Consider the following 57,223-nt stretch of genomic DNA (forward strand, 5'->3'; position numbering starts at 1 on the left):
GGAAGATCCCCGCGCGTGCGGGGACGACTTGACGACACGGCACAGACCCGTATGCACACACAGGAAGATCCCCGCGCGTGCGGGGACGACTCTTGCTGAGCTGGGACTTTAGCAACAGAGCGGCGCAATTTGCATCGGTAGGGACGCGGGACGTTCGCCAGCCTTGCCGCGTCCCGTACGAGTAGCGCGGATTTGGAGGGGGCGAGTAGGCCGACCGAGGGGATGCGTCTGGCTGCCGTGCCGGCGCCGGAGCGACGCTGGCTGGTGGATCAGGGCGTGGGGTCGTGCTCGGCGGCGAGAGCGTGGGCGACGCCGTCGAGCACCATGTCGAGGCCGGCGGCGAAGTCGGCGGCGGCGCGCTCGCGGGCCGGCTCGGACGCGGGCGTCAGCAGCGCGCCGGAGGTGTAGAAGAACAGCACGCGCAGCACCCGGTCGGCGCCGTCGGGGGTGAAGCCGGTCTGGGTGAGCGCCGCGTGCAACGGGTGGTAGAGGCGGGCGGNGATGGGGNCGTCGGCGTGCGCCGCGAGGTGGGCCGCGAGGCCCCGGCAGCTTCCAACCACCTCGTGCATCCGGAGCAGGAACGAGCGCAGCCGGGGGCGCCAGTCCGCGTCGGGCGTGTCGGCGTCGAGGACCCGCGTGTACAGCTCGGCGGTGACCAGGCGGAGCAGGTCGTCCTTGGTCGCGACGTGCTTGTAGGTCGCGCCGAGCGACACCCCGAGGGACTGGGAGAGGCGCCGCATCGTCAGCCCCTCGACGCCGTCCCGCTCGATGATCGACAGCGCGGTCGCGACGATCTCGGCCTCGCGCAGGACACTCTGGCGGGGGGCTCGGGGGTCGACGGTACGCGCGCCCCGCGCGCCGGGCGGGTCACGGTCCATCCGCTCAGCGTACGAGCCGCTTGCCAGGCCCGACCGGATCCACCCGGCCACCGTCGTCCCGCCACCGTCGTCCCGCCACCGGGTCCCGACGCGGATGCGGTCCGTACTGGACGTACGACGAAGCGCGTGGTCTTCTTCTACAAGACGTAGAAGCTGTGGCTCCGGACACAGGCTCCGGGCGCAGGATCCGGACACGCGGAAGGCGGCCGGCATGGCAGAGATCGAGCTGTCCACCGGAACGATCGACTACGAGGACACCGGCGGCCCCGGCCCCGTCCTGGTGCTGCTGCACGGACTGCTGATGGACGCCTCGCTGTGGGCCGGCCCGGTCGCGGAGCTCGCCGCCGACCACCGGTGCGTGGTCCCGACCCTGCCCCTGGGGGCGCACAGCCATCCCATGCACCCCGACGCCGACCTCTCGCTACCCGGACTCGCCCGCCTCGTCGCGGAGCTGCTCGCCCGACTGGACCTGCACGACGTCACCCTGGTCGGCAACGACACCGGTGGCGCGTTGGTGCAGCTCGTCGTGCGGGACGGCGCCGCGCGGGTAGGCCGGATCGCGCTCGTCTCCTGCGAGGCGTTCGACAACATCCCGCCAGGTCTGACCGGGCGGACGCTGGCCCTGGCCGGTGCGCTGCCACCGGCGCTGTTCGGCCTGGTCATGCAGCAGATGCGGCTGCGGCCGATGCGCCGCGCGCCGATCGCCTTCGGCTGGCTGACGGCCCGTGGGGACGCCGCGACCGCCCGGTGGGTGCAACCGCTGCTGCACCGCGGCGAGACCCGTGGGGGCATCCGCCGCGACACCGTGCGGGTGCTGCGCTCGCTGCGCCCGGCGCGGGAGCTCCTGCTCGACGCTCCCGCCTACCTGTCGAGCTTCACCGGCCCCGCCCTGGTGGTCTGGGCCGCCGAGGACCGGGTGATGCCGCCCGAGCACGGCCGCCGTCTCGCCGAACTCCTCCCCCGGGGACGGCTGGTCGAGGTGGCCGACACCCGCACCCTCATCCCTCTGGACCAGCCAGCCGAACTCGCCAAGATCCTTCGCGACTTTGCCACCGACCCCCGAGGATGATCCCCGCGCGTGCGGGGACGACCGCCGCTCGCCGGTCAGACGGCGGCGGCCTCGGCCTCGGGGGTGGTCAGGATCTGGCGGGTGGTGGCGAGCAGGACGGCCTGCGTCGCAGTTCAGGGAACCTGACGGCGATGTCACTGGGGTGTCAAGGGTCACAACCAGGGGGCCTACCGGTGTTCGGATCGCCCCCCGGCGACGCGGTCGATAGCATCGGGCGTCCCGAACCCCGTCCGACGAACCCCGTCCGACGAACGCCGACGCCCCCCAGCAGGAGGCAGGGCTGCCATGTCTCGTGCGCAGGACCTGATGGCGTCCGACGAGGGGTCGCAGTCCGACGCCCCCCGGCGCCGCATCGGCCGGCCGCTCGCCTACCCGCCCGAGGAAGAGCGCTCGATGATGATCCGGGCGGCTTACCGGGTGCTGGCGCGCGCGGATTCGGGCTCCGTCACCGTCAGTGAGATTCTCACCGAGGCGCAGCTTTCGACCCGGTCGTTCTACCGGCACTTCAAGTCGAAGGACCAGCTCCTGCTGTCGATGTTCGAGGAGGAGAGCGAACGGGCGACGGCCCAGCTCACGGAGCGGTTGGCCAGCGCGCCCGATCCGTACACGGCTATCGGCGAATGGATTCGCTTCTACATCCAGCTCGCCTTCGAACCCCGGCGGCACCGCCGGACCCTCGTCATGCAGACGCTCGAGCTTCACCGCATCGCCGGGTACGCCGAGGCGCTCGCGCGGTATCAGGAGCTGAACAGGGCCCCGCTCATCCGCGCCCTCGAGGCCGGCGCCGCGGCGGGCACCTTCCGACACACCCGGCCGGTAACCGATTCGACCATGATCCAGGACATTGTCAACAATGTCCTTCTGCGGCGTCGCGACGGAATCGAGCAGAATGACGGCGAAACCGTCATGGCCACGATCTTCGAATTTCTGAGCCGGGCCATCGGCGTGCCGCACCGACCCGATTCTTGGAACGACCGAACCTGAGTACGCGTCGCTGCGTGGCGGCCGTGCGAGAATGTCCCGGGCAGCCGTGATCTTTCCCCGGCCGCTGGTTCCACCTGGGCGGGGCATGGCCGCCAGGGGCATCCGGGCACGGAACGGCATAGGCTGACCTGGTCCGCCGCGCAGCCACCCGACAATGGGACCGCGCATTACCCGGACACCTGTCGAACGAGGCAGGACGCAGTGCGACCAGGACGACCGAAAGGCAGACCATGAAGTTTGGCGTGCAACACGGCATCGGTGATCCGCAGTGGCGGCCCGAGGTGCTGGACCAGCGGAACATCACCCCGTGGGTGCGTGCGGCCGAGGAGAGCGGGTGGTCCGGCATTGCCTTCACGGATCACCCGGCGCCATCCACAAAATGGGCGAACGCCGGCGGCGAGGGCAGTTCCGAGCCTTTCTCGTCCCTGGCTTTCTGTGCCGCGCTGACCGAGGACATCACGTTAATCACCCTGGTGACCGTGCTGCCCTACCGTAATCCGTTATTCACCGCGCACCAGATCCGCACGCTGGACCGGCTGAGCGGGGGACGACTCGTCGTCGGCGTCGGCACCGGCTATCTACGGGGCGAGTTCCGCGCCTCCGGTGCCGATTTCGACCGACGGCGCGAGCTGTTCGACGAGGCGCTGGAGATCCTCACCGCGGACACCGCCGTCGAGGAGATCGCCCACCGGGGAATCGGCTTCGAGACGTCCGGCACCGCGCTGCGACCGCCGTCGATCCAACGACCGCACCCGCCGCTGTGGGTACACGCGAACAGCAGGTGGGGCCTGGATCGGGCGGCCCGCTTCGGCGGCGGCGCCCTGCTCACCCTCACCACCGAGACGCTGGCCGGCACCATCCGAACCGCCCACGTGCCCGATTCGGCCGCCGTCGGCGAGCGCATCGACCGGCTGCGCGACGCCACGAACGCCGCCGGGCGTGACCCGGCCGAGGTCACCGTCGCCCTCGGCGGGGTCCTGTCCCTGCTCGACGTCCGTCAGGGCTGGAACGTCGACCAGGTCCGCGCCGACATCGCCGAATACGAGAGCCTCGGCGTGGACTGGCTCATCTTCAACGTGATCGGCGACGATCCCGCCGCGTCCGAGGAGACGGTGCGCCGCTTCGGCGAGGAGATCATCCTCGCCAAGGACTAACCGCGCCCGGCCGGTTTTCCGTCCCCACGGAAAACCGGCCCGCGCCGGCGCCGGCACCGCGGTGACGTCGTTTATCCGGTGACCCAGTAGTCGGCGTCGTCGGCGGAGCCGGCGACCACGTCCGACGACGGGCGGGGTCGGGGGGCCGCGCCGACCAGCCACATCCGGGCCGGCCGATGGCTGCGCCAGCCGCTTCCGGCCCCGGCCCCGGCGCCGGAACCGGGTCCCCAGGCCGGCACGGCCCGCAGGACACGCGGGGGGGCCGCGGCGACCACGGCGTCGGCGAACGCCGCGAGCTGCTCCGGGCGGCGCCGGGTCCCCGCCGTCGGCTGGGCGGCAGCGGCGGCCGGGTGGGCGGTAGCGGCGGCCGGGTGGGCGCCGGCGCGTCGGGGGCCGTCGAAGGTCACCATGCCCCGGGCTCCGATCAGCGTCGCGAGCTCGGCGACCTGCGCGGCCGGCTGCGACCCCACCGGCTCTCCTGCGCCGCTCCGCTCTCCCCCGCCGCGCGGGTCGCTGGTGACCAGCCACACCGGTAGCCGGGACAGCCCGGCGCGGCGGCGGCGCACGAGCCGACGGGCGTCGCAGGCCCACCGTCCGGCAAACAGCGCACCGGTGACGATCACCGCGTCGTAGGGTGCCACCTCCCGCACCTGCCGCGCCGGTAGCACGTCTGCCTCGAGACCGCGGGCGGTCAACGCCGCGCCGATCATCGCGGCCAGGTCGCCGGCCCCGCCACACCCGGTTCCGAACGCCACCAGAGCTCGCGTCATCGCACCCCTCCCAACCTTGCGTCCAGGGCCGTCGAGGTGGACCGCACGCGATCGACTCGAGCCCGTAACCCAGTGGACATCCGTGGCGGGGCACACACCACCTGTCGAACGTCACGTCCGGCGAGCCATCCGGACCTGATCCGACGGGCACGGTCGGACCCCGGCGGACCGCCGCGGACCGACCCGAGGGTCCGGATCGGCAGGCGGCAGACCGTGCGCACCGCCCCGCGATGTGCTCCCCGCGTGCCGATCAGCGGCGCAGCCAGCGACGCAGGCGGGGGCGCGCGGCCCGCGCCCAGGTGGCCTCGAAGGCGGCCCGGGTCGCGGCCGCGCGGGCCCGCTCGTCCCCGGCGAGCAGTCCGTAGGTGAAGGAGGATTCGCCCGCGAGGTTCGCGGCGACGGCGAACTCGCGCAGCCGGGCCTGCGCGACGACGCAGTCCTGGTGCTCGCCGAGCTCGTTCTGGATCCGCTTCGCCGCCTTCGCGAGCGTCGCCGCGTCGCCGCCGTGGACGGGCACCATCAGCTCGCTTGCATAACGCAGCCGCTTCGCGGCCTTGCGGGCACCGTGGTAGGCGACGTCGCGGTCGGCTCCGGCGGGGGCCCGCCGGGCGCGTTCGACCCGCCGGACGAGCGTGCGATCCACCTTGGCAACGAGCTTCGGCAGCACGGTGCCGGCCGGGCGCCGGGCCCGCTCGGTCTGCCCGACGTCGGCGACGAAGCCGAGCAGCGTCTCGATGAACCCGAAGTACCGCTCGCCGCGCAGGTAGGCCAGCGCCTCCTCGCGGCTGCGCAGCCGCTCACCGAGCAGCGCCTCCTGGACGCGGGCGGCCACCGGGCCGAGCACCAGTTCGCCGGGCTGCCCGGCGAGCTCGCCGGCGAAGCGGGCAAGCTGGACCTCGGCGTCGCGGGGCCGTCCGAGCACCTCGCCGATCTCGCGCAGGCCGGCTTCGATCTCGGCGGCCCGCTCGGCGTCGAACAGCGGCCGGAAGGTCTGGATGGTGCTGCGCAGCCGCCGGGCCGCGACCCGCATGTCGTGGACGGCCTCAGGCGCGTCGACACGCACCGCGGGGTCGCGGTCGAGCAGCGCCGCGGTGTGCTCGGCCAGGTAGGCGTGGACGACCCGGGCCGCGCTGTCGGAGGCGGCGAGCCGGGCCGGGCCGGGCTGCACGTCGGGACCGCCGAGCTCGACGGCGAGGGCGCGCTGCAGCTTCGACGGTGACGGCGCGGGCCTCGCGCCGGCCCGGTGCAGGGCCTTGCTGGCGGCGGGCAGCACGTTCACCCCGGACGGGTCGAGCGCCTCGAGCTCGACCTCCCGCCACCGCGACACGATGGTGCGCTCACCCATCGTCCGCGCGTTGACCCGGTCGTCGGCGACCTCGATGAGGTCGTGGCCGGCGGCGTCGCGCAGCCGCCGGGTGCGCCGGACGGTCGTGATCGACGCCACCGGTCGAAGCGAGGCACCCCGCAGCCGCACGGCGACGAGGTCCAGCAGCTCCGGCGGGATCTGCGACGGTTCGCCGAGCGGGCGGCCGATCTCGTCACGGGCCCCGTCGGCGGTGGGGATCTTCAGATGCCAGCCCTCGTCGGCGCCACCCTCCCGGCGGCGCAGCGTCAGGTGGTTGCGGGCCAGGCGCAGGTCGTCGGTGTCGTAGTAGACGGCGTCGAGGTGCCGCTCGTCCGGGTCGGCGACGGAGGCGACCCCCCGCACCCCGTCGAAGGCGGGGAGCGCGAACATCTCGTCCACCGCGAACTTCCGCTCGACCTCATGCGTCACTGCCACGACTGGCCTCCATCCGGTGCTATCAGCGCACCAATGCCCTGCCCACGGTCGAAAAACCCTGCCGGGACGAGATGGGATCGCGTGGCGACCCGCGGCGACCCGCGGTGGTCAGGCCAGCGCGACCCGGTGGGCGCCGGTGTAGAGGTTCATCGAGTCCCCGCGGACGAAGCCGGCGAGCGTCATCCCCGCCTCCTCGGCGAGATCCACCGCCAGCGTCGAGGGCGCGGACACCGCGACGAGCATCGGCACACCGGCCATCAGCGCCTTCTGCACCAGTTCGAACGACGCCCGGCCGCTGACGACCAGCGCGTGGCCGGCCAGCGGCACCAGGCCGTCGCGCACCGCCGCGCCGATCACCTTGTCGACCGCGTTGTGCCGCCCGACGTCCTCCCGCACGGCCCGCAGCACGCCGTCGGCGTCGGCGAGCGCCGCCGCGTGCAGCCCGCCGGTGGTGGCGAACAGCCGCTGCCCCACCCGCAGGGCGTCGGGCAGGCCGGTCACGGTCGCCGCGTCGAGGCGCAGCGGGTCGTCGGCGACGGTGAACCGGCTGCGCAGCCGGACCGCGTCGATGCTGGCCTTCCCGCACAGGCCGCACGAGCTGGTGGTGTAGAAGTTGCGGGTCACGTCGACCTCGGGCGGGGCGACCCCGGGGGCCAGCGCCACGTCGAGCACGTTGTAGGTCGGGCGGCCATCGGCGTCGACCGCGCCGTCCCTCCCCGACGCGCCGTCCCTCCCCGACGCACCGTCCCTCCCAGACGCACCGTCCCTCCCAGACGCACCGTCCCTCCCGACGCAGTAGCGCATCGATGCCACGTCGGCGGCACCGGCGATCATGCCCTCGCCGAGCAGGAACCCCAGCGCCAGATCCATGTCGTCGCCGGGGGTGCGCATCGTCACCGCCAGCGCCCGCCCGCCGACCCGGATCTCCAGCGGTTCCTCGCCGACCACCGTGTCCGGGCGGACCGTCGTGGCGACCCCGGCCCGGACCCGGGTCACCCTGCGTCGCGCCGTCGCCCGCCCCATCAGCGCGTCCCGCCCACCGGCTCGCGCGCCGGCTCTAGCCGGATGATCAGCGATTTGGAGGTCGGGGTGTTGCTGCGGGCGGCGGTGGAGTCCAGCGGGACCAGGACGTTGGTCTCGGGGAAGTAGGCGGCGGCGCAGCCCCGCGCGGTCGGGTACGCCACCGCCCGGAAGTTCTCCGCCCGCCGTTCCCCGTCCGTCCACACGCCGACGAGGTCGACGTGCACGCCGTCGACGAGGCCTAGCGCGGCGAGGTCGTCCGGGTGGACGAACACCACGCGGCGGCCCCGGCGGACCCCGCGGTAACGGTCGTCCATCCCGTAGATCGTCGTGTTGTACTGGTCATGCGAACGCGCCGTCTGCAGCAGCAGATGCCCGGGCGGGACGCGCAGCACGTCGCAGACGTTCTCGGTGAACGCCGCCCGCCCGTCCGGCGTCGGGAAGGTGCGGCTGTCGCGCGGCGGATGCGGAAGCTGGAAGCCACCCGGCGCGGCGAGCCGGGCATCGAAATCCTCGAACCCCGGCACCACCCGGGCGATGTGACCGCGGATCCGTCGGTAATCGCCGGCCAATCCCGCCCAGTCCACCGAGTCGTCCGAGTCGTCCGCCCGGCGGGCGAGGGTGGCTTCGGCGAGGCCGCAGACGATCGCGACCTCCGAGCGCAGCTCCGCCCCGGCCGGGGGCAGCGTGCCACGGGAGGCGTGCACCATGCCCATCGAGTCCTCGACGCTGACCTGCTGCGGCCCGCCGGCCTGCACGTCGACCTCGGTACGCCCCAGCGTCGGCAGGATCAGCGCCGCCCGGCCCGTCACCGCGTGGGAACGGTTCAACGTCGTCGACACCTGCACCGTCAGCCGACACGCCCGCATCGCCGCCTCGGTCACCGCCGAATCCGGACCGGCCGCGACGAAATTCCCACCCAGGCCGAGGAACACCCGCACCCGACCGTCACGCATCGCCCGGATCGTCTCCACCACGTCATGCCCATGCGCACGCGGCGGAACGAAGGAGAACTCGGCACCCAACGCGTCGAGAAACGCGTCGGGCATCTTCTCCCAGATTCCCATCGTGCGGTCACCCTGGACGTTGGAATGCCCACGCACCGGGCACACCCCCGCCCCCGGCCGGCCGATGTTCCCCCGCAGCAGCAGGAAGTTCACGACCTCCTGGATCGTCGCGACCGAGTTGGCGTGCTGGGTCAGTCCCATCGCCCAGCACACCACCACCCGGTCGGCGGCCAGCACTCGACGGGCCAGCTCGTCGATCTCGGCGGCGGCGAGCCCCGTCGCCGCGGCGACGTCGGCGTCGGACAGGTGCTCACGAACATGGTGGGCGAACTCGGTGAATCCGCTGGTGTGCTCGGCGAGGAAGGCGTGGTCGAGCACCGTGCCGGGGGCCGCGTCCTCCGCGGCCAGCAGCCGGCGTGACAGTGCCTGGAACAGCGCCATGTCCCCGTTCAGCCGGATCTGCAGGAACTGGTCGGCCAGCGCCGTGCCGCGCCCGAGCACCCCCCGCGCCTGCTGCGGATTGCGAAAGCGCAGCAGCCCCGCCTCCGGCAGCGGGTTCACCGCGACGATGCTGCCGCCGGCGCGCTTCACCCGTTCCAGTGAACTGAGCATCCGCGGATGATTCGTCCCCGGATTCTGCCCCACCACCAGCACCAGATCCGCGGACTCCAGATCGGCCAACGTCACCGATCCCTTACCCACCCCGATCGTCGAGGTCAACGCCGCCCCGGACGACTCGTGGCACATGTTCGAACAGTCCGGCAGGTTGTTCGTCCCGAACATCCGCGCGAACAACTGCCACACGAACGCCGCCTCGTTGCTGGTGCGACCGGAGGTGTAGAACGCGGCCTCGTCCGGGCTGTCGAGTGCCGCCAGTTCGGCGGCGACGATCCCGAACGCCTCGTCCCAGCCCACCGGGGCGTAGTGATCCGCGCCCGGCGCCTTGTACACCGGCTCCACGATCCGACCCCGGCTGCCCAACCAGTGACCGGAGCGGCCGGCGAGGTCGGACGCCGGATGCGCGGCGAAGAACTCCCGCGTCACCCGGCTGCGCGTCGCCTCCTCCGCCACCGCCTTCGCGCCGTTCTCGCAGAACTCGGCGACGGACCGCTCCCCCGGCGGCGGCTCCGGCCACGCACAGCCCGGACAGTCGAACCCGTGGTCCTGGTTGACCAGCCGCAGCGTCCGCACCGACCGGCCCGGCCCCATCCGCTCCCACGCCTGCGCCAGGGCGTGCCCCACCCCCGGCAGCCCCGCCGCCGACGACGCGGGCGCCCCCACCCGCAGCCGGGCATCGTCATCCCCGAGGTCCCCACCGCCGCTGCCCATGGTTTCCACCATCCTCGCGATCGACGCCGGACACCACCATCAGCGGCCAGGCCCGGCGGGCACCCCGAAGCCGCCAGCTTCCGCTGCCATGGCTGGCCGGGGGACGTACATTCGCGTCTACGTACAAGTTTCTGTACAACGGGAGGCGCAGTGAAGACGATGAGCTACTCAGAGTCACGTGCACGCTATGCCGAAGTTCTGACCGCGGTGGCAGATGACCGGGAGGAGGTCGTCATCACCCGGGCCGGACATGAGCCGGTCGTCATCGTCTCCCTGGATGACTACCAGTCCCTCAAGGAGACGGCCTACCTTCTGCGCAGTCCCGAGAACGCCCGCCGGCTCCTGGCCGCCATCGACCGCCTCGAAAGCGGTGCCGGCACCGTACGCGATCTCGTCGAGTGAAGCTCGTCTGGGATGAGAACGCGTGGCAGGACTATCTCTGGTGGCGGACGGAGAACCGCAAGATCCTCAAGCGCATCAACGTCCTGATCCAGGACATAGCCCGGAATGGCAACGACGGCATCGGCAAACCCGAACCCCTCAAGCATGGCTTCCAGGGCTACTGGTCCCGCCGCATCAACGACGAACACCGACTGATCTACAAGATCAGCGACGATCAGATCCGCATCGCCCAGTGCCGGTACCACTACTGAGACGTCCGTAGGCATCGCTTCCCGTGGGGAGCGGCTTAGGTGGCTTATCGACCGGTCCAGGCGGGTGGGCGCTTCTCCAGGAAGGCGCGGACGCCCTCGGCGGCGTCGGCGGAGTCGCGGATCGCGTCGAGGGCGGTGGCAGTGGCCTGCCAGCCGGCGGCGTCGGCGGCCGGGGCGACGGCGTCGTCGACGGCCGCGAGGCAGGCCCGCACGGCGCTCGGCGCGTTGCGGCAGATCCGCTCGGCCAGCGCGAGGGCGGCGTCCAGCGCCCCGCCGGACTCGGCGAGCACGTTGACCAGGCCCGCCTCGTAGGCGCGCCGGGCGTCGAAGGGATCGCCGACGAGGATGAGCTCGCGGGCCAGGTTCAGCGGCAGCGCCCGCGGGCCGCGAAACAGCGCGCCACAGGTCGGGACCACCCCGATCGTCACCTCCGGCAGGCCGAACCGGGCGCCGGCACCCGCCACGACGAGGTCGCAGGCCAGCACGATCTCCAGGCCGCCGCCGAGCGCGGGGCCCTCGACCGCGGCGATGAGCGGCGTGCGGCGACGCCGGCGGACCACGCCGTACTCCCCGCCCCGCTCGGTGACGTAGTCGCCGCCGGCGGTCAGGTCGCTGCCGGCGCAGAACACCGTCGCGGTGCCGGTGAGCACGCCGACCCAGAGGTCGTCGTCGTCGTCGAGCAGGTTCAACGCCGCGTCGAGGGCGTCGGCCATCGCGCGGTCGACCGCGTTGCGCCGGTTCTCGCGGCGCATCGACACGACCAGCACGTGGCCCTCGCGGCGGACGTCCACCCGTTGCGCGTCCCGGTCCGTCATCGCCCGCTCCACGCCCCGTCCCACCGTGCTTCCCGGCCCCGCCAAGCTTCCCGACCCGCCAAGCTTCCCGACCCGTCAGGCTCTCCGGCCCGTCAGGCTCTCCGGCCCGTCGCCGCCCGGATGACCAGCGCCGGCTGGAGACACAGAATAGCCTTCTGGGCTGGCAGGAACGATGTTTCCGATCCGGCCGCGGCCAGCGCGGTCCGCCCGAGGGGATGTGCGCATGCAGGAACAGCGACGCGGCCGGAAGATCGCCATGGAACGGGCGGAGATCGACGTCTTCCTCACCGAGGAGCGGGTCTGCCGGGTGGCGACGGCCGGCCCCGACGGCCCGCACCTGACGCCGCTGTGGTTCGTGTGGGACGACCAGGCGCTGTGGCTGTGGTCGATCGTGCGCAGCCAGCGGTGGACCGACCTCACCCGCGACCCGCGCGCCGCCGTGCTCGTCGATGCCGGGATCGGCTACGGCGAGCTGCGCGGGGTGGAGCTGCGCGGCCGCTTCGCCCCGGTCGGCGAGGCGCCACGCGCCGACGTGCCGCACCCCGAACTGGAGGTCCCGGAGCGCCTGTTCGCCGCCAAGTACGCCGGCGGCGGCACGACCGAGCCCGACGGCCGCCACGGCTGGCTTCGCCTCGCCCCCGAGAAGATCACCAGCTGGGACTTCCGGAAGCTTTAGCCGGAAGCTTTAGCGGCCGACTCGGGTCAGCAGGCGCGGCGCCAGGCGTCAAGGTCGCGGTTCTTGCGGATGGAGGAGAAACCGGGGACCGCGCAGCGGGCGTCCGTCGGCCCGGCGTCGGTGTACTCGACGTGCAGGACGGCCTTGCCGGCGTCGAGGAACGGACCGTAGGCGTCGCACTCCTCGTAGGTCAGACAGGACTCGACGACCGCGAAGTCGACGTCGCCGACCAGCGCCTCGACCTGGTCCGGGTCGTTCTTCAGCGCGACCCCCATGCCGCGGGCATGCACCTGCTCGGCGGTCCAGCGGTTGAACCGAAGCTGGTCGTCCTCGGTGAGCGGGAAGCCGCTGTCCGTGGAGTAGGCATCCACGTTGTCGGGTTCGACGGCGTCGAAGCCCTTGTCCCGGCAGGTGTCCAACCGGCGCCCGAGCGGCTCGGCCAGCCGCGCCGGCCGGCGAACGTCAAGCCAGGACTCCCCGGGCCAGCCGTCCACCGGCTTGCCGATCAACGTCGGGGGGAAGTCGCTCGCGTCCGGGCGGAAATCCTCCCAGGAACCGACGGAGACATAGCAGATGACGCGCCGGCCAGCCTGATGGAGCCGCGCGATCGCCGAGGCAGGGGTCGTCTCCCAGTCCAGGTCGTAGACGGGCACGTCGACGGACAGGTCCAGGCTGCCAGTCAGCTGCCACTGCCACGCCTGGCCCGGGCTTGGCCGCCAGGCCCCGTCAGCACCGCCACTCGCCGCGGACCCGGTTACGGGGCCGGGGCCGGGGCCGGCGGGGCCGGCGGAATCCCCTCCCGATGCGGCACAGCCCGTCGCGACGAACAGCACCAAGCCGACGAGCGCACGACCAAGGCGGGAGAACATCGCCGCAACCTGCACCGACCGGGGCAACGCATGACATCAACGTAGGGTTTCTGGCGATGGGACGCCCGGCGAAGGGTGGCCGAGGCGGGTGGCGAGCTCGATGACGGAACGGTGGGCGGCGTCGAGTTCCGCCTTCGCCGTGGTGCGCAGCTCGGCCATCGCCGGCACGCGGAAGGCCAGCGTCGCATCGGTCGACACGACCGTCACCGCCATCCCGAGGGAGCGGCCGAGGACCAGCTCGACGGGCGGGACCGCGTGGTCCCAGCCCGCCGTCGGGCTGCCGGGGCCGTACTGCGCGCCGCGGGCGGAGACGACGACGGCCGGGCGGCCGGCCAGCGGCTGCTCCCGGGTGTCGAACGGCGCGGTGACGCCGAGGACGTGCACCTGGTCGATCCACGCCTTGAGCGTGGACGGGATCGACCAGTTGTACATCGGCGCGCCGATGACCAGCACGTCGGCGGCGAGCAGCTCGGCGAGCAGGAGCTCCTGCGTCGCCGCGGCGGCCGGATCGGGTGTCTCCCCCGGACGGCGCAGCCGCGGCGCCCAGTGCAGTGCGGCGTCGCTGAGATGCGGCGGCGGATCGGCGTGCAGGTCGCGGTAGGTCACCGTGTGCTGCGGGCCGAGCCCTTGCCAGGTGTCGGCGAAGGTCCGGGTCAGCGCCCGCGTCGTCGAACCGGTGGGATCGGCGGAGGAGTCCAGGTGCAGCAGTCCGGGCATGCGCACTCCTTGCTGCTCGCGGGCGACGCAGCGCCGACTTTACGCCAGCGACCCGGCCCGAGGCAGGCGGTCTACGCGGCGCCGAGCAGCTTCACCAGCCGCTCGTTGACCGACGCCGCCGTCGCGGCCGGGTCGGCGCCGCCCAGCATCACGGCGCTCACGAGGTCGTCCTGGAGGATCTGCCGAGCCTGGTCGGCGTTCGGGCCGCGCAGCGGCTGGTACGGGGCGACGCTGGTGAACTGGCGGAAGGCGGGCAGGATCTCCGGGGAGGTCATCAGGTACTCGCCGAGGAACTGCCGGCCGTCGACCGTGGACTGCCGCAGCGGCAGGTAACCGATCTTCGCGGTGATGACGGTGAAGCCGGCATCACTGGTCAGGTACTTCAGGAACTGCCAGGCGGCCTGCTGCTTGCGGCGGTCCCTGGTCAGCACGTACAGCCCGGAGCCCGAGTAGGTCGGCCGGGCAGGCTGGTCGCCGAAGGCCGGCAGTCCGGCGGTGCGCAGCGTGAACGATCCCTTCGCCGACCGGTGCAGGCTGGCGAGCACCGCCGTACTCGTCACGAGCATGCCGAGCTTGCCGGCCTTGAACAGGCTCAGGGCGTCGGTCTCGACGATCCTCGGCTGCGCGCCCGAGTTCGTCAGGTCGCCGAGCATCGCCAGCGCGCCAACGGCCGGCGGGCTGGCGAGCTGCGGCCCGCCCGTCGCGGACAGCAGCGACCCGCCGTTGCTGTTGATGAGCGACTGGGTGAGGAAGTCCGACTTCGCGGGGTTGGCGGCGTCGACATACACGCCCTGAACCCCGTCGCCGAGCGTCGCCAGGGCCAGCGCAGCCCTGCGCACCTGCGCCCACGTGGCCGGCGGCCGCGCCGGATCCAGGTGCGCCCGCTCGAACAGCGTCGCGTTGTAGAACATCGTCGGCGTCGACAGCGTGTAGGGCATCACGGTGAGCCTGCCGTCGATGCTGCCGGCGGCCAGCGCCGGCGGCAGGATCCCGGCGGTGGCCGCCGCCACCTCGGCGGGCGGGGCCAGGTCGGCGACCGGCACGACCGGCAGGCTGGCCAGCGCCGCCGGCTGTTTGCTCCAGCCGATCTGCGCGATGTCCGGCGGGTCCCCCGCCGCGGTCCGCGCCTGCACCCTGGTCAGGACATCTCCGGAGGTGGCCCCCGAGGCGACGAGGCGAATGTCCGGGTGATCCGCCTCGAAGCCGTCGATGAGCTGCTGAGTGCCCTGCCCGCCCAGGTCCGGCGTGCCGTAGTTGTAGGACACGAAGCTCAGGCTGACGGGTGCGGGCGCCCCCTCGTCGCCATCGCCGCCGCAGCCGGCGATCAGCGCCCCGATCATCGCCCCGATCAGCGCCAGCGCGACGGCGGCCGCCGGGGCCCGCCGCCCATGCGGTCTCCCCCGGAACATCGTCCTCCCCCGGAACATCGTCGCAATCATGGCCGGGGAAACGCAGGGGCCGACCACGGGACGGTGACCGCCTCATGACCGAAAGGTGTCCGATTGCCCATGAATGCCTGACGGGAAGCAACGCCGCGGCCGGCGCACCGAGGGAATCCGCGGCGGCTTCGAGCCGCCGTCGACCCGATGCACCGTTCGGCCGGGTTCACCTGATGGTCCCGTTGTCGCCATGTGCCCGACCGCTCACCGTCCGCCGGACGCGACAGCATCACGGCCCATGGACGCGAACCCCACGACCGGGTCGGCCGGTCCGTCCCGCCGCACCCTGCTGCGCACGGCCGCGATCGGCGGCGGGCTGACCGTCGCCGCCGGTCCCACCCTGTGGCGGCAGCCGGCCTTCGCGGGCACCGGCCCGGACACCGCCCCCGAGCAGGTGCACCTGGGGTGGGGCGACGACCCGGCGACGGCCGTGACGGTGTCCTGGGTGTCACCGACCGCCGTGCGCCGGCCACGGGTGCGGCTCGGCACCGCAGCCGGCGGGTTCGGCCGGTTCGTCGACGCCGAGGAGCGGACCTACGTCGACGGCCTGGGCGGCCAGCGCGTCGTGACGTACCACGCGAAGCTGCGCGGCCTCGATCCGGGCACCGCCTACGTCTACCGGGTCGACACCGCCGACGGTCCGGTCGCGGCCGGGTCCTCCACGGGCGGCCCCGGCGGCCCCGGCGGGACGTTCACCACCGCCCGCCGTGGCCGGTTCCCGTTCCGCTTCACCAGCTACGGCGACCTGGCCACCGACAAGGCGTGGACCATCTCCTCCCCCAACGCGTTTCACGCCGTGGACGCGGTCGAACGCTTCGCGCCGCTGTTCCACCTGCTCAACGGCGACCTGTGCTACGCCAACCTCACGTTCGCCCAGCAGCCGGCGGTATGGCGCGACTTCGGCGTCAACGTGGCCCGCTCCGCGGCGAACCGGCCGTGGATGCCGGCGCTGGGCAACCACGAGATCGAGTTCGGCAACGGCCCGCACGGCTACGAGTCGTATCTGACCCGGTTCAGCCTGCCGTCGAACGGGATCCGCGGCCTGGCCGGCAACTTCTACAGCTACCGGGTCGGTTCGGCGCTGTTCATCTCCCTCGACGCCGACGACGTCATCTACCAGGACGGCGGCGCCTTCGCGGCGACCGACGTCGTCCCGCCGAACGGCGCGGCGACGATCCCCGCCGGTCACAGCCAGTACAACCGGCTCTACACCGGCCCGCTCGCCGCCGGCCCGAACGGCACGCTCACCCCTGGCGGGAACCTGCAGACCCGCTGGCTGGAACACACCCTCGCCGCCGCGCGGGCCGACCGCACCATCGACTGGATCATCGTCCAGACGCACCAGTGCCCGCTGTCGAGCTCCGCCACCGGCAACGGTTCGGACCTCGGCCTGCGCCAGGCGTGGCTGCCGCTGTTCGACCGCTATCGGGTCGACCTCGTCGTCTCCGGGCACGACCACGACTACGAGCGCACGTTCCCGGTCCGCGGCTTCGACCGCGACCGCGGGACCGAGGTCGCCGGCGGCGCGACCGTCGACACGCTGCGACCCCGGCCCGTCGTCACCGACCCGACCGCCGACACCTTCGACACCGACGCCGGCACCGTCTACCTGGTCCTCGGCGGCGGCGGGACCAGCGGCCCCACCGACAGCTACGGCGCCACCCCGACCGGCGCCCGGCAGGGCAAGGTCATCACGAGGCGGACGGAGATCACTCGGAACGCCTCCACCGGCGCCTACACCAAGTCGCCCGCCGACGCGGTCGAGGAAGCCGTGTGGTCGGCCCGACCGGACGCCAGCGGGCACCCGTACGGCATCGCCGTGTTCGACCTCGATCCCGGCAGCCGCCCCGGCGGCCCCACCACCATCACCGTGAGCTACCACCACGCTCCTCGCGTCCAGGCGGGCGCCCCCCCGCCCGCCTACACCCTGCTGGAACGCTTCACCCTGCGCCGCCGCCGCTCCGACTGACCGCCGACTGCGAGCCCCTCGGCCACCCACCGGCCCGGCTAGGCTCCCGGGCGTGGAGCTGCTTGAGGTGATGCGCACCGCCGGTGCCGTGCGGGAGTTCACCGGCGAGCCGGTGCCGGACGAGGTGCTCGAACAGGTTCTCGACGCCGCCCGGTTCGCCCCGAGCGGCGGCAACCAGCAGCCGTGGGTCGTGCTCGTCGTGCGCGACCCCGAGTTGCGCCGGCGGCTGCGCGACCTGGTCCGCGAGGGCTGGCGGGAGTACGTGGCGCAGCGACGCGCCGGGGTGCGGCCGTTCGCGCCCGGCCCGGACGGCCGCTGGCACGGGCCGGCGATCGACCTCGACGCCGCGGCCCGCACCCCGGCGCCGAGTGCCTTCGTCGACGCCTTCGACCAGGTGCCCGTCCTGCTCGTCCTCGCCGTGCGGCTCACCGCGCTCGCGGTGACCGACGTCGACCTCGACCGGCAGAGCGTCGTCGGCGGCGCGTCGATCTACCCGTTCGCGCAGAACATCCTGCTGGCGGCCCGGGACGCCGGCCTCGGCGGGACGCTGACCACCTTCGCCGCCCGGCGCGAGCCCGCGGCGGCCGCCCTGCTGCACATCCCGCCCGACCACGGCATCGCCGCCGTGCTGGCCCTCGGCTACCCGGCGCGGCGCACGACCCGGCTGACCCGCCAACCGGTCGGCGCCTTCACCCGCATCGACACCTTCGACGGCGCCGCCTTCGGTTCGGCGACCGCGGCGCCGCCGGGTGGGCGGCCGGATTCCCCGGCGGCCAGCTGAGATCCACGGTCGGTGGCCGGCACCGGCGGCCTGAACGAGGAGTGAACCCCGTCGCATCGGGGTATGGCCTTATTTTGTCGCGTCCCGCCCAACGACGTGCCGGGGCTGATCTCATCAGCGGATCACAAAGGTGGCGGGTATTATGACCGATATTGTCACGATGGTCGCCTCGATCAGCGAGTTTCCCACCGTCGAGGAAACAGACGCGATACTGAATGAATTGCGACGACTTTCTCGCGACGCGGCAACAACCAAACTGATCGATGATCTTCTGGAGCTCCGGTCACTACTCGGCGAGTCGAGTCGTGGCCACGCGCCGAGTAGTGAATCGACCAGAGTGCCGCAGCCCTATCCCACGGTCCCGGACGGGCCCCCCGCCGAGTGACCGGTCGGGCCGTCGCCCGCGCGCACGGGATCGTCCGACAGATCGGCCGGCCGGCGCCGCCTCCGCCTCTCCCGAGCCTTGTGGTCCGGTGAGCAGGGCAGCGGCCGCCGCGCCGGCATCCACGCGTCCCGACGCCGCAATCGTCTCAATGCGGGCGAGTTGCCCAGATGCCGCCAAACCCGTCCTCGTAATCACGGAGATGGCCACTGAAGGCTGGTGACGCGTACCGTAGGCGACATTTTCCGCGCCCATCCGCAGGCGGATCCTAAAGTAATTCTTGTCGAATCCCGACAACCCGCTCCCCGACTCGTCATACGCGCCGACCAGGAGGGTTCGGGTCCGGGAAACATCGACGCGCAGGTCTCCACCGGTCGAGGAATCGATATTTCGACGGCTTTCGGTGAACGCCACCAGGCCGCCGGTGGCGAGTGCGCTGTAATGCCCGCAACGCGGGCAGAACCACACAGAGCGGAGCGGAAATGTCCAGTGAAATCGGGGGACGAGGCGGGAGCCAGGCGGACGACGGCCCGCGTCGCGGGCCGAGCCGGCGGGCCGCCGTCGGCCTCGCGGCTGTCGTCGCCGGGGCCGGCACCGCGGTCGTCGCCGGAGCGGGCGCCGCGGCGGCGGCCCCGGTCACGGCGGCGACGACGACCGGGACCGGCACGACCGGGACCGGCACGACCGAGGCCGGCACGGCCGATCACGCCCGAACCGGGGCGACCGGGCGGATCGACGTCCACCATCACGCGATGCCGGCCGAGGTGCGCGCCTGGCTCGTCGAACACGGCCAGCTACCGCCGGTGGGCGGACCGCCGTTCGCGAACTGGTCCCTGCCGGCCGCGCTCGACACGATGGACCGCGGCGGCATCGCGACGGCCGTGCTGTCCGCGGCGATCCCGAGCGAGTTCACGCCGACGCCCGCGCTCGCCGCGCAGCTCGCCCGGCTCGCCAACGACACGATCGCCGACGTGGTCCGCGGCCATCCCACCCGGTTCGGTCTGCTCGCCTACGTTCCCCGGGCCACCCCGCAGATCGCCGTCGCGGAGATCCGCCATGCCTACGACGACCTGCACGCCGACGGCGTCCTGCTCATGGCCCACGACGGCGTCACCTATCTCGGGGATCCCGGGCTGGAGCCGGTGATGGCCGAGCTGAACGCGCGTGACGCGGTGGCCCTGGTGCATCCGTTCAACCTGCCCGGCGCGACCGGCATCGCCGTTCCGGCGTTCGTCGCCGACTTTCTGGCCGACACGACCCGTGCCGCCGTGCAGCTCGTCGTCAACGGGGTGCTGGAACGGTATCCACGGATACGGTGGATCCTCGCCCACGGTGGTGGCTACTTTCCGTACCAGGCGGCCCGGCTCGCCCTTACCCGCAGCCTCGGTTACGGCACCGACCTCGCCACCGTCGACCGGACGCTGCGCCGCTTCTTCGTCGACACCGCCGGGCCCATGTCCCCGTACAGCACGCCCTCCCTGCTGGCCGCCATCGGGGTCGACCGGATCCTGTACGGCTCGGACTACAACGCCGTACCCGCCGACACCGTGTTCGCGGGCCGCGACGCGTTCCTCGCCGACCCGGCGCTGAACCCGGCGGCCCGCCGCACGATCGCCCGGGACAACGCGCTGGCCCTGTTCCCGACGATCGCCGCCCGACTCGCCGCCGGCCGCCGCTGACCGCCGCCGACTCGCCACCGACTCGCCACCGGCCGCCACCTGTCGGCTACCACCGACCGCGGTGGACTACCACTGTCCGCGGTGGACGACCTCGTCGTAGGGGCGGCGGTCGAGGCGTTCCACCGGCCGCAGCGGCCCGTCGTCGGGGTAGCCCAGGCCGATCATGTAGGCGACGCGGTGGGTGGCGGGCACGCCGAGAATCCGGCGGGCGGCCTCCTGGTCACCGACGGCCGAGTGCCCGCCACCGACGCCGAGGTCCGTCGCGGTCAGCAGCATCAGCATGGTCGCCTGGCCGAGGTCGTACTCGTCCATGAGCCGGTAGCGCTCCGACTCCGGCTCGGGAAGCACCAGCACGATCGTCGCCGCCGAACTCGCGATGTGACCGGCGCCGCGCCAGATCGTCGCCAGTTCGCCGAGCACCGCCCGGTCGGTGACGAGCACGAAGTCCCACCGCTGCCGGTTCGACGCCGACGGGGAACGCCACCCGGCCTCCAGGATCCGCTCCAGGTCCTCGGCCGGCACCGGCCGGTCCTGGTAGCTGCGGACGTTACGACGAGCACGGATCGCATCCCAGGTCTCCACGCCGTCGACCCTAGTGGAACCCGGGTGCTGTGCCGGCGGACCGTCCGCCGGCACCCATACTTGAGGCGGAGGGCGCCCCCGGCTCGATGCAGGGCCACCCTGCCGCCGACCCGGCCGGTGTCGGCGGTGCCCGGCAGGAGGAGGACGCGGTGGACGTGGTGGGCGCGTTGGCACCGTCCGGGCGGCAGATGGAGCTCGTGCACGGAGAGAGCAGCGTGACCATCACCGAGGTCGGCGGTGGGCTGCGCGAGTACCGGATCGGTGCCGCGCCGGTCCTCGACGGCTACGGCGCCGACGCGATGGCCAGCCGCGGGCGCGGGCAGTTGCTGCTCCCCTGGCCCAACCGGATCGCGAACGGCCGCTACACGTTCGGCGGCACCACCCACCAGCTCCCGGTGAACGAGGTGGCGCTCGGCAACGCCAGCCACGGGCTGACCCGCTGGTCGGCCTGGGAACTCGACCGCCTCGGCCCGGCCGCGGTCCGCGCCTCGTTCATCCTGCGCGCCCAGAGCGGCTACCCCTTCACCGTGAGCTTCACCGCGGAATACCACCTCGGCGACGACGGCCTGACCGTCACGATGACCGCCACCAACCTGGGCAGCCAGCCAGCGCCCGTCGGGATGGGCGCCCATCCCTACCTGACGACGGTCGGGGCGGACGGCGCCGCGGTGCGGGCCGACGACGTCGAACTCACCGTCCCGGCGGCGACGTGGCTGGAGACCGACGACCGTTCGATTCCCACCGGCGCGCGGGAGGTCGCCGGCGCGCCCGTCGACTTCCGCCTGCCCCGCCCCATCGGCTCCCTCGCCCTGGACACCTGTTACACGGGCCTCTCCCGCGATCCGGACGGGCGGGCACGCGTGCGGCTGGGCGCACCTGGCGGCGGTTCGGTGACGGTGTGGATGGACGAGACCTGGCCGTACGTGCAGGTCTTCACGGGGGACACGCTGAGCCCGCAGGAGCGGCGGCGCAGCATCGCGGTCGAACCGCTGACCTGCCCGGCGAACGCGTTCAACAGTGGGGACGGCCTGCGCGTCCTCGATCCCGCCGAGACCGTCGGCGGCACCTGGGGCATTCAGCCCACCGCCGGCTGACTCGCGCCCGGGGGTGGCAACACCCGGCGGCTGGGCCGTGCGGGTTGGCCGCAGGTGCGCCGCAGGGTGCGCGGGTGCGCCGCAGGCGCGGACGTGGGCCGCAGGCGCGGAGGTGAACGGCCCCGCCGGCCCGTGCGCGCGGACGAGCGGGCGCGCCGTCACCGGTGACCGTCTTGTCCTGGCCGGACGAGAACGGGATCGAACATATCCCGGGCCATCCCGCCGTGCACGTTACGTTCAGCGCACTCGGAAAAAACGAATTTGTTACGCGCCACCCGGCCGTCACACCGGGGACGACGGCCACGAGTCGGCCGCGAGACGCGAGATCTTCGGTCAATGGAGCTGATGACCGCACGTTATCTCCCCCTCGATCCGAATCCGAGAAATATTTCGCGCGATCCGGCCCGCCGCCGCCGATCGCCAGGACCGCCGCGGACCAGCACCGCAGCCACCCGAACCCCGCCTCCGCTCGGCAGCAGTCCGGCTAGTTCCGCAGATCAGGGTTCGCGTCCGCGTGACAGGCGCACATGCGGGGGCTATGGTGCATTTCAGCCGCTTCCGCGGAGTCCAGGTGCGCCGAAGCATCGCCCGCTCGTTCGCGGTTGACACCGTCGCACACACCGTCCGTGTGCAGGTAATTACCTTTTGTTTCCTTGCATCTATTCGCCCGGCGGGGGAAGAACGTGGTATCACGCTCGGCAGTGTTTTCGCGACGCATCATGATGGGTTTGCCGACCCATCGCAGCGGCCCCCACGGCTCGCCTCATCTCCCGTCCATCGAGCGTCGCCCGAGAAGCGGTCACCCGAGCACGCCCGGGCCGGAGACCCGCGCCTTGTTCCGGCCCGCCGCGTCCCGGCAGGCACTGGCCCTGGGAGTGGCGGCCGCGGTGGCGGCGCTGGCCGCCGGCTGCGGCAGCTCCTCCTCGGACGCGAGCCCGCCCGCACCCACCACCCAGGTGGTGACCAGCATGACCGGGGAGAAGACGACGGTTCCCCTGAAGATCGACCGCATCGCCGAGCAGTTCCCCGCCCACACCGTCACCGACATCATGCTCGGCGTCGGCGACAAGCTGGTGGCCATCCCCCAGAATGTCAAGACGATCCCGTTCCTGCGGAAGGTCTACCCGGGCGTCAACGACCTTCCGGAGCTCTTCCGGAACGGCGGCAAGGTGAACATGGAGGAGCTTCTCAAGCTCAAGCCGGACGTCGTCTCCACGATCAGCGGCGGCGATACCATGACGCCGTTCACGCAGGCCGGTCTACCCGCGGTCAACATGGCTTTCAACACCTTCCCGGAACTGGCTCCATCCATTCAGCTCGCCGGAAAGGTGTACGGCGGCGCCGCCGCCGCCAAGGCCAAGGAATTCAGCGACTACGTGAACGCCAAGCTGGCGATGGTCCAGTCGCGGCTGGCGAAGCTGCCGGCGACCGAGAAGCCGAGCGTCGTGCACATCGCCAGCTACCCACCCGTGGTCGTCGACGGCGGGAAGTCCCTCATCGACGGCTGGATCAACATCGCCGGCGGCACCGACTCCGCGAGTGGGGTCAAGGGCACGCACGTCACGGTGTCGATGGAGCAGCTCCTGCAGTGGAACCCGGACGTGCTGATCATCGAAACACCGGGTGGTGACCAGGGCCTGGCGGCCAACTCCGCCCAGTCCGTCGTCGACAACCTGGCGAAGTCGCCGGGNTGGGCCGACCTGAAGGCGGTCAAGGCCGGTCGGGTCTACCTCAACCCGCAGGGTCTCTACCCGTGGGACCGGTTCGGTCCGGAGGAGGCCCTGCAGATCCAGTGGACGGCTAAGGTGCTGCACCCCGATCTGTTCACCGACGTCGACATCCGGTCCGAGACCCGGAACTTCTACCAGAAGTTCTTCAACTACCACACCACCGAGGCGGATCTCGATCAGATCCTCCAGGTCGGCAGCAAGTAACCGCACGACACTCGGTAACCGCACCACACTCGGTAACCGCACCACACTCGGACCGAAGGGACCGCGCCCGCCGGCGCAGTGATGACCATCTCCATGCGATTCGGCTTGCCCGGAGGGCGCGGCGATCTGGACGGGGCCGGTTCCACCTCCACGGTGGAACTGGCCCGCGTCGCCGAGACTCTCGGCTACGAAAGCCTGTGGTTCACCGACGGCCACCTCAGTTCCGTTGGTTCCCGGACGATGAGAGCCCGTTCCTCGCCGATCCCGTTGGCCGCCGCCGTCGCCGCGTCGACCAGCCGGATCCGGATCGGCTTCACCGCCCTGCACCTCACCCTGCACGACCCGATCCGGCTGGCCGCCGACCTCGCGACGCTCGACCGGCTCTCCGGCGGTCGGGTCACCCTCGGGGTCGGCTGGCCGATCGCCCCGTACACCAGGGCCTACCAGGACACCAGGGCCGACCAGGGCGCCGGCCCGCCCCAGGTCGACCTGCCCGACGCCCTCGACACGCTCGTCGGTTACTGGCGGGGCCGGACGCGCACGGCCGACGGCGCGCAGTTCCGGGTGGAGCCGACCCCCGCCCAGCATCCCCACCCGCCGATCGAGGTGGCCGCCCACACCGACGAGGCCATCGTCTGGGCGGCCAGCCGCGGCTACGGGCTGCTGCTGTCCGCCGTGCAGACCATCGCCTCCCTGGCCGCCTGTCTGGAGGTCTACACCTCGCATGGCGGGAAGGCCGGCGACGTCCGGGTGGAACGGTTCTGCCTCGTCGCCGAGTCGGATGCCGCCGCCCGGGAACGCGCCACCCCGATCGTCGTCCGGTTGACCCGGCGGCTGGCCGCGCTCGGCAGCGACGAGCACGGCCACCAGTCCGTCGGGACGTCCGACCTCGACCCGTTCCGCTTCCACGACGAGACGGCGGTCATCGGCGGGCCCACGACGGTCGCCCGCCGGTTCGCCGAGCTGCGCGACGAGCTCGGCGTGCAGCGGGTGAACCTGCGCCCGTCGTTCAGCGGCACCGCGTCGCTGGCCCTGCAGCAGAGCACCGTGCGGATGTTCGCCGCGAAGGTGGCACCCCTGCTGGCGCAGCCCGCGATCCGGAGGGTGACCTCATGACCCGCCCCGCGGTCCCGGCCAGCACGGATCCAGCCGGCGCTGATCCGCCCGGCACGGATCCAGCCGGCACGGATCCGGCCAGCACGGATCCGGCCGGCACAGGCTCGGCCGGCACAGGGCCGCTCACGGTGACCGAACAGGATGGTGTCGGCGAGGGCGGCGACACGGGTGGCGGCCTGACGACTCGGGGCCGCAGCGGGCCTGGTGCCCGGGCGACCGCACGGGTCCGCGCGACGCTCGGCGATCACCTGCGGGTCGTCCTGCTCGCCGTGGGCCTGCTCGTCCTGGTCGTGATCTCCTTCGGGCTGGGCCGGTACGCGCTGAGCCCGGCCACCGTCGTGCGCGTCCTCGCCCACGAGCTGTTCGGTATCGAGGGTTCCGTCGCCGGGCAGGACCGGGCCGTGGTGATGGACATCCGGATGCCCCGGATCCTCGCCGCGCTGCTCGTCGGGGCGGCGCTGGCCTCCTCCGGCGCCGCCTACCAGACGATGTTCCGCAACCCGCTGGTCTCCCCCGAGATCCTCGGGGTGGCGGCGGGGGCCGGCTTCGGCGCCTCCGTGTCGATCCTCATCGGCCTGGACACGACGCTGCTGCAGATCATCTCGTTCGGCTGCGGGTTGCTCGCCGCGGTGCTGTCGCTGATCATCGCCCGGGTGGTCGGGAAGGGATCGCTGATCATCCTGGTACTCGGGGGCATCATCATCGGCGCGATGTTCAACGCGCTCATCTCCAGCGTGCAGTACTTCGCCAACCCGGAGACGACCCTGCCGGAGATCACCTTCTGGCTGTTCGGCAGCCTGGNCCGGGCCAGCATGCACGGCCTCATCGTGCCCGCGATCATCGTCGCGGTGTGCCTCACCCTCCTGTACGCGGTGCGCTGGCAGCTCACGGTCCTCGCGACCGGCGACGACGAGGCCCGGTCGCTGGGGGTCAACCGCACGCGGATCTGGGCCCTGACGATCGGCGCGTCGACGCTCATGACGGCGACCGCGGTCAGCGTCGCCGGCATCATCGGCTGGGTCGGGCTCGTCGTCCCGCACCTGGCGCGGTTCACCGTCGGGCCGTCGTTCAACCGGCTGCTGCCGGTGACCGCCCTCATCGGCGCCGGCTACCTGCTCGCCGTCGACGACGTCGCCCGCACCGCCTCCTCGCTCGACCTTCCCCTGGGCATCCTCACCGCGCTCATCGGCGCCCCGTTCTTCGTGGCCCTGCTCGCAAAGGCGGGTCGTCAATGGCTGTGAGCGACCCGGCGGACGTCGAGGTCACGGGGCTGTCCTTCGGCTATGGACGCGGCGGCCACCGCATCACCGACGTCTCGCTGAGCGTGCGGTCGACCGAGGTCTGCTGCCTGCTCGGACCCAACGGTGCCGGCAAGACCACGCTGCTGCGCTGCCTTCTCGGCCTGCTCCGGCCCGAGCGCGGCACGGTGCGCATCACCGGCCGGGACATCGGCACGCTGGCGCCGCGGGAGCTCGCCCGGCGGGTGGCCTACGTCCCGCAGAGCACCTCCTCGCCGTTCCCGTTCACCGCGCTCGACATCGCCGTCATGGGGCGCACGCCCCACCTCGGCATGCTGGAGGCACCGGGTGCCGCCGACCGCCGCGGCGCCCTGGCCCAGCTCGACCGGCTGGGGATCGCGCACCTGGCCGACCGCTCGTTCGCCGCGCTGTCCGGTGGCGAACGCCAGCTCGTGCTGCTCGCCCGCGCACTCGTCCAGCAGGCGGCAATCCTCATCCTCGACGAGCCGACCGCCGCGCTGGACTACGGCAACGAGGTGCGCACCCTGCACGTCGTCGCCGAGCTGGCCCGGGAGGGGCATGCCGTGATCATGACCACTCACCAGCCGTCGCACGCACTGACCTACTCCAACCGGGCGGTGCTCATGCGCGGTGGCGTGGTCATCGCGGACGGGCATCCCGACGACGTCGTGACCGGCGAGCGCCTCAGCGACCTCTACGGCGTGCCCGTCCACGTCACCGGCGTGACCCTGCCACCCGGCCACGACCGCCGCGAGGTGCGGACCTGCGTCCCGATCCCCGCGCCCCGGTCGGCCCCTCTTCTCCGCCGCTGAACCCGCATCCCGACCCGCCCGACCCGCCCAACCCGCACGCCGTGCCCGTCCTCCCCGGGCCCGGATCACGCGGCCCTGCCCCCGCCGCCGGTGCTCCGCAATCCACCCAAGGACAATCCTGTGACCGGAGTAATCCGGCCACCCGCCAGGGAATTTCCCGGAAACATCTTCCCGCGCACCTACCAGCACGTTATAGTTTCACTCTGTCGGTCCGTTCCGGTCCACGGACCATAGCGGCAGGCGCGGCAATCCGTCCGGTCAACGGGTTGCGTCGGGCGCCGCCGCCCACGACATTCACCGTCACCGTGAAATATCGCTGGCACGGAACTCAGCGGACCAGCGCACCGTCTTCACGAGGCCTCCCGGGACCATTTCGGGACCATCCTCCGGCGCTCGAACCGGCCCGGCCTCGCCCGACATTCCACCGGCCCCGCGGCATCCAACGCCCAGGCCCGTGCGCGTCAGGAGGAGCACTAAGATGCCCGAGTCCGAGCTCGTCGTCGATCCCGCCAGGATTCGGCAGTTCGGGGATCCGACCGACACCGTGTTCTGCCTCGTCACGAACGCCTCCCTGCTGGACGACATCCGACTCGTCCGTACTGCTCCGTACCTGGACTACCGAATCCTGGAGTTCCGCGGCGGCGAGGACGAGTTCGCCCGGCTCATGCGGGAGGAAGTCCCGGAGCAGGCCCACGTGCTGGTCATGTCGCCCGACTGCTTCTTCCAGTCGCCGCCGGTGGACGTCCTCGGACCCCGCCGCAAGCTGCTCGGGATGGCCTGCAACTCGACCCCGACCGACCGGGCGACGCTGCGGCACTTCCTGCGCTGCATCGAGGCCACCGATCCGCAGGCCCAGGAGGACTTCTCCGACCGCTTCTTCGAGCTCGCCGAGCGCGGCGAGACGCTGGAGTACCGCGACGCGCGCCACGGCACGGTCGCGACCCTGCGCCTGTTCGACCGCGAGCTGGTGTGGAACCAGCAGGCCNGTCTCGTCGGCTGGGGCGAGCAGCAGATTGTGCCCGCCGGCGAGATCAGTGTGCTCCCCATCGAGATCCGGGAGTTCGAGGACTATCTCCGGCTACCCCTGGACGGCGAGATCGTGATCCAGGGCTACCCGATCCTGCATTCCGGCACGCCGTCATTCTCCCGGCGCGACCAGGAACGCATCCACAGCGAACTCTGGCCGCTGCACGAGTACGCGGTCGTGGCCCGGGTCGAAAACGGTCTCATCACCGAAATGACTTCCCCCGAGCCCGCCGGCCGTGCTATTGTGGAGATGTTCGAGGCGCTCTTCCAGGTTGATTCCCGGTACCGCATAGTCTGGGAGATCGGCCACGCGCTGAACACCACTCTCGACCTGCTTCCCGGTAATCACGCGATGAACGAGGTCTACGGGTCCACCCAGGGCTGTCTGCACTGGGGAATCGGGCTTACGCCGTTCACGCAGTACCATCTCGACATCATCTCGCCGGGAACGTTCGTCACGAACGACCAGGGTGATGTCCTACTCGGCACGCGGATCCCGTCCGCGATGCCCCTCAAGAGTCCGGTCGGCCTGGCCAACTGATCGGTCCGGACGAGGAACGTTCTCGTCTGTCCACCGCATTCCAACGGATTGACGGAAGGAGGTGATCACTGTGGAGAAGGTCGCGCAGAAGAAGATCCAGGTGAAGAAGAACGACCGCTACCTGGGCACCCTCCTCGGCTAATGCCGTTGAGAAGGGGTGGGTCGGCTGGACCGGGCCGACCCACCCCGACCAGGCCGCGCCCCCAGGCTGCTCTGCCGGCCGACGTTCGCACCACCACCGGTCGATCTCTTCGGTTGTCCCGCCAAACCAGTCCTCTCGCGCCGCGCCCCCTGGTGGTCCCCATGGCACAGTTCCTCGTGCGTCCCGACCTGCATCGGGAGTTCACCGGCCCACACTCGACGTTCTGCCTGCTGACCCAGGCCGACCGGGCCACGGACTTCACCCTCGCGCCCAGCAGCCGCTACGGCAGCGTCGTGCACCGCACCCTCGAGGCCGACGAGAGCCTCCAGGACGCCCTGGGCGACCAGCGCATTCCCGCCGACGCCGACGTGTTCGTCGTGTGCCCGGACCGCTTCCTCGTCTCCCCCGAGCCCGCGGTGGTCGGGCCGCAGCGGCGGATCGCGGTGATGCCCTGCGGCTCGACGCCCGTCACCGACGCCCAGGTCGCCTACTTCCTGTCGGTGGTCGAGCAGACCGACCCGGCCGATCTGGAGACCCGCGCCGACCGGCTGTTCGCCGCGCTCGGCGAGGCCGACCACGTCAAGCTGGCGGACCTCGCCGGGCACGCCTCGGCCCGCTTCGTCATCTCCGGCGACTACGAGTGGAACCAGCAGGCCGGCGCGCTGGCGGCGGGCGAGCAGCAGATCGCGCCGGCCGGCGAGGCCAGCGCCGTCCCCACGGACCTCTACCGGTTCGACACGAGCCGCCGGCTGGGGCTGGACGGGCAGATCGCCCTGCGCGGCGCCCCCATCGTGCACCGCGGTGACGACCCCGCGGTGCTCGCCGAACAGGCCCGGCTCTTCGACGACCTGGACGTCCTGCGCACGGCCACGGTGGTGCTCGACCTCGCCGACGGGATGGTCACCGACTGCCACGCGGTGGACGCCGCGGGCAAGCGCGCGGTCGACGCGCTGGGCGAGCTGTTCGCCGCCGACGACGCCTACCGGGTCGTGTGGGAGTTCGGCATCGGGCTCAACCCGGTGTTCGACCAGCAGCCGGGCAACTGCGGGATGAACGAGATGTACGGCGCGGCCGACGGGATCGTCCACCTCGGCTTCGGGCTGACCCCGACGACCCGCTACGCGCTCACCTTCACCTGCGCCGACACGGTCCTGTCCGACCCCGCCGGGACCCGGCTCGCCGGCCCCGCCGCGCGGCGGATGCGCCGGCGGCGCACCCCGACCTGCGGCTGCTGACCGGGCCGACGGCCACCCGCACCACGACGCCGCCCGCCGCGGGCATGCCGATGCCCCGGCGATCCGGCCGCACACCGCCAAACGGGAAGGAGCCCAACCATGACCGACGACCCGCGCACCTGGTACGGGGACCCGAGGGCGGCCGCCGCCGCCCGCACTGCCGACCTGACGGACCTGCGCACGCAGGTCGACACCATGCTCGACACGATGATCGAGAAGTTCTACGCCGAGATCCCGTACGCGGACCACCAGGCCCGCGGCGAAGAGATCAACATGGCGTACTACAAGCGGCACAACATCGAGACCATCCTCCGGCTGCGCCGCAAGCGCACCATCGACGCGCTCGCCATCGGCTACTTCACCAAGCGCGATCCGGTGCGCGGCGCGGCGTGGGCGCACTACGTCGAGGACGAGATGCTCCACGACGAGTGGTTCGCCGGGGACCTCGGCAAGGTCGGCGTGACCAAGGCGGAGATCTACGCCACCGAACCGTTCCAGGCCACGAAGCTGCTCACCGGTTATCTCCAGTACGGCATGGAGTTCGAGGGCACCCCCCTGGCCCTGCTCTGCAGCGTCTACTTCGTCGAGTACACGACGACGAAGACCCAGCCGTCGTGGGTGAAGAACCTCGAGGACCAGCTCGGCCGGGAGAAGCTCGCCGGCGCCCGGCGCCACGTCGGCACCGACATCGCCGACGAGCACGCCGACTTCGTCTGGGGGGTGCTGACCTCGCTGGTGGGCTCGCCCGACGACGAGGCCAAGGTCATCGCGCACGTCAAGACGGTGGCGAACCTGTGGGTGGCCTACTTCATCGAGCTGTACCAGGCGGTGGTGGCCCCCGCGAGCGGCGCACTCGAGGCGGCGGGCAGCATCGCCGCCCGGTTCGCCTGAGCCTGACGGCACCGTACGGAGGAGACGGGGGGGATCATGTCCGTACCGCCGTCGGCCGCGTCGCCCGGGGCCCCGGCCGGTTTGGCCCCGGCCGGGGCCCCGGCCGGCCATGCCGTCGTCCGGTTCTCCGGGGACTGCGAGCTCAGTCCGTCGGAGGACCGCTGGTTACAGGAGGGGCTCGCGGCGGCCCTGCCCGATCTGCGGATGGCGGAGCTGTTCGCCGCGCGCCCCGAGCTGTTCCGCGAGGCCGACCATCTCATCGTCGGCGTCGACCGGGCCAGCGGCCAGCCGGTGTCCGCCCTGGGCGCGAGCTGGACCGCGACCGCGGCCGGCGAGCGGTTCCTGCACATCGGCGTGCAGTTCGTCGACGCCCGGGTGCGCCGCGGCCCGGTGTTCAGCACGAGCTGGCTGGCGTTGCTCGAGGACGTCGTCGCCGCCGGCGGATTCCCGCTGCTGTCCGCGCTGCGTACCTACAACCCGGTCGCCTACTGCGCGATGCGGGCCTACGGCCGGCTGCCTGGCGCCGTGATGTACCCGGAGGTCGGTCCTGTCGACCAGGACCCCGACGTGACCCGGCTGGCCGGCGAGATCGCGGCGACGCTCGCCCCGGGGGCACCGTTCGACCCCGCCAGCGGCCGCATCGCCGGGATCGGCGTCCCGCGCGGGCTCTACCGCGGCCGTCCGCGCTGCGACGACGCGGCGGTCAACGAGCACTTCGAGCGGCACACCGTGCCCGGCGACCGCATCCTCTGCGTGGTGCACATCCGCGAGACGGCGACGGTGGACGCGATCGTCGACAACTTCGTCCGCCGCACGACACGGTCGGCGCCGGGCGCCGCCACCCCGGCCGATCCGGCCGCGCCGCCCCTCTCACCCGCCGACCACGGCGGACCCATCACGAGACCGAGGCTTCGGGAGCTGTAGATGCTGGAACTGACAGACAAGGTTGCGGCCGTCGTCGGCGCGGCGTCGGGCATTGGCCAGGCCATCGCGATCGCCCTGGCCGACCAGGGCGCCGTCGTCGAATGCGCTGACGTCGACACCACCGGCGTCGAGGAGACGGTGGCGGCCATCGTCGCCGCCGGCGGCACCGCGAAGGCGTCCACCGTCGACGTGCGTGTCTCCGCCGAGGTGGACGACCTGTTCGCCCGCGTGGTCGCGGACCGGGGCCGGCTCGACATCGCCGTCGGCACCCCCGGCATCAACATCCGCAAGCCCCTGATCGACTACACCGACGACGACTACACTGCGGTCACCGACGTCAACCTGCGGGGCAGCTTCCACGTCCTGCGCGGCGCCGGACGGATCATGGCGAAGCAGGGCGGCGGCAGCATCATCGTCATCTCGTCCATCAGCAGCCGGGCCGTCGAACCCGGCCAGGTCATCTACGCGGGCACGAAGGCGGCCCTGGCGCAGATGGTCCGCGTACTCGCCGCCGAGCTCGGGAAGTCCGGCGTGCGGGTCAACGCGATCGCTCCGGGCCCGGTCGAGACCGCGCTGACGGTGCCGATCCGCTCCAGCGCTGCCTGGGCGGACGCGTACGCGCAGAAGGTCGCCGTCGGCCGCTGGGCGCGGCCCGCCGAGATCGCCGGCCCCGCGGTCTTCCTGGCCTCGGACGCCGCGACCTACGTCAACGGCGAGGTCTTGTTCGTCGACGGCGGCTGGGTGGACCTCGACGCGCAGTTCGCGGACGAGAGCGCCGTCGGCTCCGGCTGAACCCGCGACGCGGTGGACCCGTGATGCCGGTGGACCCGTGACGCCGGTGGACCCGTGACGCACTGAACGAGGCAAGCGCACCCGATGAGGCAAGCGCAGTAGAGGGGGGAAGCGCAGTGGACATCGCCGTCATCGGCGCGACCGGTGTCGTCGGCCGGGAGTGCCTGGCCCTGCTCGACGGGGGGATCCTGCCCGACGTGGGCCGGGTCCTCCCCGTCGCGTCGGCCGGCTCGGCGGGCCGCGATCTCGGCGCCGAGCAGGGGCTGGACCTGAAGATCGAGCCGGTCGTCGCGCTGGAGGACGTCGATCCGGCGGGCGTCGACATCGCGATCTTCAGCGCCGGCGCGCCGATCAGCACCCGGCTGGCGCCGGTCTTCGCTGCGGCGGGCGCGCTCGTCGTGGACAACAGCTCCGCGTTCCGGATGGAGGACGACGTCCCGCTCGTCGTCCCCCAGGTCAACCCGCAGACGCTGGACTCGCGCCCGGCCCGGGGCATCGTGGCCAACCCGAACTGCTCCACGATCCAGCTCGTGCGGGCGCTGCACCCCCTGCGCGCGCTCGGCGAGATCGACCGGGTGATCGTGTCCAGCTACCAGTCCGCCTCCGGCGGCGGCCTGCGGGGACTCGAGGAGCTCGCCGACACCACCCGGGCGCTGCTCGACGGCGCCGACCCCGCCGCCGCCCGGCCCGGGAAGTTCGGCCAGCCGCTGGCGTTCAACCTGATTCCCGAAATCGGCCTGCGCGACGCCGACGGACACTCCCACGAGGAACGCAAGCTGCGCCGGGAACCCCGCAAGATCATGGGTATGCCGGAGCTGCGGGTCGCGGCGACTGCGGTTCGGGTCGCCGTCGTCAACGGCCACTCGGAGGCGGTGCACGTCAGCTTCACCGCCCCCGTCAGCCCCGACGACGCCCTTGCCGCGCTGCGGGCCACCCCTGGCCTGCGGGTGTACGGCAACGACCCCGCGGACGGTTACCCGATGCCGCAACCGGTCTGCGCGTCGCCGACCGAACGCCGGCTCGTGCACGTCGGGCGGGTACGGGCCGACGAGGACGACCCCTGCGCCCTGTGGCTGTGGGTCGTCGCCGACAACCTCACCGTCGGCGCGGCGCTCAACGCACTGGAGATCGTGAGCCTGGCCGCCGGGAAGTCCTGGCTCTGATGGGGCCAGGAGATGTGACGGTGACCGGGGCTTTGACGGGGCTCGGGGACGTCGTCGTTCTGAAGTTCGGCGGGGCGGCCTTCGCGGCGCCCCGCGCCCACCACACCATCGCCCGCCACGTCGCCGACCGGCTGCGCGCCGACGGGTCCGCCTCGCCCGGCGGCGCGCCGACCCGGGCCATCGTCGTCGTCAGCGCCGTGGCCGGCGAGACCGACCGGCTCGGGACGGCCCTGCGGGCGGTCAGCCCCGATCCCGACCGTGACCTGCTCGCTGCGGCGCTCATGACCGGCGAGACGGTCAACGTCGCGCTCATGACGGCGGCGCTGCGCGACGCCGGGCTCGCGGCGGTGGCGCTGACCGCGGCCGACACCGGCTTCGTCGGCGCCGGCGAGCCGCACTGCGCGGACCTTCGCAGCATCGACGGCAGCGTGCTGGCGAGCCTCGTCGAGCCCGCCGGGACGGTGCTCGTCATCCCCGGTGGGCAGGCCGTGGACGGCCACAGGCGGCCGATCATGCTGGGCCGCAACAGCTCGGACCTGTCGGCGATCGCCGCCGCGATCGCCGTCGGGGCCCCGGCCTGCGAGATCTTCTCCGACTCGCCGGGGATCTGCACCGCCGACCCACGCCTCGTGCCGGACGCGCGCACCCTGGCCACGGTCGACTATGACACGATGATCACAATGTCGCGGCACGGCGCGAAGGTGCTGCACCACTCGGCCGTCGCCTGGGCCCAGCGGCACGGCGTGGAGATCCGCTGCCGTTCCCTGCTACCGGACGGTCAGGTGTACTCGGTCGTCGCCGCCGGCCGTACAAGCTCCGCCGCGGTCCTGGTGCACGGCACGGGCACGGTCTGGGCCGGCGAGCCGGACCTGGTGCGGGCGACGCAGGCGGAGCTGGCCGAGCTCGGCTCGGACGCCGTCACCGTCCCCGAAACCGTCACCGTCCCCGAAACCGTCACCGTCCCCGAGACCGTCACCGTCCCCGAGACCATCACCGTCCCGGAGACCATCACCGTCTCCGAGACCGGCGCCACCGCGGCAACCGGCGTCGTCGCGGCAGGGGGCGCCGTCGTCGAAGCGGCCGGCGGCCCCGTCGCCCATCTCGTGCTCGCCGACACGGCGCGTGATCTGCGTCCCCGGGGTCTGCGCCACCGGGCGGACCTCTGCCTGGTCACCACGCTGTTCCCGGACGGGCGGCTGCACCACCGCCTCGTTCCCGCCGCCGACGCGCCCGCCGTGGCCCGCGCCGAGCACGACCTGGTCGTGGCGTAGAGCGCCGCTCGAGAGTTGTATCGGTGGGAGTCGCCCTGGCGGGTCGCGATCGCCCCATGGCGGGCGGCGCGGTTCCGCGGAACATCAAGATCGATGCCGCGTAGCGGCCAGCAGATGCTGGAGACTCATTCCGGTCCGCCCGGTCTCCGACCGTCATCGGGCTCCAGCATTCCCGGCCGAAACCGCTGTCGGCGATCGAGTGGCGGGCGTCTCCTCCGACTTGGGCGAGCCCACCAGCCACCACACCCCCGTAGCTCCCCGTGATCAGAGATGAACGGAATCGAGCCGAGGGGTAGGTACGGTTTCAGGCCGAAAAACCGTACCGAAGCCTCGGCACGATCTGGCCGCAATCTGTCCGGAACCCAGGTTTGCGGGCAGGACGGCCGCGGCGGTGCGGCGGTGCGGCGGTGCGGCGCGGGCTGCCGGGGCAGCGCGCGCCGACCCGTCAGCCCCCGATCGACTCGGCGAGGACCCCGGCTGCCGCCTGGGCGATCACGGCCGTCCCCCGGTCGAGCACGTCGGTGCGCCACTGCGGGTCCGGCGGGTCGAACGCCTCACGCATGAGCAGCCCGATCCTGGCAACCTGCTCGGGATCCGGACCGCTCCGCTCCGGATCATCCTGATCCGCTGGGCCAGCCTGCTGCACCGAGCCAGCCTGCTGCACCGAGCCACCCTGCTGCCAGAGCCAGTTGTCCGCCTGCAGGGCGCGCAGCACGGTCAGGCCGTCCTGGGTACCGAACTCGCAGGTGATGGCCGTGATCTCCGCGTCGGCGAGGTCCTGGAGCAGGGCACGGGCGGAGTTGCCGCCGATCGGCGTCGAGCTCGACGTCCCCTCCTCGGAGTTCGTCAACGCGTCGCCATACCAGGCCCGGGCCCGCCGCGGGGCGCCCGGGTCCACGCCGCCGCGGAAGATCGGCTCGGCGGCGCCGCGGTCGCCGAGTCCGGTGTGCAGGTCGATGTAGGCGACCCGCTCGTATCCCGTCAGGTACTCGCCGATGATCGTGTGCCAGGTCCGGTGGGACCAGCACGGCGCCGATCCGCCGTAGAACAGGCCATCCGGGTGGGTGTACTGGCCGGACGTGACGATCTGCTGCACCTCCCGCACCCCCAGCCGGCCGGCGTGCGCCAGCAACGCGGCGTCGGCCTCGGCGTGGGCGGGCCCCTCCCAGTCGGCGGGCAGCAGCGTGGGGTGCAGCGCGCCATAGCCGCTGTCCGGCGGCAGCGCCGCGTGGTCGACGAAGTTGCGGTTGACGTCGATGTTGTCCTCGTTCACCCGGCGGCGGTGGGAGAAGCCGAAGGGATTGAGCGCGTGCACCAGGACGACCGACAGCCCCGTCCACGCGGCCTCGTGCAGGGCCCGAAGCTGGCAGGCCGACCCGGCGAATCCCTCCGCGCCGTGGGTGCCACTGACCAGGACGAGCACGGACCGCCCACGGCTGGCGCCGATGCGCGCCACGTCCGTGCTCAGGGGCTCGCCCCGGGCGCCCCGCAACTCCCCGAGCGGGAACGACTCGAGGTGCGCGCCACGATCGCGGGCCGCCGCGAGAAAGCGCTGCCGCGCCTCGCCGTAGTTCGCGGAGAAGTACATCCGTCCCCCTGCGCCGTGGTTGGTTCAGTGTTCCGATGGACTCGTGGCCGGCATCGCCGCCGCCTCGGCGCCGTGCTCGGGTGCGCGGGCCTCGGGTACGTCGCCGCCTGCCGGCCGGGATTCGGGCCGGGGCCGGCCGCGAACCTGGCCGAGCGCCATCACCACGCCTGTGATCACGATAAGCAGCACGAACAGCCCCCGGTAGCCGGAGGAGTGAACGACCGCGCCGGCGACGAGCGGAAAGACGAGGATCGCGACCTCGAACAGCAGGCCCGCCATCGGCAGCATCCGGATGCGTTCCGCGGGTCCGGCGAGGTTGACCGCGCGGGCCTGGAAGGCCGGCAGGCCCAGGCCATAGGTGCATCCGAGCAGCAGCGACGCCAGGCAGTACAGCACCGGGTTCGATCCGACGAACACGAACGCCACCGCCGCCGCGGTCATGCCGACGGTCGTCACGGCGACCACCCGGTCGGAGGCGCTGTCGGGCAGGATGCGGGCAAGCCCCAGGCGCACCGCGATGACCGCCACCGTGTAGGTCACGTAGAAGACGTCGAAGTCGAGATGCCGGCTGTCCGCGAAGGTGGTCTGGAAGCTGTTCATGGTGGTGAACACACACGCGCTCAGCAGCACCATCGCCAGCGGCACCACGCTGGGTGATCGCAGCGCGCCGCGCCAGCCGGTCTCCGCCGCGCGGCCAGGCCCACCCGGGCCACCTGGGCCACCTGGGCCACCTGGCTCAGACTCGGGCAGGGGCTCCTCGTCGGCGGGATCCCGCGGCGGGCCGGCCGACCCGCCGCCGGGCAGGCGCCGCAGCTCGACGGTGAGCGGGACGACCAGCACGGCTGCGGCGGCCGCGAGGGCGGCCCCGACGGCGAACACCTGCTGGTAGCTCAGCCCCGCGTCCCGCAGGGCGTTGCCGAGGACGGGGCCGATGCCGAAGCCGGCCTGGATGGTCCCGGTCGCGTAGCCGATGAGCGTGGCCCGGTTGCGGTCCGTGGCAAGATCGGAGGCGATCATCGGCGCCGCCGTGTAGGTGACCGCCCAGGCGGTGCCCAGCACGATTGCCGCGACCACGAGCGCGGCGTTGCGGGAATGCACCCCGGTCATCAGCACCGCGGCGCCCGCGTACACCAGGCACGACCCGGCCAGCAGCAGATGCGGCGGCACGGTGCGCGGGAACCGCAGGAGCAGGGCGAGCGCGACGGCGGTCGGCACGGCCGCCGCGGCGGTCAACGCGCCGTAGGTCGCCTCGCTGCCGCCGACCGTCTTCACGAACGGTCCGAGCAGCAGCAACACCCCGTAGGCCGAGGACGCCAGCAGGACGCAGGTCAGCAGCAGGCCGAGCACGGCCCGCTCGCCGTGGACGGATCGCCGGCGCTGCGACCGGAGGTCATTCGCGACGCCGTCGCCCTGTCCGCGTTCGATGACCCGCCCACCCTCCGGCCGCACCCACATTCGAATCTGCGGAGCCGATGAGGCACATTGTTCCGCAGGTGCGGAAGAAAAGTAGCACGTAAGCCGAATGCTCGTGACGGGAACATCGCCACCGACGGAGCGGGGCGAGGGGTTGGCCACGGTCAGCGGGATCATCCGGGGACTGCCGGTTCGTCTGCCCGCTGGCTACGCTGCTGGGCATGACCGCCGAGATCCCCGATCCCCCGCCGACGCCGGACCTCCGGGTCTCCGACGCGGAACGGGAGGAGGTCGCGCAGCTCCTGCGCCAGGCGCTCGCCGAGGGCCGGCTGACCTTCACCGAGTACGACGAGCGGGTCGGTGCCGCCTACGCCGCCCGGACCCGCGCGGACTTCACCCCCCTGACGATCGACCTGCCAAGCCAGCCGAACCTGTTCGCCGCGGTGGCCCAGCCGTCGCCGCCCGCGGACCCGACCGCGGCCGTCGCCGCCGCGGTAAGCCCGGTCGGACTCGACGGGGCGCTCGATCCGCCCCGGCGCGAGCCGGCCGGCGTGGACTGGACGGTCGCCGTGATGAGCGGCAACGAGCGCACCGGGCGGTGGCGGCCGAGCCGGCACACCCGTGCCGTCGCCGTGATGGGCGGCTGCGAGCTGGACCTGCGGGAGATCGCGTTTCCCACCGACACACTGCTGATCACGGCGGTCGCGGTGATGGGCGGCATCGAGATCATCGTCCCCGAGGGGGTGGAGGTCGAGGTGACCGGCGTGTCGGTCATGGGCGGCCGCTCGGTCAAGGTCGCCGACACGCCGCGGCGGCCGGGGACGCCCGTCGTGCGCATCCGGGCGATCGCGGTGATGGGTGGCGTGGAGGTACGCAGCAAGCCGCAGCGGCCGACGACGACACCCGGGCACGTGACACCCGGGCACGCGGCAACCGGGCACGCGGCACCCGGGCACACAGCGATCGGGCACCCGGGAACCGGGCACAAGGGCCTCGACCCGGGCCCCGGCGCCGGGCAGCCCGACGCCGACGCCGATGCCGACCGGGAACGACCGGGGGAAGGCGGATGAGCCGCCCGTTTCGTCAGGTGGACGTGTTCACCGCCACCCCTTATCAGGGCAATCCCGTTGCGGTGGTGCTGGACGGGACGGGGCTCGACGACGACGCGATGCGCCGGTTCGCCCGCTGGACGAACCTTTCGGAGACCACCTTTGTCCTGCCGCCGACCTCACCGGCGGCCGACTACCGGGTCCGCATCTTCACCCCGTCGTCCGAGCTGCCGTTCGCCGGGCATCCCACGCTCGGCACCTGCCACGCGTGGCTGGCCGAGCGGCCGGCGTCGGCTCGACCGACGGAGATCGTCCAGGAGTGCGGGGTGGGCCTCGTGCCCCTGCGGCGGACGGCGGACGGACTCGCCTTCGCAGCGCCGCCGCTGCGTCGCTCCGGGCCGGTCGAGGCCCCGCTTGTCGCGCGGATCAGCACGATGCTCGGTATCACCCCCGACGACGTCGTCGCGGCCGAATGGGTGGACAACGGCCCGGGCTGGGTCGCGGTCCTGCTCGCCGATGCCGAGTCGGTCCTGGCGCTGCGACCGCGCGGCGTCGACCTGCCCCTCGGGGTGGTCGGGCCGTGGCCGCCCGGCTCGGCGACGGCGTTCGAGGTGCGGGCGTTCGTGCCGATGGGCGACGCGGTGATCGAGGATCCGGTGACCGGCAGCCTGAACGCCTCGCTCGCGCAGTGGCTGCTGGGCACCGGACGGGCGAGCGCGCCCTACACGGCCAGCCAGGGCACCGTGCTGCACCGGGCCGGCCGGATCCACCTCTCGACGGACGCCGACGGCACGGTCTGGGTGGCCGGCGCAACGGTCACCTGCCTGTCAGGCACCGCCGAGCTGTGACGCCGGCGCACGCACCGGTCAGTTCTCCACCCAGCCGTACTTCTCGGCGATCCGGATGAGCTCACTCCTGATCCGGATGATCTGCGTCCCGGTAAGGGTGGGTTCGACCCGCAGCAGCGTCTCGGTCACCTCCTGCGTGAGTTCACCCACCGGAAGGACGTCACAGAGCCCGTCGGAATCATCGGCGTGCACGGCCACCCGCGGTGCGGCGGAGGGAGCCGGGGAAGCGGAACCGACGATACGCGCCGAACTGGCTTTCAGGCCACGCTCCCCCTCCTCCACCTCGAACTCCATGAAGGTTCCGGGAACGACGAGATTCTTCTCGACGAGCAGGTCGTTTGCGTGCAGAAAAATATCGTCGCCACCGTCACTGGGGGCAATGAAACCGTAACCCCGCACGTGATCGAACCGAAGGACCTTACCTGTACTCACGACTCACCTCAACAGCACCAGAAAGACCATCATCTCGACAATGACGCCCCCGTCCACCCAACCGCCACACGGCAGAACCGGGACCAGGCCGCCAATCATACCCGCCGCCGCACCAGGCGGACCCCGACCCACCGAGCCCGACACCAGGCGGCGAAAATCGGCCGCCAGCCCAGGTGGCGCCGCACGGGCTTCATCGCCGATCCGGCGACGCATTCTTCGCCGCCACAACCACTTCCTCGAGAAACAACCACCGGGCCACGTTTCCCCATCTCGACCGTCCGGGCCCTTTCCCGGTCGGCGTACCTCGCGATGCGCAACCGGCGCGGCCGCGGTGGCGTCTCAGCAGATACGCGGAAGCTCCGAGCCCATCGGCAGATCAATCACGCGGCTTCCGCCGAGCCCGGTCCTGGCGACCACCATCGGCGCGTTGTCCTCGGTGACGGTGCCGATCGCGGCGGCGTCCCGGCCGTGCGGATGCGCCCGCATCACCTCCAGTACCCGATCGGCGTCCGCCGCCGGAACGATGGCCACGAGTTTCCCCTCGTTGGCGATGGCGAACGGGTCGAGCCCGAGGACGCTGCAGGCATCCGCGACCGGCGCCGCCACCGGGACGGCCCGTTCGGTGACGGCGATGCCGACCTGCGCGCCGCGGGCGATCTCGTTGAGGGTCGCCGCGAGGCCGCCGCGGGTGGGGTCGCGCAGCGTGTGGATGTCCGCACCGGTGGCGAGCATGGCGGCGACGAGGCCGCTCAGCGGCGCGGTGTCGCTGCGGACCTGCGTGCCGAACTCCAGCCCCTCGCGGCAGCTCAGGACGGCGACCCCGTGCGCTCCGATCTCGCCGCTGACGAGGACGACGTCACCCGGGCGGGCCCGTCCCGGCCTGATGTCGACGCCGTCGGGAACCAGCCCGAGGCCGGTCGTGTTGATGTAGACCCCGTCGCCGTGACCGGCGTCGACGACCTTCGTGTCCCCGGTGACGAGCCGGACCCCGGCCACCCGGGCCGCCGCGCCCAGGGCCTCGGCGACCCTGGCGAGTTCGGCCAGCTCGGTGCCCTCCTCCAGGATGAAGGCGGTCGCCAGGTAGCACGGGGTCGCGCCCACCATGGCCAGGTCGTTCACGGTGCCGTTGACCGCGAGATCGCCGATGCAGCCGCCGGGGAAGAACAGCGGGCGGACGACGAAGGAGTCGGTGGTGAAGGCCACCCGCGCGCCGCCGAGCGCGACGACGGCGGCGTCGGCCAGCTCGGTCGCGGCGGCCGGGCCCCGGAAGGCCGGCAGGAACAGGTGCTCGACGAGTTCGGCGGACATCGCGCCGCCGCCGCCGTGCCCCATGACGATCGTGGGGGAATCCGCCAGCGGCGCGGGACAGGTCCAGGCGGCGAGGTCCACGGCATCCACGGCATCCTCCGCATCCACGGCGTCCACGGCGTCCACGGCGTCGGCAAGGTCAGACACGGGCCACCTCCCGCGCTGGCTGGTTGTCCGCCGGGGCCGTCGCGGCCGGCTGGCCGAGCCGCCGGTAGAGGTAGTAGGCCGCGCAGGCGCCCTCGGCGGACACCATCGTGGCGCCCAGCGGCGTCCGTGGCGTGCAGCGAGTCCCGAAGGCGGCACACTCATGCGGCTTGATCAGGCCCTGCAGCACCTCCCCCGAACGGCACACCGAGGACTCCGCGGTGTGGATGTCGCCGACGGCGAAGCGAGTCTCGGCGTCGAACTCCCGGTAGGCCGCCGACAGCCGCCAGCCGCTGTCCGGTATCACCCCGATGCCGCGCCAGGCACGGTCGGTCACCGTGAAGACGTCCCGCAGCATCGCGATGGCGGCCGGGTTGCCCGCCGCCGGCACGGCCCGCGGGTAGGCGTTGTCCAGCTCGTGGCGGCCTTCCTCCAGTTGCATCACGGTCCGGCGGATGCCCTCGAGGAGGTCGAGCGGCTCGAAGCCGGTGACCACGATCGGCACCCGGTACCGGCGGGCGAGATCCGGGTACTGCCCGGTGCCCATCACGCTGCACACGTGGCCGGCGGCGAGGAACCCCTGAACCCGGCAGCTCGGCGATTCCATGATCGCCGCAATCGCCGGCGGGACCAGGACGTGCGAGACGAGCAGCGAGAAGTTGCGCACCCCGCACCGCTTCGCCTGGTAGACGGTCATCGCGTTGGCCGGAGCCGTGGTCTCGAACCCGATCCCGAAGAACACCACTTGCCGGTCCGGGTTCTGCCGGGCGATCGTCAACGCGTCCAGGGGCGAGTACACCACCCGCACGTCGGCGCCGGTGCTCTTCACCCGGAACAGGTCCCGGTCACTGCCGGGAACCCGCAGCATGTCACCGAACGAGCAGAAGATGACCCCCGGCCGGGAGGCGATCTCGAGCGCGCGATCGATGATCTCCAGTGGGGTGACGCAGACGGGGCAGCCGGGGCCGTGAATCATCTCGACGCCCGCGGGCAGCAACTGGTCGATCCCGTGCCGGATGAGCGAGTGGGTCTGGCCGCCGCAGACCTCCATGATCGCCCATGGCCTGGTCGTCACCGCATGGATCTGGTCCAGCAGCCGACCGGCCAGCTCGGGGTCGCTGAACTCCTCGAGGTATTTCACCGGTTCACCCCCTCAGGCTGGGCGTCGCGGGCGGACGTGGCCGGCCCACCGTCGAGTTCCTCGGCGAGCAGCCCCATCCGGGCGATGGTGGCCAGCGTTTCCAGCGCGGACTGTTCGTCGAGCCGCTGGATGGCGAACCCGACGTGGACGATCACGTACTCGCCGGCCGTGGTGTCCGGCAGGTACTGCAGGCACACGTCCTTGCGCACCCCCCCGAAATCCACCTCGGCCATGCGGGTGCCGTCCCGTTCCCCGATGGCGACGACCCGTCCCGGAACCGCGAGACACACGGCGCTCACCCCCTCGTTTCATGGTCATCCGCTCCCCCGCTCCCCCGCTCCCGCGCGCCGGCCGCGGCGACCACGAGCTGGCCCAGCGCGATGCCGCCGTCGTTCGGCGGCACCCGGCGGTGCCGCAGGACCGTGTAGCCCTCGGCTCGCAACGCCCGCGCGGCCGCCGTCGCGAGCAGCACGTTCTGGAACACCCCGCCGGTCAGCGCCACGACGTCGAGCCCCCGCTCGGACCGGGCCTGCCGGGCCAGGTCGACGACCAGGGCCACCACCGCTGCGTGCAGGCCGGCGCTCATCGCCTCGACGGCGAGCCCGCGCCGCAGGTCGCGGACGAGCCCGCGGATGACGGGCGCTGCGTCGGCGACCAGCGGACCGCCCGGCACCGGCCGGTCGATCCCGAAGGCGTACCGGTTGCGCCAGGCGTCGGGACCGCCCGGGCAGCGGCGGGCGCGCGCCTCCAGCTCGATCGCCGCCTGGGCCTCGAAGTCCGCGCGGTGGCGGACGCCGAGCAGGGAGCTCACCGCGTCGAACAGCCGTCCCATGCTGGCGGTGGGCACGCAGGCCAGCCCGGTGGCGAGCTGATGGGCCAGGGCGCGCCGCTCCCCCGCCGGGCAGGCCGCCACGGGTGGCAGGTCCGCGTCCCAGCCAACATCACCGTCCCAGCCAACACCGCCGTCCCAGCCAACACCGGCGGCCCACAGGTGCGCCAGCGCCATACGGTAGGGGCGGCGCACGGCGGCGTCCCCACCGGGCAGCGGGACGTAGGCGAGGTGGGCGAACCGCTCGAAGCCGCGGTAGTCGGCGATCAGCGTCTCGCCGCCCCACACCGCCCCGTCGGTGCCGTAGCCGGTGCCGTCGAAGGCGAAGCCCACCACGGGACGGTCGCCGGTCAGGCCGTGCTCGGCCATCACCGCCGCCACGTGGGCGTGATGATGCTGCACCGAGCGCACGGGTCGCCCGGCCGCGTGCCGCCGCGCCCACTGCCGGGAGCGGTAGCCCGGATGGGCGTCGGTGGCCAGCGCGGTGGGGCGGATGCCGGTGAGCCGCTCGAGATGGTGTTCGGCGGCGGTGAACGCCCGCACCGTGTCGGCGTCGTCCATGTCCCCGATGTGACCGCTGAGCCAGGCGGAACGATCGGTGCCCAGCGCGCAGGTGTTCTTCAGGTCGGCGCCCACCGCCAGGGTCGGCGCCACCGCGAACGGCAGCGGCACCGGCAGGGGGGCGAAGCCCCGGGAGCGGCGCAGCGGCAGTGGGTCACCGTCGACGACGCGGACGACCGAGTCGTCGCAGGGCACGTGAATCGGGCGGTCGTGGCGCAGCCACGCGTCGGCGAGCGGTGCGAGCCGGCGACGGGCGTCGGCATCGTCGGCGGCGATGGGTTCGCCGCCGAGGTTGCCCGACGTCATCACCAGCGGCGCCGGCGAACCGCCGGCCGCCGCCACCGCGGCGAGCAGCAGGTGGTGCACCGGGGTGTAGGGCAGGAGCAGGCCGAGGTCGGGGCTGTTCGGCGCGACCGCGGCGGCGAGTGCGGGTCGGCCGTCGTCGCGCCGGGCGACCAGGACGATCGGGCGGGCGGGCCCGGCCAGCACCGCCGCCTCCGCGCGGTCGAGGTGGGCGAGGCGCCGAGCGGCGGTGAGGTCGGCGACCATGACGGCGAACGGCTTGTCCCCGCGCCGCTTGCGGCGCCGCAGCGTCGCCACGGCCGCCTGGTCCGTGGCGAGGCAGGCCAGGTGGTAGCCGCCGATGCCCTTCACCGCGACGACACCCCCGACGGTCAGCAGCCGGGCCGCCGCCGCCAGGGCATCCTCGCCGAGGACCGCCGGCCCCGTCCCGGGTGGAACGAACTCCAGCCGGGGCCCGCAGTCCGGGCAGGCGATCGGCTGCGCGTGGAAGCGGCGGTCCCGCGGGTCGCGGTACTCCCGCGCGCAGGCGGGGCACAGGGGGAACCCGGCCATCGTCGTCGCCGGCCGGTCGTACGGCAGCCCGGTGATGATCGTGAAGCGCGGCCCGCAGTTGGTGCACGTGATGAACGGGTGGCGGTGGCGGCGGTCGGCCGGATCGGCGAGTTCACGCAGGCAGTCCGGGCAGGTCGCCACGTCCGGGGACACCATCGTGTGCGGGGCGTCTCCCGCGCGGGAGCGGGCGATCGTGAACGCCGCGTCGCCGCGGGGCGCCAGGTCCGTCGCCGTGACCCGTTCGATCACGGCCAGCGGCGGGGCGTCGGCGGTCAGCCGCCGGCCGAACTCCGCCACCGCGCCGGGCGAGCCCTCGACCTCGACGATCACCCCATCGCTGTCGTTGCACACCCAGCCGGCCAGCGCCAGGTCGGTCGCGGCCGCGTGGACGAAGGGCCGGAAGCCGACGCCCTGCACGAGGCCGCGCACGGTGATCCGCCGTCGCCGCCGACCGTCGGACCCGGACTGCCCGGCACCGCGCCCGGCCGGCGTGGCCGGCGCGGGGGCGGGGGCGGGGCGGGTCGGGCTGCCCACCGTCACATCCGCCTGATGCGCAGGTACCGGACGAGGGACGGGTACTCCCGCCACATCATGCCGGCGATGCCGGCGCCGGTGGCGGCCAGGACCTTCTTGCGGTTGCTCATCGGTCTCCCCCTCGAATCGACTGGGACGACGCTGCGGTGCGCGACGCCCGCGCCGCGCGCCGGCTAGCCCGGTGGCAGGTTGGGCATGCTCGGCGAGATCGGATCGCGGTCACGCGGCCGGATGCCGGTCGAGCGGCGGGCGTCGGCGGTGCCGTCGCTGTGGTGACCCGGCTCCATCTCGTAGGAACCGACGGCGTTGCCTTCGCGGACCCCTTTGACGTGCGCGGTGGCGTCCGGACGGACGTCCGGCTCGCCGACTCGGATCGGTGCCATGGTGCCTTCCCTCCCTGGTCAGTCGCCCGCGGCGCCCGGGCTGCCGGCGCGGCCCAGCGGGGAGCCGCGGCGGGAACGGTCGGGCAGGGCGGCGAAGAAGTCGTCGACCGCAGGCCAGACCCGGCCGCCGCCCGACAACCCCGTCCACGTGTGCCGGACGATCGCGACGAGCCGGTAGCAGTCGTCGATCGGGACGATCCAGAACTCCCGGCGGCCCCGCGCGGTGTTCGCCAGCAGGGCCTCGACCCGGGGGGCCAGCCCGGCCAGCATTGGCGCCCTGGCGACGAGCCGGCGCCAGGCGGCCGGTTCCAGCTCCCAGCGGGTGGCGCCGATCGGGCTCGGGTACCGGGCCCGCACCTCGCCGCCGTCGCCGGGGATGACGAACGCCAACCCGACGGGAATACCCAGCGCGCGGGGATCGGACCCGTCCCGGTCCAGGTCGGCCACGCGCAGCCGGCGCTGCGGGACGAGGCGGTAATGGCCGCGCGCGGCGGCGTCCCGGTCGAACAGCAGCGCGCAGGCCCGGCACAGGCACAGCAGCGCGTCGTTCGACTCGTCGAGCAGGTGCCGGTGGTCGCTCGGCACGGGGGCGGCGCACAGGTCGCACCGTTCGCCGTCCGGCCCGGTCCGGACGAGGCCGGCCCGCACCACCCGGTCCAGGGCTCCGCCGGGGCCGGGCGCGGGACGCAGGTCGGCGCCGGGCACGGGACGAAGGTCGGTCGTCACGGCCGCGCGCTCCCGGCGAGCGGCGGGGTGAGCACCGCGTCGAGGGGGACGAAGGCGGTCTGGTGAGCGCCGCCCGAGGCAGCGGCCTGGCGCCGGACGTCGGACAGTTCGGGCGCGATCGCGAGCACGGCCTCGCGGACCGCCGCCAGGACCTCGCCCGCCGCCGAGCCGCAGCCGCCGAGGGTCAGGCTGATCTCCGCGACGCCCCGCTCGATGCCCACCAGTTCGATCTCGCCGCCCCGGTCGCGGACCGCCGGTCGCAGCCGCTCGATCGCCCGGGTCACCCGCCGGCCCACCGGCTCGGGGTGCACGTCGTGCAGGACGAGCAGGTGGCCGATCAGTTCGTCGGCGGTCAGCGCGGCGGTCACGTCGGCGGCGCCGGCGGCGTAGCCGGCGACCCGGGCGAGCGCCTCGCCGTACACCGACGCGAGCGTGGCCACCGCATCCAGGGCCAGTTCCCCGCTCGGCCCCGGGATCCGCTCCACCTCGGCGAGCGCCTCGTCAAGGTGGGCCAGCCGTTCGCGCACCGCCCGGTCGTCGAGGCGATGCCCGCCCTCGCTGCGCCGGCCGTCCTCGCTGGCTGGATCAGCCATGGCTTGCCCCGAACATCGGCGAGTGCACGGTGCGCAGCGTGCGGCCGTGACCCAGGTACATGTGCACCCCGCAGGGCAGGCAGGGATCGAAGCTGCGCACCGCGCGCATCACGTCGACGCCCTTGAAGGAGTCCGGGCCGTTCTCCTCGAAGATCGGCATGTTCTGGACCGCGTCCTCGTACGGGCCCGGCGTGCCGAACGAGTCCCGGGGGCTGCCGTTCCAGGGCGTCGGCGGGNAGGGGNGGTAGTTCGCGATCTTGCCGTCCCGGACGACCAGGTGGTGCGAGAGGACCCCGCGCACCGCCTCGTGGAAGCCGCAGCCGATCGTCTCGTCCGGCACCTCGAAGTCGGTGAAGGTCCGGGTGTCGCCGGAGCGCACCCGCGTCATCGCCCGCTCCAGGAAGTGCAGCGCCATCCCCGCCGCGTAGGCGACGAAGTACACCCGGGCCCGGTCCCGTTCGATCGCGTTCGACCAGGCGGGCGGGGACCACCGCAGGTCCATGGCGGGCAGCGTGCGGCTGCGGGGCAGCGAGATCTTCACCGCGCCGTCGCTCGCGGTCACGTACGGCGTGTCGACCAGGCCCGCGAGGGCCGTGACGTAGAGGCGGGCGAACGGGCCACCGCCGGTGTCGAGCGCGAGATGGTCGCCGGTGCCCTCGTCGAGCCAGCGCGGGCTCATCACCCAGGAATACTTCTCGCCGAAGTCACGCTTCTGCGGCTCCGGGAAGGTCGTCTGGTTCCACGGGTGGCGCATGTCGACGGGATTGCCCAGCGGATCCCGCTCGACGAAGGGTTCCTCGTTGACCCAGTCCTTGTAGAAGGAGCTGCCAAGCAGGATGCGGATACCCAGGTTGATTTTCACGAGGTCGGTGGTGAGTAGTTTTCCGTCGACGACGATGCCGGGGGTCACGAACATCGCGCGGCCCCAGTCCGTCATGTTCTCGTACCGGTAGTCGACGACGTTCGGGTCCTGGAAGGCCCCCCAGCAGCCCAGCAGGACACGTCGGCGGCCGACCTCCTCGTAGCCCGGCAGCGCGTCGTACCAGAAGTCGAACAGGTCGTCGTTGAGCGCCACGGCCTTCTTGACGAAGTCGAGGATCTCCATCAGCCGGGTGAGGTAGTCGGTGAAGACCGAGGGTTCCGGCATCGTGCCGACCCCACCCGGATACAGCGTCGAGGGATGGACGTGCCTGCCCTCCATCAGGCAGAACATCTCCCGAGTGACGCGGCTGACCCGCAGCGCCTCGTTGTAGACCTGGCCCTCGAACGGGTTGAGCGCCCGCATGATGTCGGCGATCGTGCGCAGGCCGTGCACCTCGGCGCGCGGCGACGCGGTGGCCTCGGCCCGCGCCAGCACGCCGGGGTTGGTCTCCTTGACCATCGCCTCGCAGAAGTCCACGAACACCAGGTTGTCCTGGAAGATCGTGTGGTCGAACAGGTACTCGGCGGCCTCCCCCAGATTGATGATCCATTCCGCCATCGGCGGGTTGGCGATGCCGTACGCCATGTTCTGGGCGTAGACCGAACAGGTGGTGTGGTTGTCCCCGCAGATGCCGCAGATCCGGCTGGTGATGAAGCCGGCGTCACGCGGATCCTTCCCCTTCATGAACACCGAATATCCACGGAACAGCGAGGATGTGCTGTGGCATTCGGTCACCCGCCGGTTGGCGAAATCGATTTTCGTGTAGATTCCGAGGTTGCCGATGATGCGCGTGATGGGATCCCACGCCATCTCGACGATCTGGCCGGGCTTCTCCGCGGCCCTCATCTGCTCGGTGGCCGTCATCACACCCGTCCCTTCGGCCGGTAACTCGGGTCGTAACCGGTGGTCAGCAGTTCCCGGTTGTGCCGCCACCGCGGCTCCCGGTTCACCGTGGCGTTGGTGATGCCCCGCAGGCGCCGGATGATCGACCCATACGGCTTCACCGCGAGCGAGGACAGGCTCGCCCCCGGCGGCATGTCCATGAACGGCATGAACTTGTCGGGGAACCCGGGCATCGTGCAGGCGATGCAGATGCCCCCGACGTTCGGGCAACCGCCCACGCCGCCCATCCAGCCCCGCTTGGGGACGTTGCAGTTCACCACCGGACCCCAGCAGCCGATCTTCACCTGGCACTTCGGCGAGTTGTAGTCCTTCGCGAAGTCGCCCTGCTCGTAGTAGCCCGCACGGTCGCAGCCCTCGTGCACCGTCCGCCCGAAGATCCACTGCGGTCGGTGCTGGTCGTCCAGCGGCGGCGGCGGGGCGGTGCCGGCCGCGTGGTACAGCAGCCAGGTCAGGGTCTCCATGAAGTCGTCCGGCTGCACCGGGCAGCCCGGGACGTTGACGATCGGCAGGTTGCCGGCCGAGGTGAAGTCGCGCCCCAGGTAGTCGAGCAGCCCCATCGAGCCGGTCGGGTTGCCCGCCATGGCATGGATGCCGCCGTAGGCGGCGCAGGTGCCGATGGCGATGACCACCCAGGCCCGCGGCGCGAGCCGGTCGATCCACCAGTTGATGGTCAGCGGCTGGCCGGTGTCCGGGTCGTTGCCGAACGAGGTCCAGTAGCCTTCGCCGTTGATGTTCTCGTTGGGGATGGACCCCTCGATGACGAGGACGAACGGTTCCAGCTCGCCGCGGGCCGCGGCGCGGAAGGGGGCCAGGAACTCCTCGCCGCCCAACGTCGGCGAGAGCACCTTGTTGTGCAGATGGACCGTCGGCAGGCCCGGTATGACGCCGGTGACCACGTCCTCGATAGCCGGCTGCGAGGCCGCGGTCACCGAGACCGTGTCGCCATCGCAGCTCATCCCCTCGGAGATCCAGAGGATGTGCACCTCGTCGACGCCACCCGGCCGCGTCTGCGTGGCCGGCCGCTCGTCCGTGGCTGTCATCTCGGCCCCTCCTTTCCGTCACGTTCCGTGTCCGACCCCCACGAGTCGGGGGTCCCGGACGATGTCGCCGATGAGGTCGACCGCGTCGTCGACGGCAGCGCGCACCGCGCTGGACAGCTCCATCCGTTCCGCCACCACGGCGGGTCGACAGCCGACGACGACGACCTGGCCGATCTCGCCGCCGAGATCGCGCACCAGCCGCAGCACGACGTCGGGGGACATGCCGTGCGCGTCCACCACCGCCGGCGCGCCGACCAGCGGCGTGCCGACCAGCGGCGTGTCCGCCTGCCGCGCGTCCACCTGCGGCGCGTCACCGACCTCGGGCCACAGGACCGTGAGGGTCCCCGGGGGTTCGTCGGACGGCAGCGCGTCGACGAGGATCACCGTGTCGTACCGGCCGTCGAGCAGCGCGAAGGCGAGGTGCAGGCCCCGAATGCCGTAGTCGGCGACGTCGACCCCACCGGGCAGGCTCGCCGGGTCGAGCCGGCGGACGACCTCGACGCCGAATCCGTCATCGCCGAGGAAGATGTTCCCGACACCGGCAACCAGCGTCCGTCCCGCGCGCGGGCGGGGGCGGGCGGCGCTCACGGCGCACCCGTCCGATCCGCGTCCGTCGGGTCGTCGAGCGGGTCGAGCTCGTCGGGAGCGAAGTAGAAGTAACGGCCGGCCGCCCGATGCAGGTCGCCGGTCTCGTCGCCGTCGAGTGTCACCGCGGCGTGCCGGTCGCCATCGACGTCCAGGAAGATCGCCTCAACCCGGGCGACGCGGCCGGCGAGGAACATGTCGTGGGCGTCGGAGCCCCGCGCACGCGGACGCAGCCGCACCCGGCTGCCGCGGGCGACGGTGACGCCGCCGACCTGCACGCTGTCCCGGTCGGGGTGGACCGACCGGTCGGCCTCCGGCTCCCACCATGCCGAATCCGGACCGGATGCCGAATCCGGACCGGATGCCGAATCCAGGCCGGATGCCGAATCCAGGCCGGATGCCGAATCCAGGCCGGATGCCGAATCCGGGCCGCCGGGCGGGACCGCGGTCGGCGGCTCTACCGGTTGCAGCGACCGCACGGCGCCGTGCAGACGGTCGAGCATGGCGCGCGGGATGCCGTCGACCCGGTCGATGATCTCGGCGGCCCGTGGGTCCGTCGCCCGCGCCTCCCGCTTCTCCTCGTCGGTCAGCGCGCGGGTGCGCAACGAGAGGATCTCGTCGATCTCGGTGGCGTCGAACAGATCCCCGGGGCTTTCCGGGGCCGTCCGGGGATCGTCGTAGAGGATGATCGGCGAACACAGCATGACGTCCCGGGCCCCGCCGGCCAGGACGGGGAACACCCGCAGGTTCTCGCACCCGCGGGCCGCGCTCGCCGCCCAGACGGGCGGGTCCAGCAGCGACAGGAAGCGCCCGCCGCGCACGCCGAGCAGGCTGTGCGCGGCGACGAGCGAGCGGCGCAGCGCCTCGGCCCGCGGCCGGCCAGCGCCCAGGTCGGCCACCGTGTTCTCGACCACCACCCGCAGCCGGTAGAGCCGGAACGGCGCCTCGGCCCGCGTCGCGGACAGGTGGACGGCCGCCGTCACCGGCCACCGGTGGCGGACCACCCGCGCCGCCTCCGGCCGCGGACCCAGCGGTTCGATGTCGACGCCGCCCGGGGCGAGCAGCGGGATCGACACCCGGCTGGATTGGCCGGTCAGGTCGGACAGCGGCACGGCGAGATCGAACTCGCGCGGACGCGCCTCGTCGAAGGTCAGCTCGCGGGTGCCGTCCACGTCGAGCTCGTCGACCGGCGAGAACCGTCCGTCCGCCGCTCGGCGCTCGACGCGACGCCGAATCACCTGGAGGAACCGCAGCCGCAGGAAGACCGTCGCGGGTCCCGTCGCCTCCACCAGGCATTCGGCCTGCTGGAACGACCCGTCGGCCGAGCCCGACACGCCTGGCGACCCCGACGAAGACTGTTCGGAGATCCATCCCGGCGGTGCCAGTACCCCGAACTGCCAGCGCACTCGGTTCTTCCCGCAGGAGCGTCGGTAGGGGTAGAGCAGGTAGCCCTCGTAGAGCACCGCGTCGGCGACCGCCCGCGCCGCGTCGAACCCCGCGGGTACGCCGGGCCACCGCGGGTCCGATCCGGTCGTCACGCCGGCCGCCGTCATCGCGGCCGTGGCCCGCAACAGGCTGGCTCCAGGCTGCCCATGACAGTGTCCCTCCCGGTGCGGTCGCGACGCGGCCGACCTGCGCACCTCCACCAACTACTAACTCGATCTAATAACTCGATGTGTCCTTGAAGGCACTCTTAGTCGTTCGCAGACGAGCTGCCCGGGACCGGTCGCGTCAAACCCGGCCCGCCGCACCGGCCCGCGGCCGAGCATCGGGCCGCGGGCGCCGCGCACGCAGCCAGGCGTACCAGGCGGCCAGGCCGGGCTCCGGCTCGGCGCCGGGAGCACCGGCCGGCAGGTGAAGTCCGGACAGGGTGAGGACGTCAACCGCGGGGTTGATCCGACGAATCAACCCCATGCAGTGATCGACATCCACAGCGAGATACGGCACCAGGTCACATTTGGTGAGCAGCACGAGATCGGCCTTGGCAAACATGTGCGGATATTTGAGCGGCTTATCCTCACCCTCGGTAACCGAGGTGAGCACCACCCGCACGCCTTCCCCCAGGTCGAACAGCGCCGGGCAGACCAGGTTGCCGACGTTCTCGACGAACACCACCGCCTCCGCGGGCGGGTCGAGGGCGCGCAGCGCGCGGTCGACCATGTCCGCGTCGAGATGGCAGCCACGCCCGGTGTTCACCTGCACGACCGGGACACCCTCGGCCCGGATCCGCTCGGCGTCCCGCACGCTTTCCTGATCACCCTCGACCACCGCGAGCGGCCACTGCCCGGCGAGATCGCGCACGGTCCGTTCCAGCAGGGTCGTCTTGCCGGAACCGGGCGAGCTCATGAGGTTGACCGCGAGCACGTTGCGCGCGGCCAGCCGCTGCCGGGTCTGCCCGGCCTGCTCGTCGTTCTTCGCCAGCACCCGCTGTTCCAGCAGCAGCTCACGTCCCGAGCGGCCCGCCGCCCCGGCGTCCGCCGGGAACGAGGTCAGCCGGGGCGCAGCCGCCGGGTCGTCGCAGCCGCAGGTCTCGCACATCGGTCAGTCCCCCTCCCCCACGCAGGCCCCTCCCCGCGCAGGCATCTCTTCCCCATGCAGGTCAGCCCGCCTCCGCGCAGGTCAGCTCGCCTCCGCCGCGGGCACCAGGCCCACCGAGGCGATCCGCAGGTCGTCACCGCCGTCCACCGCCACATCGGCGCAGCCGCAGCCGCAGAGCACGAGGACGTCGTCGGCCACGAACTCGGCGCCGCACCGCCGGCAGCGGGCCCGGCCCGCGGGTTCATCGATCGTCAGGGCCGCACCGGCCAGCGGTGTGCCGGCGGTCACCACGTCGAAGCAGAACCGGACGGACTCCGGCACGACACCCGACAGCCGCCCGATGACCAGCCGCACCGTGGTCACCCGCGTCGGCCCGGTCCGCTCCACGATCGCGTCGACGACGCTCTGCGTGATGGCCAGTTCGTGCATGGAGGCTCCCCGACGGCGTTGGCGCGCCGGGCACGCGGCGGTGGCGCTCGGCGTGCGTCGAGGGGCCTTTACCCCGCGAGGACGCCGCGCAGTCGCGGCCGCCGCTGCGGCTTCCCCGACCCGCGGCACGGAGGCCCGGTCCCGCGGGGGCGAGTGGGGCTGCGTGGGCGCGGGGCCCCTCGGCCACCTGGCGGCGGGGTCGGCGGGGTCGGCGGGGAGAGGAATACCCTCGCGGTCAGCCGGGGTCGGATACGGGAACGTATTTCCACCGTACTCACTGTCACCACGCGACTATCCCGCGAGAAACCAGCCGGAAATCAAAAAGAAACCTTCGTCGGGCCGATCGACACGGAACAGCGGCCCGTAGGAGGGCGGACGGACGCCGTTGTCCGACCGTCCCGGTGGATCAGGCCGCGGCCGGCGACGCCGGCGCGGCCATCCAGGTCAGGTCTGCCACGGTGACGACCAGCCGCCGGGCGATGTCGTCGGCCGGCACGCCGGAATCCAACGCCGCCCGAAGCGCGATGCCACGCACTGTGCGTAGCTCAAGCCGCCGAGGATGGTCCGCCCACATCAGTTTGTCGGCGAGCGCTGCCCGCTCCACCGGATCAGAGATCGCCACCACGTCTTCATAGGACATCACGGGGCTCATGGTTACGGCTGGGCGGACGTTTCGCAACATTCGGATGGCGTCTTTTTTGCAGAACCCCCATGGGCCGGCCAGGTCATGGCCGAATCCTGTCAGGGCACTGTCCCGTTGGTCCCGTCAGCCCAGCTCGGGAGGGTGGGACCGCGAGCCCGGGGCGGCGCCGTCGCGAGCCCGCGGCGGGACCGATGCCGATCGCCGGCCAGGCAGCAGCGCCGCGGCGATCGCCGCGGCCACCACGAGCGTGATGGCGGCGTCGACCAGCAGGGCCAGCCGGATGCCGGCCAGGGTGGACCGGACCGCGGACAGGTGGTCGGCGACGGCCGACGAACGCGCCGTCGCGACCGTGCTGATGACCGGGATGCCGACGGTGAGCGCGACCTGCTGCGTCATGGTCGTCAGGGCGGTGGCCAGCCCCTGCTCGTGGTCGGGCAGGTCTCCGGTGGCCGTCGCCAGGTAGGCGACGATGCCGTGGACGTGCCCGAAGAAGCCGACCGCCGAGGCCGCGAGGACCAGGTAGACCCAGGCGCGGTCCGGCCCGACGAAGGCGAGGGCGACGTTGGACAGTCCCTGCACGGCGAGGCCCGCGACCAGGCTCACGGCGCTGCCGCGGCGGCTCATCAGCCGGGGCGCGACCAGTCCGGAGACGAACGCCGCCGCGCCGGGCACGCCGAAGACCAGTCCGGCCGTCGTCGCCGAGAAGCCGAGGACCTGCTGGAGGTAGAGGGTGAGCAGGAACACCACCGAGGACTCCAGCGCGAACACGGCGAAACCACCGGCGTTGCCCCAGCCGACGGTGCGCCGGCGCAGGATTGCCACCGAGGCCAGCGGGTGGGCGCTGGTCGTCTCGATCCGCCAGAACAGGGCGAGCAGGACCACACCGAGGGCGATGCAGCCCCACACGACCGGGTCGGCCCACCCGTCGTTGCCGCCGGTGGCGATGCCGTAGACCAACGCAAGCAACCCGCCGGTGACGGTGAGCGCGCCGGGCACGTCGAGGCGGACCGGGCCGGCCGCGCCCCCGGACGGCAGCAGCCGCGGCGCGGCGAGCAGGATCGCCGCGGCCACCGGCACGTTGACGAGGAAGGCCCAGCGCCAGCTCAGCAGGCCGGTCAGCAGTCCGCCGGCGAGCGCACCGGTGGTGAATCCCGCCGAGATCAACGCACCGTTCATGCCGAGCGCGCGCTGCCGCAGCCGTCCCGGCGGGAAGCTCGTCAGCAGCAGCGCGAGGGCGGCCGGGGTGGTCATGGCGGCGGCGAGCCCCTGGCCGACGCGGGCGCCCAGCAGCACGGCCGAACTGGTGGCAAGACCGCCGACCAGGGACGACACGACCAACAGCGCGAGTCCCGCGATCAACATCCGCCGCCGCCCGGCCAGGTCGGCCACCCGGCCGAACAGCAGGGTGAACCCGGCCGCCGGCAGCGCGAACGCCGTCGCCACCCACTGCAGGTGCGCGTCGGTGAGTCCGACGCCGGCGCCGATCGAGGGCAGGGCGACGTTGAGGATGGAGAAGTCGACCGCGAGCATGAACTGGCTGCCGAGCAGCAGGACGAGGATGATCCGCTGGCGGGCGGTCATCGCGTCGTCGCCCACCGGGTCGACCCGGGTCACGGCGGCGGCATCGATCGAAACACTCATGCCGGCCACGCTCGGCGAACATCTCCGAGCCGCCCACACCGCGGGTGTGCCACCCACCGCGTGGCTAGCACCGGCGAGGTGTGGTTCGCCGCGACGGCGCGGGCAACACTGGACGGATGACCGAACTGGGAGACTTTCTGCGTTCGCGCCGCGCCCAGCTCACCCCCGAGGACGTCGGGTTGTCCCGCTACGGCGAGCGGCGGCGGGTGCCGGGCCTGCGCCGCGAGGAGATCGCGCAGCTCGCCGGGGTCAGCGTCACCTACTACACGCGGTTGGAGCAAGGGCAGAGCCGCAATGCCTCCGACGCGGTACTCGACGCCCTCGCCCGGGTGCTGCGCCTCACCGACGAGGAGACCGCCTACCTGCACGGACTGACCCGGCCGGCGGCCGGCCGGCGCGCGAGCCGGCCCGAGCACGTGCGGCCGAGCATCCGCCTGCTGCTCGACGAGCTGAGCAGCATGCCCGCACTGGTGATCGGCCGGCGCAACGACGTCCTCGCCTGGAACCGGCTCGGGCACGCCCTGCTGTGTTCGCATCTGCCCGTCGACGCTCCGCAGCGTTGCCACGGCCGGCCGAACCTCGCCCGCGAGTTCGTCCTCGAGGCCCACGCCCGCGACCTGTTCGTCGACTGGCGGCGCAAGGTCGACGACGTGGTCGCCTACCTGCGGCTGTCCTCCGGCACGCACCCGGACGACACCAAGCTCAACGCCCTCATCGGCGAGCTGTGCGTGAAGAGCGAGCTGTTCGCGACGCTGTGGGCGCGTCACCCGGTCCGGGACTGCACGAACACCATCCGCGAGTTCCGGCACCCGCTGGTCGGCCGACTGACGCTGTTTGAGGAGGTCATGCGGCTGCCCGACGCCGGCCAGCGGATGGTGGTGATGACCGCGGAGCCCGGTTCGGCGTCGGCGGAGAACCTCCAGTTGCTGGCCAGTCTCGACCTCACGGCCGCGGCGGCGGGCCCGCAGCGTGTCCCCGCGGACCCGGCTCCCGGAGGCGGGCCAGGAACCGGCGGGTGCGCTCCTCGCGGGGGTCGTCGAGAACCCGTCGCGGCGCGCCCCGTTCGATGATCGCGCCACCGTCGAGGACGAGTACCTCATCGGCGATGTCCCGCGCGAACGCCATCTCGTGGGTGGCCAGCACCATCGGCATGCCCTCCCGTTTGAGCTCGCCGACGAGGTCGAGCACCTCCCCGACCAGTTCCGGATCGAGCGCCGAGGTGATCTCGTCGAGCAGCAGCAGCGACGGCCCGGTCGCCAACGCCCGCACGATCGCCAGCCGCTGCTGCTGGCCGCCGGAGAGCCGGTCCGGGTAGACGTCGACCTTGTCGGCGAGCCCGATGCGGGTGAGCAGCTCGCGGGCGCG

At 72.5% G+C, this 57,223-nt stretch carries 52 protein-coding genes and 6 pseudogenes (1 of these 58 only partly in view); 27 read left to right on the plus strand and 31 right to left on the minus strand.

Annotated features, from left to right (window positions below):
* Positions 1-508: 508 nt before the first annotated feature.
* A pseudogene (locus UK82_RS42050) lies at positions 509-1,091 on the minus strand (TetR/AcrR family transcriptional regulator); the annotation flags it as partial.
* Here UK82_RS42050 and UK82_RS19150 point away from each other — a divergent pair.
* The 3 genes from UK82_RS19150 to UK82_RS19160 all read left to right on the plus strand — a co-directional run bounded on the left by UK82_RS19150 (position 1,090) and on the right by UK82_RS19160 (position 4,085).
* A complete protein-coding gene (locus tag UK82_RS19150) occupies positions 1,090-1,947 on the plus strand; it encodes an alpha/beta fold hydrolase (protein WP_055408519.1) in 858 nt (285 codons plus the stop codon). The pseudogene UK82_RS42050 and the gene UK82_RS19150 overlap by 2 nt on opposite strands.
* A gap of 306 nt (positions 1,948-2,253) precedes the next feature.
* Positions 2,254-2,931: a TetR/AcrR family transcriptional regulator gene (locus UK82_RS19155; RefSeq protein WP_236706136.1), complete on the plus strand. Its 678-nt coding sequence runs from the start codon at positions 2,254-2,256 to the stop codon at positions 2,929-2,931.
* A gap of 242 nt (positions 2,932-3,173) precedes the next feature.
* Positions 3,174-4,085 carry an LLM class F420-dependent oxidoreductase gene (locus UK82_RS19160; RefSeq protein WP_236706137.1) on the plus strand — a complete coding sequence of 304 codons (912 nt, stop codon included), beginning with the start codon at positions 3,174-3,176 and terminating at the stop codon, positions 4,083-4,085.
* A gap of 71 nt (positions 4,086-4,156) precedes the next feature.
* Here the strand turns inward: UK82_RS19160 and UK82_RS19165 are convergent, their stop codons facing one another.
* The 4 genes from UK82_RS19165 to UK82_RS19180 all read right to left on the minus strand — a co-directional run bounded on the left by UK82_RS19165 (position 4,157) and on the right by UK82_RS19180 (position 10,003).
* Positions 4,157-4,855 carry a flavodoxin domain-containing protein gene (locus tag UK82_RS19165; RefSeq protein ID WP_055408521.1) on the minus strand — a complete coding sequence of 233 codons (699 nt, stop codon included), beginning with the start codon at positions 4,853-4,855 and terminating at the stop codon, positions 4,157-4,159.
* A 250-nt stretch (positions 4,856-5,105) separates the two neighbouring features.
* Positions 5,106-6,635 carry a CYTH and CHAD domain-containing protein gene (locus tag UK82_RS19170; RefSeq protein WP_082122073.1) on the minus strand — a complete coding sequence of 510 codons (1,530 nt, stop codon included), beginning with the start codon at positions 6,633-6,635 and terminating at the stop codon, positions 5,106-5,108.
* A gap of 108 nt (positions 6,636-6,743) precedes the next feature.
* The gene (gene fdhD, locus UK82_RS19175) at positions 6,744-7,658 is read right to left on the minus strand and encodes a formate dehydrogenase accessory sulfurtransferase FdhD (RefSeq protein ID WP_055408524.1); all 915 of its coding nucleotides are present in this window, start codon (positions 7,656-7,658) and stop codon (positions 6,744-6,746) included.
* Positions 7,658-10,003: an FdhF/YdeP family oxidoreductase gene (locus tag UK82_RS19180; protein ID WP_236706138.1), complete on the minus strand. Its 2,346-nt coding sequence runs from the start codon at positions 10,001-10,003 to the stop codon at positions 7,658-7,660. The genes fdhD and UK82_RS19180 overlap by 1 nt, the downstream gene beginning before the upstream one ends.
* Before the next feature lie 138 nt (positions 10,004-10,141).
* Here UK82_RS19180 and UK82_RS19185 point away from each other — a divergent pair, with 138 nt between their 5' ends.
* Together UK82_RS19185 and UK82_RS19190 are read left to right on the plus strand one after the other, a co-directional pair.
* Positions 10,142-10,393, plus strand: a complete 252-nt coding sequence (locus UK82_RS19185; RefSeq protein WP_044886638.1) for a type II toxin-antitoxin system Phd/YefM family antitoxin — start codon at positions 10,142-10,144, stop codon at positions 10,391-10,393.
* Positions 10,390-10,644, plus strand: coding sequence for a Txe/YoeB family addiction module toxin (locus UK82_RS19190; RefSeq protein WP_044886637.1), 255 nt, complete (start codon positions 10,390-10,392; stop codon positions 10,642-10,644). The genes UK82_RS19185 and UK82_RS19190 overlap by 4 nt, the downstream gene beginning before the upstream one ends.
* Positions 10,645-10,688: 44 nt before the next feature.
* Here UK82_RS19190 and UK82_RS19195 read toward each other — a convergent pair whose 3' ends face one another.
* Positions 10,689-11,459, minus strand: a complete 771-nt coding sequence (locus UK82_RS19195; protein WP_055408578.1) for an enoyl-CoA hydratase-related protein — start codon at positions 11,457-11,459, stop codon at positions 10,689-10,691.
* A gap of 223 nt (positions 11,460-11,682) precedes the next feature.
* On the opposite strand from UK82_RS19195, the gene UK82_RS19200 reads away from it, so the two are divergent.
* The gene (locus UK82_RS19200; protein WP_044886636.1) at positions 11,683-12,135 is read left to right on the plus strand and encodes a pyridoxamine 5'-phosphate oxidase family protein; all 453 of its coding nucleotides are present in this window, start codon (positions 11,683-11,685) and stop codon (positions 12,133-12,135) included.
* A gap of 26 nt (positions 12,136-12,161) precedes the next feature.
* Here the strand turns inward: UK82_RS19200 and UK82_RS19205 are convergent, their stop codons facing one another.
* From UK82_RS19205 to UK82_RS19215, 3 genes are all read right to left on the minus strand, one after another.
* The gene (locus UK82_RS19205) at positions 12,162-13,004 is read right to left on the minus strand and encodes an endo alpha-1,4 polygalactosaminidase (protein ID WP_044886635.1); all 843 of its coding nucleotides are present in this window, start codon (positions 13,002-13,004) and stop codon (positions 12,162-12,164) included.
* A gap of 36 nt (positions 13,005-13,040) precedes the next feature.
* Positions 13,041-13,721, minus strand: a complete 681-nt coding sequence (locus UK82_RS19210) for an FMN-dependent NADH-azoreductase (protein ID WP_044886634.1) — start codon at positions 13,719-13,721, stop codon at positions 13,041-13,043.
* A gap of 71 nt (positions 13,722-13,792) precedes the next feature.
* Complete coding sequence (locus UK82_RS19215; RefSeq protein ID WP_236706140.1) at positions 13,793-15,130, minus strand: ABC transporter substrate-binding protein; 1,338 nt, start codon at positions 15,128-15,130, stop codon at positions 13,793-13,795.
* Positions 15,131-15,398: 268 nt separating this feature from the next.
* On the opposite strand from UK82_RS19215, the gene UK82_RS19220 reads away from it, so the two are divergent.
* The 4 genes from UK82_RS19220 to UK82_RS19230 all read left to right on the plus strand — a co-directional run bounded on the left by UK82_RS19220 (position 15,399) and on the right by UK82_RS19230 (position 19,971).
* Entirely contained in the window at positions 15,399-17,129 is a 1,731-nt protein-coding gene (locus UK82_RS19220; RefSeq protein WP_044886633.1) for a metallophosphoesterase family protein, read from the plus strand.
* A gap of 52 nt (positions 17,130-17,181) precedes the next feature.
* Positions 17,182-17,910, plus strand: coding sequence for a nitroreductase family protein (locus UK82_RS19225; RefSeq protein WP_044886632.1), 729 nt, complete (start codon positions 17,182-17,184; stop codon positions 17,908-17,910).
* Positions 17,911-18,052: 142 nt separating this feature from the next.
* Positions 18,053-18,295: a hypothetical protein gene (locus UK82_RS34105; protein WP_083507262.1), complete on the plus strand. Its 243-nt coding sequence runs from the start codon at positions 18,053-18,055 to the stop codon at positions 18,293-18,295.
* A 479-nt stretch (positions 18,296-18,774) separates the two neighbouring features.
* A complete protein-coding gene (locus tag UK82_RS19230; protein WP_082122071.1) occupies positions 18,775-19,971 on the plus strand; it encodes an amidohydrolase family protein in 1,197 nt (398 codons plus the stop codon).
* A 66-nt stretch (positions 19,972-20,037) separates the two neighbouring features.
* On the opposite strand, the gene UK82_RS19235 is transcribed toward UK82_RS19230, so the two are convergent.
* Positions 20,038-20,553 carry a nitroreductase family protein gene (locus UK82_RS19235; RefSeq protein WP_044886631.1) on the minus strand — a complete coding sequence of 172 codons (516 nt, stop codon included), beginning with the start codon at positions 20,551-20,553 and terminating at the stop codon, positions 20,038-20,040.
* Positions 20,554-20,711: 158 nt separating this feature from the next.
* Here UK82_RS19235 and UK82_RS19240 point away from each other — a divergent pair, with 158 nt between their 5' ends.
* The 14 genes and pseudogenes from UK82_RS19240 to UK82_RS19295 all read left to right on the plus strand — a co-directional run bounded on the left by UK82_RS19240 (position 20,712) and on the right by UK82_RS19295 (position 34,753).
* Positions 20,712-21,647, plus strand: a complete 936-nt coding sequence (locus UK82_RS19240) for an aldose 1-epimerase family protein (RefSeq protein WP_044886660.1) — start codon at positions 20,712-20,714, stop codon at positions 21,645-21,647.
* A 968-nt stretch (positions 21,648-22,615) separates the two neighbouring features.
* On the plus strand, positions 22,616-23,337 hold a 722-nt coding region (locus UK82_RS19245; protein ID WP_255354323.1), incomplete at its 3' end, for an ABC transporter substrate-binding protein.
* A 1-nt stretch (position 23,338) separates the two neighbouring features.
* A pseudogene (locus tag UK82_RS41560) lies at positions 23,339-23,581 on the plus strand (iron ABC transporter substrate-binding protein); the annotation flags it as partial.
* A gap of 93 nt (positions 23,582-23,674) precedes the next feature.
* Entirely contained in the window at positions 23,675-24,697 is a 1,023-nt protein-coding gene (locus UK82_RS19250) for an LLM class flavin-dependent oxidoreductase (RefSeq protein WP_161849139.1), read from the plus strand.
* Positions 24,694-25,498 (plus strand): iron chelate uptake ABC transporter family permease subunit (locus UK82_RS38695; protein ID WP_236706141.1); only part of this gene is annotated, 805 nt, incomplete at its 3' end. The genes UK82_RS19250 and UK82_RS38695, both read left to right, overlap by 4 nt.
* Before the next feature lies 1 nt (position 25,499).
* Positions 25,500-25,938: pseudogene (locus UK82_RS38700) on the plus strand (FecCD family ABC transporter permease); the annotation flags it as partial.
* Positions 25,929-26,768, plus strand: coding sequence for an ABC transporter ATP-binding protein (locus UK82_RS19260; protein WP_044886629.1), 840 nt, complete (start codon positions 25,929-25,931; stop codon positions 26,766-26,768). The pseudogene UK82_RS38700 and the gene UK82_RS19260, both read left to right, overlap by 10 nt.
* A gap of 478 nt (positions 26,769-27,246) precedes the next feature.
* Positions 27,247-27,753: pseudogene (locus UK82_RS38705) on the plus strand (hypothetical protein); the annotation flags it as partial.
* Positions 27,754-28,638: 885 nt separating this feature from the next.
* Complete coding sequence (locus tag UK82_RS19270; protein WP_044886627.1) at positions 28,639-29,712, plus strand: hypothetical protein; 1,074 nt, start codon at positions 28,639-28,641, stop codon at positions 29,710-29,712.
* 99 nt (positions 29,713-29,811) lie between these two features.
* The gene (locus UK82_RS19275; protein WP_044886626.1) at positions 29,812-30,603 is read left to right on the plus strand and encodes a hypothetical protein; all 792 of its coding nucleotides are present in this window, start codon (positions 29,812-29,814) and stop codon (positions 30,601-30,603) included.
* 36 nt (positions 30,604-30,639) lie between these two features.
* On the plus strand, positions 30,640-31,527 hold the full coding sequence (locus tag UK82_RS19280) for a hypothetical protein (protein ID WP_044886625.1): 888 nt from the start codon (positions 30,640-30,642) through the stop codon (positions 31,525-31,527).
* A complete protein-coding gene (locus tag UK82_RS19285) occupies positions 31,528-32,319 on the plus strand; it encodes an SDR family NAD(P)-dependent oxidoreductase (protein ID WP_055408532.1) in 792 nt (263 codons plus the stop codon).
* Positions 32,320-32,435: 116 nt separating this feature from the next.
* The gene (locus UK82_RS19290) at positions 32,436-33,482 is read left to right on the plus strand and encodes an aspartate-semialdehyde dehydrogenase (RefSeq protein ID WP_044886623.1); all 1,047 of its coding nucleotides are present in this window, start codon (positions 32,436-32,438) and stop codon (positions 33,480-33,482) included.
* 20 nt (positions 33,483-33,502) lie between these two features.
* A complete protein-coding gene (locus UK82_RS19295; protein WP_161849140.1) occupies positions 33,503-34,753 on the plus strand; it encodes a hypothetical protein in 1,251 nt (416 codons plus the stop codon).
* Positions 34,754-35,198: 445 nt separating this feature from the next.
* Here the strand turns inward: UK82_RS19295 and UK82_RS19300 are convergent, their stop codons facing one another.
* Both UK82_RS19300 and UK82_RS19305 read right to left on the minus strand, forming a co-directional pair.
* Complete coding sequence (locus UK82_RS19300; RefSeq protein ID WP_055408536.1) at positions 35,199-36,341, minus strand: M14 family metallopeptidase; 1,143 nt, start codon at positions 36,339-36,341, stop codon at positions 35,199-35,201.
* A gap of 24 nt (positions 36,342-36,365) precedes the next feature.
* Entirely contained in the window at positions 36,366-37,790 is a 1,425-nt protein-coding gene (locus UK82_RS19305) for an MFS transporter (protein WP_161849141.1), read from the minus strand.
* Positions 37,791-37,975: 185 nt separating this feature from the next.
* Between UK82_RS19305 and UK82_RS19310 the strand changes: the two genes are divergently transcribed.
* Together UK82_RS19310 and UK82_RS19315 are read left to right on the plus strand one after the other, a co-directional pair.
* The gene (locus tag UK82_RS19310; protein WP_055408538.1) at positions 37,976-38,824 is read left to right on the plus strand and encodes a DUF1707 domain-containing protein; all 849 of its coding nucleotides are present in this window, start codon (positions 37,976-37,978) and stop codon (positions 38,822-38,824) included.
* Positions 38,821-39,651 carry a PhzF family phenazine biosynthesis protein gene (locus UK82_RS19315; RefSeq protein WP_044886619.1) on the plus strand — a complete coding sequence of 277 codons (831 nt, stop codon included), beginning with the start codon at positions 38,821-38,823 and terminating at the stop codon, positions 39,649-39,651. Before UK82_RS19310 ends, UK82_RS19315 begins: the two co-directional genes overlap by 4 nt.
* A gap of 18 nt (positions 39,652-39,669) precedes the next feature.
* Here the strand turns inward: UK82_RS19315 and UK82_RS19320 are convergent, their stop codons facing one another.
* The 18 genes and pseudogenes from UK82_RS19320 to UK82_RS19395 form a co-directional block, all read right to left on the minus strand.
* Complete coding sequence (locus tag UK82_RS19320) at positions 39,670-40,083, minus strand: cold-shock protein (protein WP_044886618.1); 414 nt, start codon at positions 40,081-40,083, stop codon at positions 39,670-39,672.
* 339 nt (positions 40,084-40,422) lie between these two features.
* The gene (gene hypE, locus UK82_RS19325) at positions 40,423-41,499 is read right to left on the minus strand and encodes a hydrogenase expression/formation protein HypE (protein WP_044886656.1); all 1,077 of its coding nucleotides are present in this window, start codon (positions 41,497-41,499) and stop codon (positions 40,423-40,425) included.
* A gap of 31 nt (positions 41,500-41,530) precedes the next feature.
* Positions 41,531-42,676, minus strand: a complete 1,146-nt coding sequence (gene hypD, locus UK82_RS19330) for a hydrogenase formation protein HypD (protein ID WP_055408540.1) — start codon at positions 42,674-42,676, stop codon at positions 41,531-41,533.
* The gene (locus UK82_RS19335) at positions 42,673-42,966 is read right to left on the minus strand and encodes a HypC/HybG/HupF family hydrogenase formation chaperone (protein WP_044886655.1); all 294 of its coding nucleotides are present in this window, start codon (positions 42,964-42,966) and stop codon (positions 42,673-42,675) included. The genes hypD and UK82_RS19335 overlap by 4 nt, the downstream gene beginning before the upstream one ends.
* Positions 42,967-42,971: 5 nt before the next feature.
* On the minus strand, positions 42,972-45,461 hold the full coding sequence (gene hypF, locus UK82_RS19340) for a carbamoyltransferase HypF (protein ID WP_396229989.1): 2,490 nt from the start codon (positions 45,459-45,461) through the stop codon (positions 42,972-42,974).
* Positions 45,458-45,565 (minus strand): DUF6893 family small protein, encoded by a 108-nt coding sequence (locus UK82_RS42915; RefSeq protein WP_396229990.1) that lies wholly within the window; start codon positions 45,563-45,565, stop codon positions 45,458-45,460. The genes hypF and UK82_RS42915 overlap by 4 nt, the downstream gene beginning before the upstream one ends.
* 63 nt (positions 45,566-45,628) lie before the next feature.
* The gene (locus tag UK82_RS19345; RefSeq protein WP_044886616.1) at positions 45,629-45,838 is read right to left on the minus strand and encodes a hypothetical protein; all 210 of its coding nucleotides are present in this window, start codon (positions 45,836-45,838) and stop codon (positions 45,629-45,631) included.
* Between the two features lie 18 nt (positions 45,839-45,856).
* Positions 45,857-46,564: a DUF5947 family protein gene (locus UK82_RS19350; protein ID WP_236706142.1), complete on the minus strand. Its 708-nt coding sequence runs from the start codon at positions 46,562-46,564 to the stop codon at positions 45,857-45,859.
* The gene (locus tag UK82_RS19355) at positions 46,561-47,157 is read right to left on the minus strand and encodes a NifU family protein (protein ID WP_055408542.1); all 597 of its coding nucleotides are present in this window, start codon (positions 47,155-47,157) and stop codon (positions 46,561-46,563) included. Before UK82_RS19355 ends, UK82_RS19350 begins: the two co-directional genes overlap by 4 nt.
* A partial coding sequence (locus UK82_RS38710) for a nickel-dependent hydrogenase large subunit (RefSeq protein WP_236706143.1) occupies positions 47,150-47,393 on the minus strand: 244 nt, incomplete at its 5' end. The genes UK82_RS19355 and UK82_RS38710, both read right to left, overlap by 8 nt.
* A gap of 7 nt (positions 47,394-47,400) precedes the next feature.
* Positions 47,401-48,943: pseudogene (locus tag UK82_RS19360) on the minus strand (nickel-dependent hydrogenase large subunit); the annotation flags it as partial.
* Positions 48,943-50,022, minus strand: coding sequence for a hydrogenase expression protein HypE (locus UK82_RS19365; RefSeq protein ID WP_055408546.1), 1,080 nt, complete (start codon positions 50,020-50,022; stop codon positions 48,943-48,945). The pseudogene UK82_RS19360 and the gene UK82_RS19365, both read right to left, overlap by 1 nt.
* An 18-nt stretch (positions 50,023-50,040) precedes the next feature.
* Complete coding sequence (locus tag UK82_RS19370; protein WP_055408548.1) at positions 50,041-50,610, minus strand: hydrogenase maturation protease; 570 nt, start codon at positions 50,608-50,610, stop codon at positions 50,041-50,043.
* Positions 50,607-52,160 (minus strand): hypothetical protein, encoded by a 1,554-nt coding sequence (locus tag UK82_RS38715; protein WP_055408551.1) that lies wholly within the window; start codon positions 52,158-52,160, stop codon positions 50,607-50,609. The genes UK82_RS19370 and UK82_RS38715 overlap by 4 nt, the downstream gene beginning before the upstream one ends.
* Before the next feature lie 178 nt (positions 52,161-52,338).
* A complete protein-coding gene (hypB, locus tag UK82_RS19380; RefSeq protein ID WP_044886611.1) occupies positions 52,339-53,145 on the minus strand; it encodes a hydrogenase nickel incorporation protein HypB in 807 nt (268 codons plus the stop codon).
* An 81-nt stretch (positions 53,146-53,226) separates the two neighbouring features.
* Positions 53,227-53,574, minus strand: coding sequence for a hydrogenase maturation nickel metallochaperone HypA (locus UK82_RS19385; protein WP_055408553.1), 348 nt, complete (start codon positions 53,572-53,574; stop codon positions 53,227-53,229).
* A gap of 406 nt (positions 53,575-53,980) precedes the next feature.
* Positions 53,981-54,214 (minus strand): hypothetical protein, encoded by a 234-nt coding sequence (locus UK82_RS19390; RefSeq protein WP_044886609.1) that lies wholly within the window; start codon positions 54,212-54,214, stop codon positions 53,981-53,983.
* A 126-nt stretch (positions 54,215-54,340) separates the two neighbouring features.
* Positions 54,341-55,858 (minus strand): MFS transporter, encoded by a 1,518-nt coding sequence (locus UK82_RS19395; RefSeq protein WP_055408582.1) that lies wholly within the window; start codon positions 55,856-55,858, stop codon positions 54,341-54,343.
* Positions 55,859-55,974: 116 nt separating this feature from the next.
* On the opposite strand from UK82_RS19395, the pseudogene UK82_RS31670 reads away from it, so the two are divergent.
* Positions 55,975-56,727 (plus strand): annotated as a pseudogene (locus UK82_RS31670) (helix-turn-helix domain-containing protein); the annotation flags it as partial.
* A gap of 73 nt (positions 56,728-56,800) precedes the next feature.
* Here UK82_RS31670 and UK82_RS19405 read toward each other — a convergent pair.
* Positions 56,801-57,223, minus strand: partial view of an amino acid ABC transporter ATP-binding protein gene (locus UK82_RS19405; RefSeq protein WP_044886608.1) — the 3' portion only. Its footprint extends 369 nt past the window's final position; 423 of the gene's 792 nt are visible here — the last part of the coding sequence; its start codon lies beyond the right edge, outside the window; it ends in the stop codon at positions 56,801-56,803.

Source organism: Frankia sp. ACN1ag, assembly GCF_001414035.1.
Taxonomy (GTDB): Bacteria; Actinomycetota; Actinomycetes; order Frankiales; family Frankiaceae; genus Frankia; species Frankia torreyi.

Bases quoted from the DNA above. Each gene is read 5' to 3' on its own strand.
- UK82_RS38715 (WP_055408551.1), bottom strand. From the start codon at position 52,160: ATGACGGCGGCCGGCGTGACGACCGGATCGGACCCGCGGTGGCCCGGC.
- hypB (WP_044886611.1), bottom strand. From the start codon at position 53,145: ATGTGCGAGACCTGCGGCTGCGACGACCCGGCGGCTGCGCCCCGGCTG.
- UK82_RS19355 (WP_055408542.1), bottom strand. From the start codon at position 47,157: ATGGCTGATCCAGCCAGCGAGGACGGCCGGCGCAGCGAGGGCGGGCAT.
- UK82_RS19315 (WP_044886619.1), top strand. From the start codon at position 38,821: ATGAGCCGCCCGTTTCGTCAGGTGGACGTGTTCACCGCCACCCCTTAT.
- UK82_RS34105 (WP_083507262.1), top strand. From the start codon at position 18,053: ATGACCGATATTGTCACGATGGTCGCCTCGATCAGCGAGTTTCCCACC.
- UK82_RS19395 (WP_055408582.1), bottom strand. From the start codon at position 55,858: ATGAGTGTTTCGATCGATGCCGCCGCCGTGACCCGGGTCGACCCGGTG.
- UK82_RS19310 (WP_055408538.1), top strand. From the start codon at position 37,976: ATGACCGCCGAGATCCCCGATCCCCCGCCGACGCCGGACCTCCGGGTC.
- UK82_RS19390 (WP_044886609.1), bottom strand. From the start codon at position 54,214: ATGTCCTATGAAGACGTGGTGGCGATCTCTGATCCGGTGGAGCGGGCA.
- UK82_RS19180 (WP_236706138.1), bottom strand. From the start codon at position 10,003: ATGGTGGAAACCATGGGCAGCGGCGGTGGGGACCTCGGGGATGACGAT.
- UK82_RS19275 (WP_044886626.1), top strand. From the start codon at position 29,812: ATGACCGACGACCCGCGCACCTGGTACGGGGACCCGAGGGCGGCCGCC.
- UK82_RS19280 (WP_044886625.1), top strand. From the start codon at position 30,640: ATGTCCGTACCGCCGTCGGCCGCGTCGCCCGGGGCCCCGGCCGGTTTG.
- fdhD (WP_055408524.1), bottom strand. From the start codon at position 7,658: ATGGGGCGGGCGACGGCGCGACGCAGGGTGACCCGGGTCCGGGCCGGG.
- UK82_RS19150 (WP_055408519.1), top strand. From the start codon at position 1,090: ATGGCAGAGATCGAGCTGTCCACCGGAACGATCGACTACGAGGACACC.
- UK82_RS19230 (WP_082122071.1), top strand. From the start codon at position 18,775: ATGTCCAGTGAAATCGGGGGACGAGGCGGGAGCCAGGCGGACGACGGC.
- UK82_RS19215 (WP_236706140.1), bottom strand. From the start codon at position 15,130: ATGTTCCGGGGGAGACCGCATGGGCGGCGGGCCCCGGCGGCCGCCGTC.
- UK82_RS19220 (WP_044886633.1), top strand. From the start codon at position 15,399: ATGGACGCGAACCCCACGACCGGGTCGGCCGGTCCGTCCCGCCGCACC.
- UK82_RS19260 (WP_044886629.1), top strand. From the start codon at position 25,929: ATGGCTGTGAGCGACCCGGCGGACGTCGAGGTCACGGGGCTGTCCTTC.
- UK82_RS19345 (WP_044886616.1), bottom strand. From the start codon at position 45,838: ATGGCACCGATCCGAGTCGGCGAGCCGGACGTCCGTCCGGACGCCACC.
- UK82_RS19300 (WP_055408536.1), bottom strand. From the start codon at position 36,341: ATGTACTTCTCCGCGAACTACGGCGAGGCGCGGCAGCGCTTTCTCGCG.
- UK82_RS42915 (WP_396229990.1), bottom strand. From the start codon at position 45,565: ATGAGCAACCGCAAGAAGGTCCTGGCCGCCACCGGCGCCGGCATCGCC.
- UK82_RS19195 (WP_055408578.1), bottom strand. From the start codon at position 11,459: ATGACGGACCGGGACGCGCAACGGGTGGACGTCCGCCGCGAGGGCCAC.
- UK82_RS19155 (WP_236706136.1), top strand. From the start codon at position 2,254: ATGGCGTCCGACGAGGGGTCGCAGTCCGACGCCCCCCGGCGCCGCATC.
- UK82_RS19285 (WP_055408532.1), top strand. From the start codon at position 31,528: ATGCTGGAACTGACAGACAAGGTTGCGGCCGTCGTCGGCGCGGCGTCG.
- UK82_RS19365 (WP_055408546.1), bottom strand. From the start codon at position 50,022: ATGACAGCCACGGACGAGCGGCCGGCCACGCAGACGCGGCCGGGTGGC.
- UK82_RS19270 (WP_044886627.1), top strand. From the start codon at position 28,639: ATGGCACAGTTCCTCGTGCGTCCCGACCTGCATCGGGAGTTCACCGGC.
- UK82_RS19250 (WP_161849139.1), top strand. From the start codon at position 23,675: ATGCGATTCGGCTTGCCCGGAGGGCGCGGCGATCTGGACGGGGCCGGT.
- UK82_RS19165 (WP_055408521.1), bottom strand. From the start codon at position 4,855: ATGACGCGAGCTCTGGTGGCGTTCGGAACCGGGTGTGGCGGGGCCGGC.
- UK82_RS19385 (WP_055408553.1), bottom strand. From the start codon at position 53,574: ATGCACGAACTGGCCATCACGCAGAGCGTCGTCGACGCGATCGTGGAG.
- UK82_RS19210 (WP_044886634.1), bottom strand. From the start codon at position 13,721: ATGCCCGGACTGCTGCACCTGGACTCCTCCGCCGATCCCACCGGTTCG.
- UK82_RS19200 (WP_044886636.1), top strand. From the start codon at position 11,683: ATGCAGGAACAGCGACGCGGCCGGAAGATCGCCATGGAACGGGCGGAG.
- UK82_RS19205 (WP_044886635.1), bottom strand. From the start codon at position 13,004: ATGTTCTCCCGCCTTGGTCGTGCGCTCGTCGGCTTGGTGCTGTTCGTC.